Raw genomic sequence first — 44,349 nt, forward strand, 5'->3', positions numbered from 1 at the left:
TCCGACGGGCCCGCCTCGATGAGGCACACGCTGACCGACGGGTCCTCGCTGAGCCTGGCCGCGAGAACACATCCCGCAGTACCGCCGCCGGCGATGACGTAGTCGTAGGTCGCAACGGGTGTGGAGTTTTCGCTCATCGGTCGTGCCTTCCGGAATCGGGTGTGACAAAGGTGTCGGTGGGCGCTGCGAGCAGGAGCCGACGTTGCGTCCGATCGCAGCACGGGTCTGGTGGACCCGCAGGGTTCAGTGGGCTCCGCCGGCTATCGCACGGAACATGTTGGGGCGCTGGCAGACTGCGGCTTACTGCTTGTCCGCCGCGTGGGAGGCCAGAGTGCCGAGGTGATGACGGCCCTTGACGAAGTACCACACGAGACCAAGGCCGAGGATGACGCCGATGTAGACGAACGCGCCCCAGGTGTTGTACCAGGGATCGCCGTAGATGGCGACGCGCGGCCACGCCAGGTTGATAGCCATGCCAACGCCCCACAGCACGGCGAAGATGTTGACCGCCATACCCCATTTGCCCATGGTGAAGTAGTTGCCTTCCTTGAGGTCGGCCGGCGGCCACTGGCCTTGCAGCCGCTTCTTGAGCATCGGGCCGGTCACCATCAGATAGGCGAGGTAGATCATGATGATGGCGATCGACGTCAACACCGTGAACACCTTGGGCTGACCGAGGTTGATCACGAGGATCAACGCGGCGATCACACCGATCACGACGGCCGGGACCACCGGGGCCTGAGTCTTGGGATGGACGCGAGCCAGCTTCTCGCCGAACGGAAGAGCGTTGTCACGGGCCATGGCGAACGTGAGCCGGATGGCCGCAGTGTGCACGGCCAATGAACACACCGTCACCGCCACCACGATGCAGACCAGGAAGATCTTGCCGAGCGGACCCCACATCACCTTCTCGACGATGTACTGCAGGCTGCCGTCGGGGCTGCCCAGCAGCGGGTCGTTGAGATCCGGCGCGGACATCACGGCGAACACCAGGATGGCCCCACCAATCACGAAGGACGCCAAGATCGCCCGCAGGATGGCCTTCGGTGCGGTACGTCGGGGTTCGACCGTCTCCTCGCCCAGCGAGCTGGCCGTGTCGAAGCCATACATCACGTACAGCGACGCCAGCGATGCCACCAGGAAGGCACCCATGTACCCGCCCGGCAGATCCGCACCGTAACCGTGGGTGGAGAAGAACACGCTGGGACCACGCTTGATGTTGAACGCCAGGATGACGGCGATGAGCACGGCCGCGATCAGCTCGATGAACACGCCGGCGCTGTTGATCATCGCCATCAGCCGCACGCCGAAGGCGTTGATCGTGGTGGTGAAGGCGATCAGGATAACGCCCAGAATGATTGCGTTGGCGGCGAAGTCGTACTTTCCGGTGCCGTCACCGATCATCTGGAAGCCGCTCCACAGCCGGGGCAGGTTGAGCTGCAATGCCAGCACCACCGCCGAGAGCGTGACGATGGACGCGGTCAGCATCAGCCAGCCTGAGCTCCACCCAACGATGCGGCTGCCGAGCTTCTTCGACCAGTTGTAGACCGACCCGGCGACCGGGTACTTGGCGGAGAGCTCCATGAAACACAACGCGACAGCCATCTGGCCGACGAAAACCATTGGCCACGACCACAGATAGGCCGGGCCGGCATTGCCAAAACCGACATAGAAAAGCTGGAAGGTACCGGTCAGGATCGAGATGTAACTGACCCCGGCCGCGAAACTCGCGAACTTGCCGATACTGCGGTCCAAGGACTCCTTGTAGCCGAAGTCCTCCATCCCACTTTCATCGGCTTGGCTGTCTGACCGAATTGACATGGTGGTGCATCCTTCGAGAGAAGTGGTGGGTTATTCGCCGTTGAACCAGCCCGCCACCGACGGCGAGGTGCTGTTCCAGATGTGTTTGATCTCTTGATATTCGGCGAGCCCCGTCGGTCCGAGCTCGCGGCCGTTCCCCGACTTCTTGAAGCCGCCCCACTCGGCGGCCGGTGTGTAGAAGCCGAAGTCGTTGATCCACACCGTGCCTGCCCGCAATGCGCGCGCGACGCGTTCGGCCCTTGCCGGGTCCGCGGTGCGGACACCGGCGGCAAGGCCATACGGTGTGTCGTTGCCCAGCTCGATCGCCTGGGCCTCGGTGCTGAACCGCTCGACGGTCAGGATCGGACCGAAGGTCTCCTCGGTCACCACCCGCATGCTCCGATCGCAGTGGTCGAAGATGGTGGGTGGGTAGAAACTGCCTGCCGCGTACTTGGGATCGGTTGGCCGCGCACCCCCGGTGACCAACTTTGCACCCTCGGAAATCCCCAATGCCACATAGGATTCCACCTTCTCCCGGTGTGCCAGCGACACCAACGGCCCGGTCTCGCTGGTCTCATCGAGACCGTCCCCGAATCTGATCCGCTCCGCTCGAGCGACCAGCGCCGCCACGAATTCGTCGGCGATGGACTCCTCGATGATCAGCCGCGTACCCGACGAGCAGACCTGCCCGGAGTGCATGAAGACACCGGTCAGCACCCGATCGACGGCGATGTCGAAATCGGTGTCTGCGAACACGATGTGGGGATTCTTGCCCCCGAGCTCCAGTGCCACGCGGGTCGCGTGAGCGGCCGCGGTGCGGGCGATCGACGTCCCCGTGGCCGCCCCGCCGGTGAACGAGATGAGGTCGACGTCGGGCGTATCGGTCAGAGCGGCGCCGACCGCGGCGCCGCTGGCCTGGATCAGGTTGAGCACGCCGGCCGGAACACCGGCCTCCTCGGCCAGCCGGACCAGCACGATGGTGCTCAGCGGGGTGACCTCGCTGGGTTTGGCCACCATGGTGCATCCGGCGGCCAGCGCTGGCGCGATCTTCCAGGCGATCTGCAGCAACGGGTAGTTCCACGGTGCGATCAGCACACACACTCCGACCGGTTCCCGCACCACCCTGCTGATCACCGTCGGATCGCCGACGTCGACAACCCGGTCGGCCTCCACTGCCGCCAGGTTGGCGTAGTAGCGGAACACCGAGATCACATCGTCGATGTCGATGTGGCTCTCCCGCAACGTCTTCCCCGTATCGAGGGTCTCGATTCGGGCGAGCTCGTCACGGTCGCGGGCCAACAGGTCGGCGATGCGGTCGAGCACCGCGGCACGTTCGGCGATCGGCGTGTGCGGCCACGGACCGCTGTCGAACGCAGTCCGGGCCGCGGCCACAGCGGCGGACGCATCCGCCGCTGTGGCCTCGTCGACGACAGCGACTACGGTGCTGTCCGCCGGGTTGACGATGTCGCGCGTGCCGCCGTCGCCGGCATGCACCCACTTTCCGTCGATGTAAAGGCTGGGCTGCATCGTCATCCCGATATCGGACATCAGCTACCCCTTCGACTGGGTGTCGCCCAATTTGGCCAGCGTCCACTCGTGGAATTCCCCGATGTGGTGCTCGGCGGGTACAAGTACACCCCCATTTCGGTATGCCCGTGAGGACATTGCCGGTTGTGTACGTTCACAGGCTTCGAAGTCCTGCTGATTGACCCGATGGAACAGCTCCATCGAATGCTCGACATCCTTACCCGAAGCAACCACGTCGGGCACGTACAGCCAGTCGCATTCCACGATGGTGCGGTCGTGGGCCAGCGGGAACATCCGGTGCAGGATCACGTGATCGGGCACCAGGTTGATGAACACCGTCGGCCGCACCGTGATCGCGTAGTACTTGCGGTCCTGGTCTTCCGTGACGCCGTCGATGGTGTCGAAGCCGGCCCGGCCATCGATGGTGAAACCGTCGACATCCTCACCGAACGCGGCACCGTGCCCGACGAAGTACTGCGCAGCCAGCCCGTCGGCGAACTCCGGCAGCACCTCGGTCAGCTCAGGGTGGATGGTGGCGCAGTGGTAGCACTCCATGAAGTTCTCGACGATCAGCTTCCAGTTGGCAGCCACGTCGTAGACCACCCGGCGGCCGACAGCCAACTCATCGATGTGGTAGTGGTCGATGGCGGCCGGATCGCCCAGCCGTTCGGTGACTGCACCGATCACGTCGTTCTCGAACGACGGCGGTTCGTCCGCCAGGCAGACCCACGCGTAGCCGAGCCACTCACGCAGCGCGACGGGCACCAGACCGTATTCGGTGCGGTCGATGTCCGCACCGTCCTCACCCTTGAGCGTGCCCAAGTTGGGGGCCGCGACCAGCTTGCCGTCCAGCCCGTAGGTCCAGGCGTGGTACGGGCAGCGCAGATGCCGCTTGACCGCACCCGAGTCCTCGGTGCACAGCATCGCTCCGCGGTGCCGGCAGATGTTCAGGAATGCGCGGATTTGCTTGTCCCGGCCACGGACGATCAGCACGCTCTCCCGGCCCACCTGGACCTTGCGGAAATCACCTGGTTCGGGCAGGTCGCTGCTGCGCACCGCGCAGAACCACATCTTCTCGAAGATGTTCTCCTGCTCGGACCGGAAAATCTCAGGGTCCCAATAGTATTCGCCGCCCAATGTGCGAATGAGGCTGCCGCCTTCGGGATTGGTACCCGCGGCTGCAGGCGTGGGGTTGTCGATTGTCGTCATAAATTTCACCAACCGTCGTGTGTCGAAGAGTTCGATGGGATGGGCTGTGGCACCGGTGCCTGCGAGATCGGCCAGCATCTCGCCAGCGCCGGTATGAATGTGGATCCGTGACCCGAGAAGCCGAACGCCACAGTCGAATTGGCGTTGTTCGGACGCGTGATCACGAAAAGTTCGTCGGGGCTGTTTGAGTGCGCGCACGTCGCCGTGCGCATGCACTCTGCCGACAGGGCGGGCAGTCGCTCATCGCGTATCGTCTCCCCTTCGGTTTTTTGTTGCTGAACACGCAACGAGTGCGCCTTCCGCATCAATGATTGCGTATGGCCTAGGTCATGTCAACGGGTTGACGTGAGGCGGCTCACAGGAGCAGACTGTTGCGTTATAAGAACATGTTGCGCCTATCGCAACGACGAAAGGACTGTGGCTGTGGATGCGTCTTCCCTGCCGTCGACCGAGCCCATCGGCTCGCCGACGTCCGGCCGTAGTGTCGTCGGACAGCTCGATGAGCTGCCCGTCGGCGAGGTGCTCACCGTGCGGTTAGAGGGCCAGGACCCGATCACGATCTTCCATACCGACTCCGGTCTGTTCGCCATCGACGACACGTGCACTCATCAGGATGCGTCGCTGGCCGACGGTTGGGTCGAGGATTGCACCGTAGAGTGCCCGCTGCACGAATCCTGCTTCGACCTGCGCACGGGCGAGGTGTCCGGACCGCCCGCGAAAATCGCGGTACGCACGCATCGCGTCGGCGTCGAGGACGGCCAGATCTGGCTCGAAGCGAGCGCATCATGAGCCACCCGACATCGATCGTCGTGATCGGCGCATCCCTTGCCGGCCTGTCCACGGTCCGGGAGCTGCGCGCCGCCGGATACGAAGGACGGGTCACCGTCATCGGCGACGAGCCGCACATGCCCTACGACCGCCCGCCGCTGTCCAAGGAATATCTGACCGGCGAGCCCTCGCTCGAGCTGGCGGAATCGGACGACATCGACGCGCTGCGAGCCGAGTGGGTGCTGGGCCGCGCCGCAGTCGGGCTGACCTCCGATGCGAGCGGCGGGCACACCGTGACACTCGACGACGGCTCCACCTTGGACGCCGACGCCGTCGTATTGGCCACCGGAGCGCGCGCCCGCTCACTGCCGGGCTGCCCGGCACTGCCCGGTGTGCACACCCTGCGCACGGTCGACGACGCCCGCGCGCTCCGCAGTTCCCTCGAGAAGGCGCAGCGGCTGGTGGTCGTCGGTGCAGGGTTCATCGGGGCAGAGGTCGCCAGCACCGCAGCCGGCCGCGGCATCGACGTCACCGTTGTCGAGATGTCCAAGGCGCCACTTGCCGGGATTCTCGGCGAAGAGATCGCGGCGGCGTGCACGGCGCTGCACGCGCAGAACGGCGTGACGTTGCTGACCGGTGTCTGCGTGTCCGGGGTGACCGTTGAGGACCGGGTCACGGGCGTGCTGCTCGACGACGGCACTGAGCTAGCCGCCGACGTGGTCGTCGTCGGCGTGGGCGCGGTACCCAATACGGAGTGGTTGACGCATTCGGAGATCACCATCGAGAACGGCTTCCGCACCGACGATTCGTGCCGTACCGAGGCGCCCGGTGTGTACGCCGTCGGCGACTGCGCGACGTCGTTCAACGTCCACCTCGGGGCACACCACCGCAGCGAACATTGGACCAACGCCACCCAGCAGGCCCGCATTGTGGCCTCGGCGATCCTCGGCACGCCCCCCGCACCGCATGCCGCACCGTACTTCTGGTCCAAACAGTATGGGCGCCAACTGCAATTCGCCGGGCACCGGCAGCCCGGTGACGTCGTCCGATTCGTCGACGGCGACGCGTCTGCGGCATCGTTCGTGGCGCTCTATGAGCGCGACGGTGTCGCGACGGCGGTGTTCTCGATGGACAATCCGCGGTTGTTCACCCGGCACCGCAAGCTCATCGAACGCCAGCTCGCCGAGCAGGTTGCCGCCCGCACCGCTGCGGTCAACGCCGCCGTGCACACCGCGGGCCTGGAAGCCGGCGCGCCGTCGGAGGAACTCCGTGGCGACCTTCAGAGTTACGAGCACGGCGCGATCGACGCCGATGAACTCGTGCGCCGCACTGCTTCGCGGATCAACACGATCTGAGAAGGTCATGCCCCGTCGGTCCAGTTACGTCGATCCCACGACGGGGATACTGACCAACCTGGTGCATGCCCGCACCATCGCCGCGTTGGTGACGGCCGAGCACGATCTCGTCACCGTCCGGCACATCCAGCTGTCAGAGCATCCGTTGCCGGGAGATTTCGACCTGGAGCACCTCAAGGCGATCCACCGGCATCTGTTCGGAGACGTCTATCCGTTCGCCGGCCAGCTGCGGACCGTGGACATCTTCAAGTCGGGCAGCACCAGCCAATTCGCGCCTGCGCGAACGCTGGTGGCCGCTGCCGCGCACGTGTTCGTCCGGATCCAGGAGGACGATTACCTCTGCGGCCTGGACCGCGACGAGTTCGTCGAAGGGCTAGGCAGACACTTCACCGCGATCAACCGGCTGCACCCGTTCCGGGAGGGCAACGGCCGCACCCAACGGGTTTTCCTGCAGTACCTCGCCGAACATGCGGGCTACCAACTTGATTGGTCACGGATCGACCGCCGCGCCCTGCTCGCGACGTGCCGCGACCGCACCCTGCAAGCACGTTGCTTGATGGACGCTGTGACGCTGCCCCAGGAGGATGTCGCGGGATCGCGTGCGCCAGAACAATACTGACGCCGCAGCGGTGATCTCGGCCAGAGCGAGCCAGGTGGCCGCTGTCATCGCCTCGGTGTGCGGGCTTGCCCCTTGAGCGCCATGGTGATGACCCACCGGCATGGGCAGGTGCACCGCGATCATGGCGAGATTCATCAGCGCTACCGTCGTCCACGCCCGCAGCGTCCCCTGCCCCCACAGATCGCGGGCGCAGTACAGACACGCGACGAGCATCGCCGCAGTGAGCACCGCGGCGATGCCCGTCTCTGACAGGAGGGAAACACCGTGCAGTGCGGCCGAACACGCCGCGAGCACCGCACAGAGCCTGCGCCCGAAAAGAGTCACTTGAAGAGTTCCTGCGCGGCCGTCGCCCGCGCGATCCACTCGTCAGGCGACCGTGGATCCTCGTACTCGTCGTGCCAGTTCCACCATTGGTACGGCGGCGTCTTCGGGTATCCGTCCGGCGAATCCTCCCAGTCTTCCTGCCGCCCGAGTGCGGTGATGTCCAGGTAGCTCCAGGTGTTGCCGAACACCTCGTCACCGCGGTTGTCCACGAAGTAGGTCCGGAAGACCGACTCGCCGTCGCGGATGAGTGCATTGGTGCCGTGCCATTCGTCGACGCCGAAGTCGGAGTCGAAGCTGTCGGTGATGGTGTACCACGGGATATCCCATCCCATCCGCTGCTGCACCCGCGCGATATCGGCCTGCGGCGCTCGGGACACGAATACGAGTGTCGTATCGCGTGCGTTGAGATGCGCGAGGTTGCCGACATGGTCGGCGACCATCGAGCATCCGCGGCAGGCGTGTTCGGGCCAGCCGTATACGCCCGGTTCGAAGAACGCCCGGTACACGATCAGCTGGCGGCGCCCGGCGAACAGGTCGAGCAGGCTCAGTTCGCCGTCCGGCCCGTGAAACACATAGGGCTTCTCGACCGCCAGCCACGGCATCCTTCGCCGTTCGGCGGCCAGCGCGTCACCCGCTCGAGTGTGCTCTTTCTCTTTCACGAGCAGGCGCCGTCGCGCCTTGTCCCAGTCCTCGGCCGTCACGATCGGAGGTGTGTTCATCCGAATATCCTTTCTGTTCACGGTAATTGGGTAGGACCTTCGGCACCGAGCAGATACGCCCGGTGCTGCGGTGCGGCGAGGATTTCGAGGATCGCCTTGCCGACCTGCTCGGGAGTGAGGACCGCTCCCCGGCGCGTGACGAAGGCGTCCGGGTCGACACCCGCCGCCGCTGCGTACGCCGCAACGGCCGAGTTCTCGCTGAAGCTCTCCCACGTCTGTTCGACGAGCCTGCCCATCCGTGGAGCCGCACCGGCCGCCAGCACGATCACAGCTGGGCGGTACCGGTCGATGAGCTGGACGGCCGTCGCGGCATCGGCGGCGTCAGCGCACACAGGCGTGAACCTGGCACCCAGTTGCGCACCGACATCGTCCAGTTGGGCGCCGCCACGGGCAACGCCGATCACGTGAGCACCGGCACCGACCAGAGCAGTCGCGACGCCGCGGCCGAACCCCCGGCCCGCACCCGTCACGATCGCCGTGGTCCCGGCGATATCGAATTTCGTCATATCAGTTGAGACGCCGGGGACGCCGAAAACTGGGCGCGGTGACCGCGACAAGTTTTCGTCTTGCCGCGTGTCTCTATGTATGTGGAACTGATCGAGCGCGCCCGTGCCGGTGATGGCGCGGCATTTCGGGAGCTCACCGAGCCGCACCACCGGGAATTGCAGGTGCACTGCTACCGGATGCTGGGTTCGGTGCAGGTCGCCGAGGACGCCGTGCAGGACACGCTGCTGTCGGCATGGCAGAACCTCGGCGGGTTCGAAGAAAGGTCGTCGGTCCGGACCTGGCTCTACCGGATCGCCACCAACCGCTGTCTCAACGCGCTGCGGACGGCCAAGCGGCGCCCGGCCAAGGAGTGGGACATCAACGAGATCGAACCGCCCGAGCCGACCCGGCTGAGCGAAGTGGTGTGGCTGGAGCCATATCCGGACGCGCTGATACCCGAGGCGTCATACGAACAGCAAGAGACCATCTCACTGGCCTTCATGACGGCCCTGCAATTGCTGGCACCGCGCCAGCGCGCCGTGCTGATCCTGCGCGACGTGCTCGGTTATCACGCCGACGAGGTCGCCGAGATCCTCGGCAGCACGGTCGATTCCGTCAACAGCGCGCTGAAACGGGCCCGCGCCGGATTGCGCCAGGGACTCCCCTCCGCTGCGACTCCGCCCACGCCGGGTTCCCCGGCCGAACAGGCGTTGGTGGACAGGTTTGTGCGCGCGTACCAATCCGGTGACGTCGACGGTCTGGTCGCACTGCTCACCGAAGACGTCACCATCTCGATGCCGCCGGTGCCGCTGGAATACCAGGGTCGCGATGTGGTGGCTCGGTTCTATGCCGCAGTCATGCGGCCTGGGCGGCACTATGACCTGGTACCGACGCGCGCGAACCGGCAACTGGCGTTCGGCTCGTACCATCGCGGTGCGGGAGGTGCCCGGCATGCCGCGGGGCTGTTGGTACTCACCCTCGACGGGGACCGCATCAGTGCCATGACCCGCTTCGACAGCAGCGTGCTGCCGTGGTTCGGGCTGCCGTTGTCGCTACCGCGATGTGAGGACGGTCACACCACCATGCGGCGGTGACAACCGTCATATGTCCAGGAGACATAGGGTATTTAGCGTCACTATTATTATTTGCGCTATGGGTCGGGAAGCTCTGAACGGCGACACCGCGCGTGCGTCTGTCGAACCGTCACGCGGCAGCATCGAGGACTACGTCCTCGCCGATGGCACCATCGTCGTGCCGGACGGCGTGATGATGACATCGTTTCTGGAAGGCAACCGGGCGGCGTTCGGCGATGCACCGGCCTACAGATTCGTGGATTACTCGTCGGACCCCGACGGAAAGATCATCGAGCTGAGCTGGAACGGCCTGTGGTCGCAGGTGCGCTCGATCGGCGCTCGCCTGCAACAGGTCACCTCGCCGGGAGACCGGGTGGCCGTTCTGGCGCCGCAGGGCGTCGAGTACGTATCGGCGTTCTTCGCCGCGGTACACGCGGGCAACATCGCGGTCCCGTTGTTCGCACCCAGCCTCGCCGGTCATGCCGAGCGCCTGGCCGCGGTGCTGGCCGACGCCAAACCCACCGTCGTGTTGACGACGACCGCGGCATCGGAATCCGTCCGCAGCTTCCTACGCACCCTGCCCGCCGACGAGCGACCCCGCATGATCGCTGTGGACGCCGTTCCGGATTCGCTCGCCGCGATGTTCACGCCGGTAACGCGCGACACCGACGACGTCGCGTATCTCCAATACACGTCGGGATCCACGCGGACCCCGGCCGGCGTCGAAATCACCCACCGCAACGTGTGCACCAACGTGATGCAGATGATCCTGGCCGGCGATCTGGAAATGGGCGTCCGCGGCGTCAGCTGGCTGCCGCTGTATCACGACATGGGCCTGATCATGATCATGTTCCCGGCGTTGTGCGGCAACCACATCACGCTCATGGACCCGATGGCGTTCGTGCGGCGCCCGTACCGCTGGATCAAGCGCCTCGCCGAGGAATCGGCCACCGGACCGACGTTGGCCGCCGCGCCGAACTTCGCATTCGAGCTGTGCGCGCAGCGCGGTCTGCCACCCAAGGGTGAGTCGATCGACCTGAGCAATGTCGTCACACTTCTCAACGGCTCCGAGCCGGTGACCATGTCCTCCATCGAGGAGTTCAACGCCGCGTTCGCGCCCTACGGACTCCCGGCGACGACGGTGAAGCCCTCCTACGGGATGGCCGAAGCCACGCTGTCGGTCGCCAGCATCGCACCCGACGAGACCGCGAGTGTCATCTATCTGGACCGCGACCAGCTCAACGCCGGGCTCGCTGTTGTGGTCGATGCCGACGCCGAGGGCGCCGTGGCGCATGTGTCGTGCGGTCGCGCGATTCCCAACCAGTGGGTGGTGATCGCCGGCGCTGACGGCGACGAGATGGCCGACTGCCACGTCGGTGAGATTTGGCTGCACGGCAACAACATCGGCCGTGGCTACTTCGGCAGGCCCGATGAGTCTCAGCGCGTATTCGGCAACAAGCTGCAGACCCGGCTCGACGCGGGCAGCCATGCCGAAGGTGTCCCCGACAACGGATTGTGGTTGGCGACAGGCGATCTCGGCGTATACGTCAACGGCGAGCTGTACGTGACCGGCCGCATCAAGGACATGATCATCGTCGACGGCCGCAACCACTACCCGACCGACATCGAGGCCACCGTCAGCGAGGCGTCACGCGCGGTGCGCTCGGGTTACGTCGCGGCGTTCTCGGTGCCCGGTTCACGTGCCGAAGAGCTGGTCGTCGTCGCCGAGCGTGCCGCAGGCGCAGGTCGCGCCGAGCCCGGACCGATCGTCGACGCCGTCCGCGCGGCGGTGTCACGCCACCATCAGGTCCGCGTCGCCGATGTGCGGATGGTCGCGGCCGGCGTCATCCCCCGCACGACCAGCGGCAAGCTGGCCCGGAATGCGTGCCGCACTGAGTATTTGGCGGGCCGGTTCGACCGGTAGGTCCTCGGGCTTTGTCGCCGAGTTCGACGAAAATGTTGCGACTTCGCCAGATCCACGACCATATCGTCGAACTGGAGGCGGTTGCCACAGACTCGAGCCCTCACGGCGACGTCAGCCGGTATGTTTGCTGGTGTCATTCGGTCCTGCCGCTGCGCCCGAAGGAGCAAGATGACCACCGTCGCCCAACGCCACCAGGTCGTGATCATCGGGTCCGGATTCGGCGGTTTGAAGGCGGCAAGATCCCTCAAGCACGCCGACGTCGACGTCACTTTGATCTCGCGGACCACGACGCATCTTTTTCAGCCGCTGCTCTATCAGGTAGCCACGGGCATCCTCTCCGAAGGCGAGATCGCACCTACCACCCGCCTGGTACTGCGCGACCAGAAGAACGTCAGGGTTCGCCTCGGCGAAGTGGAAGGCATTGACCTACAAGCCAAGACAGTCACCTCGAAGCTCATGTCGCAGGAGACCGTCACGCCTTGCCGCCGATGGGTCCCAAGCTCGGCCTCAAGGCCCAGAAGCGCCTGGAACAGCTCGGCGTCGAGATCCAGCTCAACGCCATGGTGACGTGGACTACATGGGCATCACCGTCAAGGACAAGGACGGTGGTGAACGCCGTATCGAATGCGCCTGCAAGGTGTGGTCGGCCGGGGTGCAGGCCAGCCCGCTGGGCAAGTTGATCGCCGAGCAGTCCGATGGCAGCCAGACCGACCGGGCCGGCCGGGTCCTCGTCGAACCGGATCTGACTGTCAAAGGCCACCCGTACGTGTTCGTAGTGGGTGACCTGATGGCAGTCCCCGATGTGCCCGGGATGGCGCAGGGCGCGATTCAGGGCGCCGCCTACGCGACCGACATCGTCAAGCGCTCGCTGGCGGGTCAGGACGATCCGGCGAACCGCGAGCCGTTCAAATACTGGGACAAGGGCAGCATGGCGACGGTGTCACGATTCGACGCGGTGGCCCAGGTGCCGATCCCGAAGTCGCCCAAGAAACTCGAATTCGGCGGCCCGTTGGCATGGCTGGCGTGGCTGGTGCTGCACCTGGTCTATCTGGTCGGCTACAAGAATCGGTTGACCACACTGGTGACCTGGTTCATCACCTTCCTGGGCCGCGGCCGGGGCCAGATGGCCATCACCAGCCAGATGATCTACGCGCGCACCGCGATGCAGGCGCTGCAGAGCCGACAGGGGCCGCTGGCCGCGGTCGAAGCCGCGGACAAGATCGGAAAGGATGAGTCCGCCTAACAGCATCCGCTGACCGACCCCGATTTGCCGTACCCAACTTGCATTCCAGCCCTTGCCGCCGCGCCCGGACATGCTCGTGTTGGCTCGAGCCGAGCAGGTGAGCCCGCTGGTGACAAGCCAAGGCCCCCAGAGTGTTTGGCGCAGGTTTCCAGGGATGCACGATTTCGGCACCACCATTCCGCTGTGCGGCAGGGTTTTTCACCGTTTGACGGAGGCGAGTTCGTGGAGCGAGAACACACGCCGCAAAACTCAGCCGGCCGCCCACTCCTTGGCGGCATCGAGCTCTTCGAGGCCAAAGACTTTGAGCTCGCCGGGGATCATCCACGCGAACGCGTGCATGGCCAGGGCCACCCATTCCTTGTCGGACACGACGGCGATCCTCTTGAACGCCGCGTGGTGATGCGCGAGCATCCCCATCCCGAGCTTGAGATCCTCAACGAGCCCACCAGGCCCGAAACCCTCATAGTCTTCGATGACCTCGACGATTCTGATCTCGCTCGTCTTCGACAGCTCGTCGATCTTGGGTCGGAACTGTCGTAAGTCATCGCCGCTCACCTTGCCGGTCACCCGGATGCCGAACACCCCGTCGGGCATATCGGGAAGCAGTTCGATCATCGATTTCCTCCTGCCGCGAGCCATCGGAACGTGCCCCATTTTCTCAAATGGAGGGCCAATATCGCGAGGTCGGCGAGGCGACATGAGTGCGCGAGGGGGGACTCGAACCCCCACGCCCTAAGGCAATGGAACCTAAATCCATCTCGTCTGCCAGTTCCGACACTCGCGCGCTAGCACATCAGCCTAGCCTCTCGTCGCGCTGACGAATCTGTCGGTGGCACCAATTACGTTGCCTTCAACACCTGCGGAAGGAACTGGCATGCGGTCCGCGGACGAGTTCACAACCGTCAACGAGCTCATCGCCTCAGGCATGAACGACTGCGCCATTGCGCGGCTTACGGGCATCCCTCGCAAGACAGTGTGGGAATGGCGAAATAGGCCAAGCAGTCGACTGCGATATCCACGTGATCCATTCGAGTGTCGAATCAGCCACGACTTCTCGGCACTTCCGGCCGATGCGTACTGCTATGTCCTCGGCATGTATCTCGGGGACGGTTGTATTTCCAAGTTCCCCCGTACGTGGCGCCTGAGGATCACGCTCGACACCAAGTATCCGGGAATCATCGACCAGTGCCGCGAAGCGATCAACCTGCTCATGCCCGGACAACGAGCGGCTATCGTGTGGCGTTCTGACGGCTGCGCCGATGTCTCCATGAGCTCCAAACACTGGCCATGTCTACTGCCTCAGCACGGTCCAGGAAAGAAGCACTTGAGGCCGATTCAACTGGAGGACTGGCAAGAGATACTCGTCAAAGAATCGACTGAACAATTCGTGCGTGGCCTGATCCACAGCGACGGCTGCCGCGTCGTCGCCGACGATCGCGGTGTCAAAAGCGTCCGCTATCACTTCTCGAACAGATCGGACGACATCCGGCGGCTCTATTGCGCCGCTCTCGACCAATTGGATATCCCCTGGACCCGACCCAGCCAATACGACGTGGCGGTCTACCGGAAGGCGGCGACCGCACGTCTCGACGAGTTCATTGGCCCGAAGGTCTGACGGATGTGAGCTGATCCAGGCTCGCGCGGTACCGTGGACTAATGTCCACTACACGGCGTAGGAGGCCAGCGCTCATCGCACTGGTCTGCCTCGCTGCTGCCGGCTGTATGGGGCTGGCCTGGTGGCAGTGGACGCGGTATGAATCGGTCTCCGGTTCCTTCCAGAATCTGGGCTACGCCCTGCAGTGGCCGATGTTCGCCGCCTTCTGCTTCTATGCGTACTACAAGTTCGTCCGTTACGAGGACGCGCCACCGCAGCCGGTGGCCGAACAGACGGAGATCCCTGCCGGGCTGCTACCCGAAAGGCCGAGGCCGGCAATACAAGACGACGACGATCAGGCCATGAGTGAGTACAACAGGTACCTCGCCGAACTGGCCAAGAGCGATGCAGAGAAGGAAGACAGGACCGACAGATGACCGCACCCGAACCGGACACCGAGGTCACCACGCCCAAGGAGACCATCCGCAAGGCCCTGCTGGGCTACCGCGTGATGGCGTGGGCGACCGGTCTGTGGCTGATCGCGCTCTGCTACGAGATGGTGCTCAAATACATCGTTCAGGTGGACAATCCGCCGAGCTGGATCGGCATCGTCCACGGCTGGGTGTACTTCGTGTACCTGATGTTCACCGCCAACCTCGCGGTCAAAATCCGCTGGCCCCTCGGCAAGACCATCGGCACCCTGCTCGCCGGCACCATCCCGCTGCTGGGCATCATCGCCGAGCACTTCAACACCATCGCGATCAAAGAGCGCTTCAGCCTGTAAGACCTGTAGAGCCGGCCAGCTCCCGCAACGCAGGCACCAACAGCGCCAGCGCCCGCCCGCGGTGCGATGCCGCATCCTTCTCGGCAGGCGACAGCTCGGCGGCTGTCCGCGTCGATCCGTCGGGCAGGAACACCGGGTCGTAGCCGAAGCCGCCGTCGCCGCGGCGCTCGCGGATGACCGTGCCTGGCCACTCGCCGCGCACCACCGTCGAACCGGAGGCTGACACCAGCGCGCACGCCGATACGAACGCCGCGCCGCGTCGCTCGTCGGGCACATCTGCCAGCTGACCCAGCAGCAGTGCGGTATTGGCGGCGTCGTCGCCATGCTTGCCCGACCACCGCGCCGACAGCACACCGGGCATGCCGTTGAGGGCCGCGACCGCGATCCCGGAATCATCAGCCACACACGCCAGACCGGTGGCTTTGAATCCATCGGTGGCCTTGGCGAGCGCGTTCTCCTCGAAGGTCGCGCCGGTCTCGGGTGCCTCGTCGAACGGCGGGACGTCGGCCAGGGAAAGCAGCGAAAGCCCGGACACCCCAGCGGCATCGAGCACCCGCCGGAGCTCGGCCAGCTTCTTCGGATTGCGGCTGGCGACCAACAGCTCAGGCATCCGCCCTCAGCTTCCGAACGACTTCTTGGGCGCCGGCCCCTCAGGCAGCACACCGGGATACGGCAACTCCAGCGCCTCGCGCTGAATGACGAACAACTGCTCGCAGGCGCCGAGTGCGGCATCCAGCAGCTTGTCGAGCGTCGAGCGCGGGAAGGTCGCCCCTTCGCCGGTGCCCTGGATCTCGACGAGCGTTCCGGTGTCGGTGGCGACGACATTCATGTCCACCTCGGCCCGGGAATCCTCGGTGTAGGGCAGATCGACCCGCACGCGACCGTCGACCACGCCGACCGACACCGCGGCAATGGCGCACGACAGCGGCCGCGGATCCGAGAGCCGTCCCGCGGCAGCCAGGTATGTCACAGCGTCGGCCAGCGCGACGTAGGCACCCGTGATGGCTGCCGTGCGGGTGCCGCCGTCGGCCTGCAGCACATCGCAGTCGATGGCAATGGTGTTCTCCCCCAACGCCCCAAGGTCGATGCAGGCCCGCAGCGAGCGGCCCACGAGCCGGCTGATCTCCTGCGTGCGGCCGCCGACCCGGCCCTTGACCGACTCACGGTCCGACCGGTCATGGGTAGCGGCAGGAAGCATCGCGTACTCGGCCGTCAGCCAGCCCTGCCCGGAACCTTTGCGCCAGCGCGGCACGCCCTCAGTGACCGAGGCGGTGCACATGACACGGGTCTGGCCGAATTCCACCAGCACCGAGCCGGCCGGATGATTGGTGAAGCCACGGGTGATGACTACCGGGCGCAGCTCGTCGTCGAGGCGGCCGTCTTCTCGTCTGGACACCCGCCAACCCTATCGGGTGATGTCGAATACCTCGCCGCACACCACGGCGTGCACCGGGCCGTCGAACTCGGCCTTGGCCTCGCTGATCACGTCCTCACGCGACGTCCACGGCGGAATGTGGGTGAGCAACAGCTCACCGACACCGGCGGCAGCGGCAGCGCGCCCGGCCTCGGCGCCGGACAGGTGCAGCCGCGGCGGGCGTGACGGATCGTCGGTCCACGATGCTTCACACAGGAATACGTCGGCGCCGCGCGCCAGATCCACGAGCGCATCGCAGTAGCCGGTGTCGCCGCTGTACACCAGCGTCGCTCCGGACGGGTCGGTGAACCGCATGCCGTACGACTCGGTGGGATGGCATACCAACCGCGGGGTGATGTTCAGCGTGCCCAGCTCGATGGCCTCGCCGTCCACCCAGTTACGGACATCGAAGATGTCGGTGAAGTCATCGATCTCGCCACCTTCGGGCGAGGAGGCCGCACCGAGCCGGGCCCAGGTGTTGGCGGGGCCGTACATGATGCCGCGATCGGTGGCCGGGATCGGGTGATAGCGCCGCCACACGAAGAGTCCGGGCAGGTCCAGGCAGTGATCGGCATGCAGATGTGACAGCAACACGTTGACCGCATTGGGGTCGGCGTAGCGCTGCAGTGCGCCGAGAACGCCGCCGCCGAAGTCGATCACCATCGGCACCGTGTCCGGCGCGGTGACGAGATACCCCGACGCCGGAGAATCTGGGCCGACAACGCTGCCGGAGCATCCCAGGACGGTCAAACGCACAGTCCCTAGCTTGCCATGCCTGGCATGCACGTCGCCAAGACATGGCCGGTTTGGGCGACGGAGATCATGTTCCGGCGCCGGCGTGACGCCCCACCTGCCGTACGCCATCGAGAGTCGGTCCCAGGAATCGGGTCGCCAGAGCAGTGAACGCCTCTGGATCGCCCGTCGCTTCGAAGACTCGTTGCGCCGCGGAAACCCCGTGCGGCTTCAGCAAATCAAGCTCGGTCAGCACCCGCAGCAGATCCTTGGCAGTCTCCTCGGCCGAGGACACCAGCGTGACGTTGTCGCCCATCGCCAATTGGATCAACCCCGACAGCATCGGATAGTGCGTACAGCCCAGCACCAACGTGTCGACCTCAGCGCGCTGCAGAGGCTCCAGATAACCCTCCGCCAGGCCGAGCACCTGCCGCCCGCTGGTGACGCCACGCTCGACGAAGTCGACGAACCGCGGACAGGCGACGCCGATGATCTCGGTGTCGCGGGCCGCGGCGAACGCGTCCTGGTATGCCCGCGACGCGATGGTCGCCGCCGTCCCGATGACGCCGATGCGCCCGTTGCGGGTCGCTGCCACGGCACGACGCACCGCGGGCAAGATCACCTCGACCACCGGTACGGGCGCGTAGCGCTCTCTGGCGTCGCGCAGGCACGCCGAGGATGCGGTGTTGCACGCGATCACCAACGCCTTGACTCCCCTGGCGACGAGGTCGTCGCCGATGGCCAGCGAGTGCGCCCGAATCTCCGGGATGGTCAGCGGCCCGTACGGCCCGTTGCCGGTGTCGCCGACGTAGACGATGTCCTCGTCGGGCAGCTGGTCGATGATGGCGCGGGCGACGGTGAGTCCACCGACCCCGGAATCGAAAATCCCGATCGGCGCGAGCTGATCTCTCATGAGGTCAGCTGGTTGGGCCGCCTGCGGACCTGCCGGGCTTTGCGTTCGGGCCCGGACAGCAGGTAGGCCGCGAAGATCCCGGCGACCGCCCCGCACAGGTGTCCCTGCCAGGACACCCCCGCACTACCGGGCAGCACTCCGAACAGCACACCGCCGTAGACGAACAGCACGACGACGCCTATCACGATCTCCCACACATTGCGGGTGAAGAACCCGAACACGATCAGGAACGCCAGCCAGCCGAAGATCAAGCCGGAAGCACCGATATGAGTGCTTGTGCACTGCGCGGTCACGTAGGGGCAGTGCAGGCCGATGTTGCCGATCAGCCACGTGCCGAAGCCGCCGAATATCCAGATGATCGCCGTCGCGGCGAAGAATCGCCCCATCCCGGCCAGGGTCATCAGAAAGCCGAGCACCAGCGCGGGCACGGTGTTGGCGATCAGGTGCGGCCAACCGCCGTGCAGCAGGGGCGCCCACAGGATGCCCCACAATCCGTCGGTCTGCAGGGGCCGGATGCCGTCTTGGTCGAGGCGGTGGCCCATGGCGGTGTCAACAATCTCGACCACGTAGAGCAGTGCGACAAAGATGAGGATGGTGGCGCCGCCGACCTTCCACGCCGGTGGCTTCTTCGGCGTGGTCGGTACGGGCAGACCGCTCATGGGCGATCCGCCTGCGGCTCCTCGCGGGCGCTTGCTCACGCGCACACCTCTATGCCCACAACTGCCCTTCCAACGCGTCCTCCGCGTCATCCAGGCTACCGGCGTAGGCACCGGTCGACAGATACTTCCATCCGGCGTCGGCCACCACGAACGCGATGTCCGCGCGCTCACCGGCCTTGACCGCCTTGGCGGCCATGCCCAGCGCGGCGTGCAGTACGGCGCCGGTGGAGATGCCCGCGAAGATGCCTTCGCGGGTCACGAGGTCGCGGGTCCGTTTGACGGCGTCGTACGAGCCGACGGAGAACCGGGTGGTCAGGACCGCCGGATCGTAGAGCTCGGGAATGAAGCCCTCGTCGATGTTGCGTAGCGCGTACACACCCTCGCCGTAACGCGGTTCGGCGGCCACGATCTGCACACCGGGGACCTGCTCGCGCAGGAACCGGCCGGTGCCCATCAGGGTGCCGGTGGTGCCGAGCCCGGCGACGAAGTGGGTGATCTCCGGCAGGTCGGCCAGCAGCTCGGGCCCGGTGCCGTAGTAGTGCGCGTCGCTGTTCGCCGGGTTGCCGTATTGGTAAAGCATCACCCACGAAGGGTTTTGTGCGGCAAGCTCTTTGGCGGTGGCGACGGCCGTGTTGGAACCGCCTTCTGCCGGGCTGAAGATGATCCTGGCGCCATAGAGCTCCAGGATCTGACGCCGCTCGATCGAAGTGTTCTCCGGCATCACGCAGATCATGTGGTAGCCCTTGAGCAACGCCGCCATGGCCAACGAGATCCCGGTGTTGCCACTGGTCGGCTCCAGGATGGTGGCGCCGGGCTCCAGTAGCCCGTCGCGCTCGGCCTGCTCGATCATCCGCAGCGCAGGCCGGTCCTTGATGGAGCCCGTCGGATTGCGGTCCTCGAGTTTGGCCCACAGCCGCACGTGCGGTGTTCCGTCGGCGCCGTCATCCCAGCGGGGCGAGAGGTTCTGCAGGCCGACCAGCGGGGTGTCGCCGAGGGCCTGCAGCAGCGAATCGTGCCTGGCCATGCGTTACCCGCCCGCGACAGCGGGCAGGATGGTCACCGAATCGCCGTCGGCGATCGCAGTGTCCAGGCCGCCGGAGAACCGCACGTCCTCATCGTTGACGTAGATGTTGACGAAGCGGTGCAGCTTGCCGTTATCGACGAGTCGGTCGGACAGGCCCGAGTAGTTGGCCTCCAGATCGCTGATCACTGCGGCCAGCGTGTCGCCGGACGCGCTGACCCGCTTCTGCCCGCCGGTGTGCGGACGCAGGATGGTCGGGATCGAGACGTTAACGGTCACACTTGCTCCTTGTTGCTGTACTGCTCGACGATCTGGACGGGCTCTTCGGTGACGACCCCGTCGAGGATGCGGTAGCTGCGCAGTTCGTGCTGGTTCGGATCGCGGGTCGAGACCAGCACGTAGTGCGCATCAGGCTCTGACGCGTACGAGATGTCGGTGCGGCTCGGATACGCCTCGGTCGCGGTATGCGAGTGGTAAATGACGACGGGCACCTCGTCGGCCTCGTCCATCGCGCGCCACACCTTGAGCTGCTCACCCGAATCGAACCGGTAGAACGTCGGCGAACGCTCGGCGTTGACCATTGCGATGAACCGTTCGGGCCGATCGGAATTCTCCGGCCCGGCGATCACCCCACACGCCTCGTCAGGATGGTCCGCCCGCGCATGGGCCACCATGGCCTCGGCGAGGTCACGGCGAATCACCAACACTGGACGGCTCCCTTCATCCGAACGCTCCCGGCAACATGTCACGGTAGGTGGGTATTCCTGCCACCGCATCCGCGGCCAGCACCCCGACCAGCACTGCCCGGGCCAGCACCTCCGCCGCGGCGGCCCCGATCCGGGCCACCAGCATGGTCTCGGGCGACATCGCGGCCGGGGTTCTCGGGTTCGGCTCAACCGTCACCGCGCCGGTGGCCAGCGCGAACACCGTATCGCCGTCCAACGGGGTGTGGCACGGCGCGATGGTGCGGGCCAATCCGTCGTGCGCGGCCACTGCGACGCGCCGACAAGCGGCCTTGCTCAGCGCGGCATCGGTCGCGACGACTGCGATGGTGGTGTTGAGCGGGCTCAGTTCGGTATGCAGATCGGCGTAGGCGGCGAGCTGGTTCGCCGGCGGTGCGACAAGGCCGAACTCGTGGGTCAGTGTGGTCATCCAGGGCAGCCCAGTTGCGGGGTCGACGACGTCGCCCGCGGCATTGACGATCACCAGGGCGCCAACGGTCACTCCGTCGGGCAGCACTGTCGACGCCGTGCCGACGCCACCTTTGAGCACGCCGGCCCGTGCACCCACCCCGGCCCCGACAGTCCCGAGACCGAACTGGGCACTCGCCGAAGCCGCGGCGGCGTAGCCGAACTCAGCGGTCGGCCGGTTCGCCCATCCACCGACGGGTAGATCGAAGATCACCGCGGCCGGGACGATGGGAACCACTCCGCCGTCCATCGCGACGCCGCGACCCTGCTGCTCCAGCCAGGTCATCACGCCGTCGGCGGCGGCCAAACCGTACGCACTGCCGCCGGAGAGCACGACGGCGTCGACGTGGCGGACAGTGTTGATCGGGTCGAGCAGATCGGTCTCACGTGTTCCCGGCGCGCCGCCGCGACCGTCGACCGCACCGACCGTGCCGGGCGGTGCGAGGACGACGGTGCTGCCCGTGGCCCAACCGGCACCCAGCGTGACGTCCGGGTCGATGCGGTGATGGTGGCCGACCAGGATGCCGCCGACGTCGGTGATCGAGCCCATCTACTTGCCCATGAGTCCCAGCACGAGGTACTCCTGCAGCACCGTGAGCCACTGGTACACGTCAAGGTGCCCGGCCATGGGGTGCTCCTGCGACAGCCGGTGTGGGCCGTCAGGCCTGATGTCGAGCATGGTGCCGAGCGCCAGGCGGACGTCGTTGACCGCGGCGGCCCAGGCCTGCGCGTCGCTCTCGGTCAGCTCGAACTTGCCGCCGCCCTCCGGCAGCGTGTCCAACAGCCGTTGCGCCGCATCGCGTTTGGCGTCGATGATCTCCGGCTCATGCAAGCCGCGCAGCGCGCTGTTGAGGCTTTCGGCAGTGCCGGAGCCGGCCGGGTGCTCGTGGGCAGGTCGGTAGAAATCCGGTAGCAGCCGGCGCAGGGTGTCGTCCTGCGGCGGCTGCGGGTTTCCGGTCCGGATGCCGGTGATGGCATGCAGTTCGTCTGTGGGCGCCGAGGATTCGCGTTCCTCGAGCATGCCAAGCAACGAGGTCACCAGGTTCTGGAGCAATACGGCTTCATGAGCAGCCAACGACGAGCGGAACCGCGGGCCGTCAGCGGTTTGGATCCGCTTCCACTTGCGCACCGTCGATCAGCGGTCCTGCGCCAAGGTCGCCCACAGCCCGGCGGCGTGCAGTTTCGACACGTCGACCTCCATGGATTCGCGGCTGCCCGCAGACACCACAGCCTTGCCCTCGTTGTGCACCTGCAGCATGAGCTTGGTGGCATGCGGCTCGCTGTAGCCGAAGAGCTTCTGGAAGACGTAGGTCACGTACGTCATCAGATTGACAGGGTCGTCCCACACGATGGTCACCCATGGATTGTCGGTGGCCTCGGCCCCGGCGACGTCAACTTCTTCCCGGGTACCCGGACGGGCCTTCGCCGGTGTAACCATGGGCTCACAATACCGGCGAGATCCCCAAACCCGGAAACGGCTACGGTTGCTGCTGTGACGGTCGCGTTGCTCACCGACAAGTACGAGCTGACCATGCTCGCCGCCGCGCTTCGCGACGGTACTGCGCACCGACAGACGACGTTCGAGGTCTTTGCCCGCCGGCTGCCCGAGGGGCGCCGCTACGGCGTGGTTGCGGGCACCCAACGCTTCGTCGAAGCCTTGGGGCAGTTCAGGTTCGACGACACCGCATTGGCGACGCTGGATTTCCTTGACGACGCGACGCTGGCGTACCTCGCGGACTACCAGTTCCGCGGCGACGTCGACGGCTACGCCGAAGGCGAGCTGTACTTCCCCGGCTCGCCGGTGCTGTCGGTGCACGGCAGCTTCGGCGAGTGCGTGATCCTCGAAACGCTGGTGCTGTCAATCTTCAACCACGACACGGCGATCGCCTCCGCCGCGGCGCGGATGACCACCGCCGCGGCGGGCCGGCCGATGATCGAGATGGGTTCCCGGCGCACCCACGAGCAGGCCGCCGTCGCCGCGGCCCGCGCGGCCTACCTCGCGGGGTTCGCCGGGACGTCGAACCTCGAGGCCGAGCGCCGCTACGGCGTACCGACGATGGGCACCGCGGCGCACGCCTACACGCTGTTGCACACGACCGCCTCAGGCCCCGACGAGCAGGCGGCGTTCCGCGGGCAGGTGGCCGCCCTCGGCACCGACACCACGTTGCTGGTGGACACCTACGACATCACCACGGGCGTGGACAACGCGATCGCGGTCGGCGGGACCGAGCTGGGCGCGGTCCGCATCGACTCCGGCGATCTCGGTGTGCTGGCCCGCCAGGTCCGCACACAGCTCGACGGGCTGGGCGCCGCCTCGACGCGCATCGTCGTCTCCGGCGACCTCGATGAGTTCGCGATCGCCGCCCTGCGCGCCGAACCCGTCGACAGCTACGGCGTCGGCACCTCGGTGGTCACGGGTTCGGGAGCACCCACCGCCAGCATGGTCTACAAGCTCGTCGAGGTCGACGGCATCGGTGTGGCCAAACGCAGCAGCCACAAGGAATCGCACGGTGGCCGCAAGCAGGCGATGCGTCTGGCCAAGACCTCCGGAACCGTCGTCGAAGAAGTCATCTACCCGTACGGGCAGCCCCCGGCTGCTCCGGCAGGCCTGACGGCACGCACGCTCACCGTCCCGCTGGTGTCAGGCGGTGAGCCGGTGTCGGACGCGACCCCCGCCGCCGAACTCATCGCCGCGCGGGAGCGGGTCGCCGCCGGGCTGCACAGCCTGCCGTGGGACGGGCTCAAACTCTCCCGCGGCGAACCGGCCATCGGCACCCGCATGGTGCCCGCCCAGGAACGTTAGGAGCTCCCACGCCGGAATCCGACTTCCCCAAGGACATCACCGACCTGCTCGCGGTCGCCGTCGACGGACTGGGTGGCGCACGCCGCACCGGTCAGATCGAGATGACGCAGGCTGTCGCGCACGCCTTCGAATCCGGTGAGCACCTGGCCGTGCAGGCCGGCACCGGAACCGGCAAATCGCTTGCCTACCTGGTCCCGGCGATCGCGCACGCCCTGGCCACCGAGCAACCGGTCGTCGTCTCGACCGCCACCATCGCGCTGCAGCGTCAGCTGGTGGATCGGGACCTGCCCCGGCTCGTGGAGTCGCTGGCCGGTGCGCTCCCCCGTCGCCCCACCTTCGCACTGCTGAAAGGCCGGGGAAACTACCTGTGCCTCAACAAGATCCACAACGGTGCCGGCGAACCGGAGGACCGCCCACAGGATGAGTTGTTCTCACCGATGGCCATCAGCGCGATGGGTCGCGACGTGCAGCGCCTGCTGGATTGGTCATCGGACACCGAGACCGGCGACCGCGACGAGGTGACGCCGGGCGTGCCGGACCGCTCCTGGAGCCAGGTCAGCGTCTCGGCGCGCGAGTGCGTCGGCGTGTCACGCTGCCAGTACGGCACCGACTGCTTCGCCGAGCGGGCCCGCGGCCTGGCCGGCGCCGCCGACGTGGTGGTGACCAACCACGCCCTGCTGGCCATCGATGCCCTCTCCGATTTCGCGGTGCTGCCCGAGTACGAACTGCTGGTCGTCGACGAAGCCCACGAGCTGGCCGACCGCGTCACCGGGGTGGCCACCGGCGAACTCTCCCCGACATCGATGGCCGTGGCACATCGACGAGCCGCCAGGCTGGTGGATCCGGAACTCGCAGAACGTTTCGAGGCCACCATCGCGACGCTGTCCTCACTGCTGCACGACACCGAACCCGGCCGCATCGACGTGCTCGACGACGAACTGGCCACCTATCTGACGGCGCTGCGCGATGCCGCCAACAAGGCCAGGATGGCGATCGACACCGCGCCGAGCGATCCGAAGGCCGCGGTCGCCCGCAACGAGGCGGTGACCGCGCTGACCGATGTCGACGACACCGCCACCCGCATCCTGTCGTCGTTCGTCCCGGCCATCCCGGACCGCACCGATGTCGTCTGGCTCGACCATGAGGAGTCGCGCGGTACGGTCCGCACCATCCTGCGGGTGGCCCCGCTCACCGTGTCAGGATTGTTGCGCACCAGGCTCTTTGACCACACCACGGCAGTGCTGACCTCGGCCACCCTGAGCCTTGGTGGCAACTTCGACGCCATGGCAAGGGCGTGGGGCCTGGCCAAACCGGACGACTCCGAGGGCACGACGACACCGGGCTGGCGCGGCATCGACGTCGGGTCGCCGTTCGAGCATGCCAAATCCGGAATCCTCTACGTCGCCAAGCATTTGCCGCCACCTGGCCGCGACGGAGCCGGCGACGACACCCTCGACGAGATCGAAGGTCTGATCACCGCGGCGGGCGGTCGCACGCTGGGCCTGTTCTCCTCGATGCGGGCCGCGAAGGCTGCCGCTGAAGTCATGCGCGAGCGCCTCGACACCCCGGTGCTGTGTCAGGGTGACGACACCACTTCAGCTCTGGTGCAACAGTTTTCAGACGACCCTGAGACCTCACTTTTCGGCACCCTGTCGCTATGGCAAGGCGTCGACGTGCCGGGGCCTTCGCTGTCGTTGGTGCTGATCGACCGGATTCCGTTCCCCCGCCCCGACGATCCGCTGCTGACGGCGCGGCAGCGGGCGATCAGTGCCCGCGGCGGCAACGGTTTCATGGCGGTCGCGGCCAATCACGCGGCGCTGCTGCTGGCGCAGGGCGCGGGTCGACTACTGCGCCACACCGACGACCGCGGTGTGGTCGCGGTGCTCGATTCCCGGCTGGCAACCGCCCGCTACGGCGGATACCTGCGCGCGTCGCTGCCACCGTTCTGGTCCACCACCGACGGCGACCGGGTCCGTCAGGCCCTGCGCCGATTGCGTGGCGGCAGCTGAGGTTGCGCGTTTTCACTATCCTGTAGCTCCATGAGTCGACGGCGCCTGACCCGTATCGCGATCGCCGCGTGCGCGGTGCTGCCGGTCCTGTCCTGCTCGACCGTGCTGCCGGGCAATCCCGTGTCGGTATTCGCCGATCCGTTCTCGGTGGCAGGCATGCCCGCGACCGACGGGCCCAGCGGGCTGCGGCCCAACGCCGAAGCGGGCACGCGCGACGTCACCGGCACCGACAACGGCGACGTCGACAAGCTGGCGGGCGACGCCGTCAGCGACATCGAAGACTTCTGGCACACCGCCTACTCCGACTCGTTCGACGGGGCGTTCGAACCGGTGTCCGAACTGATGTCGTGGGACGCGCACGGATACGACGGAGAGTTCTGCGGCGAGAGCACCTACGGGCTGGTCAACGCCGCGTTCTGCAAGCTAGACCGCACCATCGGCTGGGACCGCGGCGTGCTGATGCCCTCGCTGCGCAAGGACGGCGGCGACATGGCCGCCGTGCTGGTGCTGGCCCACGAATACGGACATTCGGTGCAGCAACAGGCCAAACTCATCACCAGAGGAACCCCGACGCTGGTATCCGAACAGCAGGCCGACTGCCTGGCAGGCACGTACATGCGGTGGGTGGCCGAGGGCAACTCGCCCCGCTTCACGCTCAACACCGGCGAGGGGCTCAACAACGTGCTGGCCGCCGTGATCGCGTTCCGCGACCCGCTGCAAAGCGAGGACGACGCGCAAGCCGGCGTGAACGAACACGGGTCGGCCTTCGAGCGGGTCTCGGCTTTCCAGTTCGGCTTCACCGACGGCCCGTCGGCCTGCGCGGCGATCGACGTCAAGGAGATCAAGCAGCGTCGCGGGGACCTTCCGGTCCTGCTACCCGAGGATCAGTCCGGTGAACTGCCGATCACCGAGAAGTGGGTGCGCGCGATGGTCGACGCGCTGAACACGATATTCAAACCGGCCAAACCGCCGCAGCTCAGTTTCTCTGCCGACGATGCGAAGACCTGCCCCAACGCCAGGCCCAGTCCCCCGGCCTCATATTGCCCGGCCACCAACACCATCGTCGTCGACCTCAACGACCTCGCGGCGATGGGCGTCAAGAACGAGGACGACGGGGCCATGGCTCCGGCCAACGGGGACAACACCGCCTTCTCGGTCCTGACGTCGCGGTACATGCTGTCCCTGCAAAACGCCCGTGGCGTACCACTGAACAACGCGAAAGCCGCCCTGCGGACCGCATGCCTGACCGGGGTGGCCAACGCCAAGCTCAGCAAGAACCTGACCATGAGCAACGGCGACAGCATCGTGCTGACCGCGGGCGATATCGACGAGGCGGTGTCGGGCATTCTCACCAACGGGTTGGTGGCCAGTGACGTCAACGGCGAATCGGTGCCGTCGGGCTTCTCCCGCATCGACGCGTTCCGGCTCGGTGTGCTCGGCGACGCCGAGCGCTGCTTCAAGCGATTCGACTGACAGCCGAGGACAATTCAGTTCGGCATGCGCAGCACGAAGCCGGACTCCAGCGCCACCCAGGCGGCACCGTCCGGACCGATCGCCAGCCCGTGTGGCTCACTGCCCGACGGCAGGTCGACGGTGACCACCTCGCCGTCGTCGCTGACTCGTGCCAATTGATCTGAGCCCCATAGGCTTACCCACACTCCACCCGACGGGTCGGCGACCACGGCATGCGGTTTGCCAGGCAGATCCAATTCCTGGATGGCATCGTCCATCGGGATGCGGCCCAACTTGTCGGCGCGGATCTCGGTGAACCACACCGCATCGTCATGGCTCGCTGCGATTCCGACCGGACCCGCTGCGGGCGTGGGCAATTGACGTTTGGTGAGCGTGCCCCTAGCGTCTAGACCTCCTCGCGTGCGGGCCAGCGTCAGCCTGCCGACCGCATTCCCCTCGTTGAGGGTGAACCACAGTGCGTCGTCGGGACCACGGGTGATCATCGACGGCATGCCGCCCACGGTCGCCTCGGTGGTGATCTCGCCTGCGGTGCTGATCCGGCCGATCACCCCGGACGTCATCGCGGTGAACCACAACGCCTCGTCGGGCCCCGTGACTATGCCGAAAGGGGCACTGCCGGAGGTCAATTCGAACTCCGACTGCTCACCCGCAACGGTGATCCGACCGATCCGGTCGTCCCCGCTGCGAGTGAACCACAGCGCACCATCAGGACCCGCGGTGATGATCGACGGCCGCGAACCCTCACCCACCGCATGGACGGCGACCTCACCGCCGGCGGAGATCCGTGCGACAGCCCCGGCGTGCACCAGCGTCACCCACATGGCGCCGTCGGGGCCAGCCGTCAATGCGTACGGACCGCCGTCGACAGCGACTTTGAGTGCTGAGCTCAAGCCAGCGTCACCAGTCCGAGTTCGTTGTCACCGGCCAGTAGCGGGTGGTGCGGGAGCACGCGCACGGTGTAGCCCACCGGCCCTGCCACCGGCAGTGGTGTGGTGGTGGAGAACACCTCGTTGCCGCCGTCGGCGGTCCCGGTGTGGGTCATCGCCACGGTGACCGGTTCGGTGATCGAGTCGGTGGCGTCGACGCGGCCCAGCACAGCTTGCACCACCACCTCCTCGGGGGCCAGGCCCGCCAGCTGCACGGTCGCCGTCAAGGTGAGCTGCGAGCCCAGCAGCGGCGTGTCGGGCAGCCCGTAGCTGTCCACGTCGGTGATCTCGATCTTGGGCCAGGCCAGCTGCGCGCGGCGCCGGTAGTCGGCCAATTCGGCGGCAGCCCCGAACGGTTCACCCGAGGCCGGCTGGACAGTCTTGCGCAGAGACTGCGCGGCGGGCAGGTAGTACTTCTCGGTGTAGTCACGCACCATCCGCGACGCGAGCACCTTGGGACCGAGCTCCTGCAGGGTGTGGCGCACCATCTCGACCCAGCGGGTCGGCACGCCATGTTCGTTGCGTTCGTAGAACTTCGGGGTGACCGCGTTCTCCAAGAGGTCGTAGAGCGCGGCGGCCTCCAGGTCGTCGCGGCGGCCCTCGTCGAGCAGCCCGTCGGCGGTCGGGATCTCCCACCCGTTCTCCCCGTCGTACCACTCGTCCCACCAGCCGTCGCGGATGGACAGGTTCAGCCCGCCGTTGAGCGCGCTCTTCATCCCCGACGTGCCACACGCCTCCAACGGGCGCAGCGGGTTGTTCAGCCACACATCGCAGCCCCAGTACAGGTAGCGGGCCATCGACATGTCGTAGTCGGGCAGAAACGCGATGCGGTGCCGCACCTCGGGCCGGTCGGCGAATTTGACGATCTGCTGGATCAGCGCCTTGCCGCCGTCATCAGCCGGATGCGACTTGCCCGCCACGATCAACTGCACCGGGCGCGCCTCGTCGAGCAGCAGCGCCTGCAGGCGCTGCGGGTCACGCAGCATCAACGTCAACCGCTTGTAGGTCGGCACCCGGCGGGCGAACCCGATGGTCAGCACCGACGGATCGAAAGCCGTGGCGATCCAACCCAATTCCGCATCAGAAGCGCCGCGTTCCAGCCACGATCGGCGCAGCCGGTCGCGCACGTCGGCGATGAGCGTTTCGCGCAGCTGCGACCGGATCCACCACAGGTGCCCCGGGTCGACCTCGTGCAGGCGCTGCCACAGAGCCGGTTCACGCAGCGACCCCAGATCATCGGAGCCGATGAGTTCGCGACCCAGCGCCACCCACTGTGGGGCCGCCCAGGTCGGGGCGTGCACGCCGTTGGTGATCGAACCGATCGGTACCTCGTTCGGATCGAATCCCGGCCACAGGTCGTTGAACATCTCCCGGCTCACCCGCCCGTGCAGCAACGAGACACCGTTGGCGCGCTGCGCCAACCGCAAACCCATGTGCGCCATATTGAACTTCGACGGATCATCCTCGGCGCCGAACGCGATGACGCGGTCCAGCGGCACCCCGGGCAGCAGACGCGAATCACCCTGACCATGGGCAGAACTGCCGAAGTACCGCCTGACCATGTCCACCGGGAACCGGTCGATGCCCGCGGGAACTGGTGTGTGGGTGGTGAACACCGTCGAGGACCGCACCACTGTCAGCGCGGTGTCGAAGTCCAGCCCGGCGGCGACCAATTCGCGGATGCGTTCGAGCCCGAGGAAACCCGCGTGGCCCTCGTTCATGTGGAACACCTCGGGTGCGGGCAGATTTTCGGCCTCGATGAACGCCCGGATCGCCCGGATGCCGCCGATACCGGCCAGGATCTCCTGCTTGATCCGGTGCTCCTGATCTCCACCGTAGAGCCGGTCGGTCACCCCACGCAGATCGTGCTCGTTCTCCGGGATGTCAGAATCCAACAGCAGCAACGGGATTCGCCCCACCTGCGCGATCCACACCCGCGCTGCCAGCTCACGGGAATCGGGCAACGCCAGGGACACCGTCACCGCCTCGCCGGCCGCGTCGGTCAACAGGCGCAGCGGCAAACCCTGCGGATCCAGCGAGGGATAGTTCTCATGCTGCCAGCCCTCGGCGGTCAACGACTGCCGGAAATACCCCGACCGGTAGTACAGCCCGACGGCGATCAGCGGCAAACCCAGATCCGACGCCGATTTCAGGTGGTCACCGGCCAGGATGCCCAGACCACCGGAGTAGTTGGGCAGGACCTCGGCGACACCGAACTCCATCGAGAAGTACGCGATGCCCTTGGGCATCTCCACGCCCTCGTCGGCCTGCTGCTGATACCACAGCGGCCGGGTCAGGTAGTTGTCCAGATCCGCGGCCAACCCGTCCAGACGGCTCACAAACGACTCGTCACGGGCCAGCTCGTCGAGCCGCTTGGGGCTCACCGCGCCCAACAACGCGACCGGATCGCCGCCGGCGGTCTTCCATAACGCCTGATCGATATCGGCGAACAAATCCTGGGTGGGCTTATCCCACGACCAGCGCAGGTTGATCGACAGGCGCTCCAGAGCCGCCAACCGCTCGGGCAAATGGGCGCGGACAGTGAACCGTCGGAGGGCTTTCACGCGACATCACCTTACTGACAAATCGCGATCTCGCAGACGATGAGCCTTGGACCACACAAAACCACACCCCTGCAGGACTGCGCGAAGGGAAATCAACACCTGCACTGCTTCTTCCCCGCCATGTTCGACCGGACACTACGGTGGGTACTGGACGCGACAGGGCAGTGCAATGGAACAGCGTTATCCAACGTGAGGAGTGACGGGTGGCCGGTCGTATCGGAATCGATGACGTCGCGCCAGCGATATCCGGTGGGCGTTTCCCCGCGAAAGCCGTCGTCGGCGAAGTGGTACCGGTGCGTGCGACGGTGTGGCGCGAAGGCCACGACAAGGTGGCGGCCACCTTGGTGGTGCGCTATCACGGCACCGACTACCCGAGACTGGCCGACGGGCCCACCCCCGCACCACCACCGGTGCCGATCCAGGACGTCGTGGCCCCCGCGACGCGGATCAAGCCGCAGGCCCTTGCGATGGCCCCGGGCGAGACCCCCGATGTGTTTCACGGCCAGTTCATCCCCGACCGGGTCGGGCTGTGGACGTTCCGGGTCGATGGGTGGGGTGATCCCATCGCGACCTGGCGCCACGCGGTCGAGGCGAAGCTCGAGGCCGGCCAAAGCGAGGGTGAACTGTCCAACGATCTGCTCATCGGCGCGCGACTGTTGGAGCGTGCGGCCGCGGGTATGCCGCATGACCTGCGCGAACCACTGCTGTCGGCGGCGGCGGCGTTGCGGCTGCCCGGTGATCCCTTCACCCGTGCCGGCGCGGCGCTGTCCGAGCAGGTCAGTGGCCTGCTGGCGCAGTATCCGCTGCGTGAATTGCTCACCCGAGGTGAGCGCTACGGGGTGTGGGTGGACCGGCCGCTGGCCCGGTTCAGCTCCTGGTACGAGATGTTCCCGCGCTCCACCGGCGGCTGGGACGCCGACGGGCATCCCGTGCACGGCACGTTCGCCACCGCGGCCGACGCCCTGCCGCGGATCGCTGCGATGGGCTTCAACATCGTCTACCTGCCCCCGATCCATCCGATCGGCAAAGTGCACCGCAAGGGCCGCAACAACGCGGTCACCGCCGCACCCGGCGATGTCGGATCGCCGTGGGCGATCGGCAGCGACGAAGGCGGCCACGACGCCGTACACCCGGACTTGGGGACGATAGAGGACTTCGACGCGTTCGTGGCCGCCGCCGCTGATCAGGGGCTGGAGGTGGCGCTGGATCTGGCCCTGCAGTGCGCCCCGGATCACCCGTGGGCCAAGGCGCACCGGGAATGGTTCACGGTGCTGCCCGACGGCACCATCGCCTACGCCGAGAACCCGCCCAAGAAGTACCAGGACATCTACCCGCTGAACTTCGACAACGATCCCGAGGGCCTCTACCACGAGGTGCTGCGCGTGGTGCGGTACTGGATATCGCACGGGGTCAAGGTGTTTCGGGTGGACAACCCGCACACCAAACCGCCGAACTTCTGGGCGTGGTTGATCGCCGAGGTGAAAAACGACGATCCCGACGTGTTGTTCCTCTCCGAGGCGTTCACCCGGCCCGCGCGGCTCTACGGGCTGGCCAAGCTGGGTTTCACCCAGTCCTACACCTACTTCACCTGGCGCACCTCCAAGTGGGAGCTCACCGAATTCGGCAAGGAGATCGCCCACTACGCCGACTGCGCCCGGCTGAGCCTGTGGGTCAACACCCCCGACATCCTGCACGCCAGCCTGCAGCACGGCGGCCCCGGCATGTTCGCCATCCGCGCGGTACTCGCCGCCACTCTCAGCTCGACCTGGGGGGTGTACTCCGGCTACGAGCTCTACGAGCATCGGGCGGTGCGCGAAGGCAGCGAGGAATACCTGGACTCCGAGAAATACCAGCTGCGGCCCCGCGATTTCCAGGCGGCACTGGATGCCGGCGAATCACTGGAGCCGTTCCTCACCCGGCTCAACGAGATTCGCCGGGTGCACCCCGCGCTGCGCGAGCTGCGCAACGTGACGTTTCACCACATCGACAACGATGCGCTGTTGGCCTACAGCAAGTTCGACCCGATCACCGGCGACACCGTGCTGGTGGTGGTGACGCTCAACGCATTCGGCCCCGAGGAATCCACGCTGTGGCTGGACATGGAGGCACTCGGAATGGAGTCCTACGACCGGTTCTGGGTCCGCGACGAGATCACCGGCGAGGAATTCCAATGGGGCCAAGCCAACTACATCCGCATCGACCCAGCCAAAGCGGTCGCACACGTGCTGAACATGCCGCTGATACCGCAGGACAAACGACTCGACTTGCTACGCAGGGAATGAGGTCACGATGACGCGAAGCAATCAACTCACCAACGCACAGCTGCGGCCCGACCCGTCAGATGTGCACCGGCTCCTGGCCGGCGAACACCACGATCCGCACGCGATCCTCGGCGCCCACGAATCGGGCGACCACACCGTCATCCGGGCCTACCGGCCGCACGCCGTCAAGGTGACCGCGCGCATCGGTGCCGATCGATTTCCGTTGGAACACCTGGAATCCGGGCTGTTCGCGGTGGCGGTGCCCTACACCAACCTGGTCGACTATCGCCTGGAGATCGGCTATCCGGGCGCCGACGACACCGTCGACATCCTCACCACCGCCGATGCCTACCGGTTCCTGCCGACGCTCGGTGAGCTCGACCTGCACCTGTTCGCCGAGGGCCGTCACGAACGGCTCTGGGAGATCCTCGGTGCGCACCGCAGGTCGTTCACCACACCGGACGGCGTTGTGGACGGGGTCTCGTTCGCGGTGTGGGCCCCGAATGCCAAGGGCGTCAGCCTCGTCGGTGACTTCAACCACTGGGACGGCAACGAGGCCCAGATGCGGGTGCTGGGCTCGACGGGAGTGTGGGAGCTGTTCTGGCCGGACTTCCCGGTCGACGGGCTCTACAAGTTCCGCATCCACGGCGCCGACGGATCGGTCTCCGACCGTGCCGACCCGATGGCGTTCGCCACCGAGGTACCCCCGCACACCGCGTCGCGCGTCTTCACCAGTTCCTACACGTGGGACGACGCGGACTGGATGACGCGGCGCGCCGAGCTCAATCCGGTATTCGAGCCGATGAGCACCTACGAGGTGCACCTGATGTCGTGGCGTCCCGGCCTCTCATATCGGGAGCTCGCCGAGCAGCTCACCGAATACGTTGTCCAACAGGGCTTTACCCATGTCGAGCTACTGCCGGTGGCCGAACATCCGTTCGGCGGATCGTGGGGCTACCAGGTCACGTCGTACTACGCGCCGACAGCGCGCCTGGGTTCCCCGGATGAATTCCGGCATCTGGTCGACACCCTGCACCAGGCCGGCATCGGAGTGATCGTGGACTGGGTGCCCGCGCACTTCCCCAAGGACGCGTGGGCGCTCGGCCGGTTCGACGGCACCGCGCTCTACGAACACTCAGATCCCCGCCGCGGCGAACAACTCGACTGGGGCACCTACGTTTTCGATTTCGGCCGGGCCGAGGTCCGCAACTTCCTGGTCGCCAACGCGCTGTACTGGCTGCAGGAATACCACGTCGACGGCCTGCGGGTGGACGCCGTGGCGTCGATGCTCTACCTCGACTACTCACGGCCGGAAGGTGGTTGGACGCCCAACATCTACGGCGGGCGGGAGAACCTGGAGGCCGTGCAGTTCCTGCAGGAGATGAACGCCACCGTGCACAAGGCCGCCCCCGGCATCGTCACCGTGGCCGAGGAATCCACCTCGTGGCCCGGCGTCACCAGACCCACAAACCTTGGTGGCCTTGGGTTTTCGATGAAGTGGAACATGGGCTGGATGAACGACACGCTGGACTACATCAGCCGTAACCCGATATACCGCAGCTATCACCACCACGAGATGACGTTCTCCATGCTGTACGCGTTCAGCGAGAACTACGTACTGCCCATCAGCCACGACGAGGTGGTGCACGGCAAGGGCACGCTGTGGGGGCGGATGCCGGGTGGCGATCACGAGAAGGCCGCAGGCCTGCGCAGCCTGCTGGCCTATCAGTGGGCCCATCCGGGCAAGCAGCTGCTGTTCATGGGCCAGGAATTCGGGCAGCGCGCCGAATGGTCCGAGGAACGTGGCCTCGACTGGTTCCAGCTCGACGAGCAGGGCTTCTCCGGCGGTGTGCAACGGCTGGTGCACGACCTCAACGCCATCTACCGCAGCCGCCCGGCACTGTGGAGCCGCGACACCTCACCCGAGGGCTACTCGTGGATCGACGCCAATGATTCGGCCAACAACGTGTTGAGCTTCCTGCGCTTCGGCGCCGACGGTTCCATGCTGGCCTGCGTGATCAATTTCGCCGGGACCGAGCACAGCCAGTACCGGCTGGGGCTGCCACACGCAGGCACCTGGAACGAAGTGCTCAACACCGACGCCGCGCTCTACAACGGGTCGGGCATCGGCAACTACGGCGCGGTGGAGGCCACGGACGAGCCGTGGCACGGCCGTCCGGCCTCGGCGGTCATGGTGTTGCCGCCGCTGTCCGCGCTCTGGTTCGAGCCTGCCTAGGCTTCCCCGCGAGATTCAGCTGCTGCAACCCGTCGAGGAGATGGCGTACCGCGGCACCGATGTCGCGGCGCGCGCGAACAGGGTCGGATGCGCCGGCGATCGCGGCAACGGCTTGATTGCTGAGCCCCATCAGCAGCACTGCCAGCGGTGAAATCGGCTGCGGCGCAAGCACACCCTGCTCCAGCAGACTGACGAGGCCGGCCTCGATATTGGCCAGGGTGTACCGCGCGTTGCGCTCCTGCCACTTCTGCCAGCCGACCTTCGCGGCAGCCGCCCTAACCGCGCACTCACCACCTGGTCGGCGCGGTCGAAGACCTCCTCGAAGAGTGCTTCCTTGTCTGCGAAGTGGTGATAGAGCGAGCCACGCGTCACGCCGCTGCGGCGGACGATCTCTTCGGTACCGGTCTTGTGATAGCCCTGCTCGCCGAACAACTCGGTCGCGACTGCGACGAGCCGCTCCCGCGAATCTCCCTTGACCATCGCCGCACCGGTCCTACCCGTCAGCCGGCGACAGCGGTGGACCCAGACATATCCGCTTGCCGCGGCCTACCGGATGCTCGGACCCAATCCCCTGCTGACCAAAATCCTGTTCGACGTGCTCCTCGGCGGCGCGGACATCGCGCGTACCGAGCAGGCGGCCGAGCTCAAAGCCGCGTTCCGCGCAATGAACCACGAATCAGCAAGGCACACAATCCGATACATGCACAGCTGGCGATCGCTCGCCGCCGTTACCATCCCGACACTGCTGATGACCGGCGAGGCCGTCACGGAATTCTGGGCCGCGGTGCCCGCATGGAGCCGGAGAAAAAGTGACCCCTAGTACAGCGCGTTCGCGAGGTTGCGCCGGCCGGCGACCACCTCGGGGTCGGCCGGGTCGAACAGGTCGAACAGCTCGATCAACCGCGTGCGCACGGCGGTGCGGTCGTCTCCGGCCGTTCGCTTGACGAGCGCGATCAACCGGTTGAACGCGGCCGAGATCTGCTGCTGCAGGATCTCGACGTCGGCCGCGGCGAACGCTGCCTCGATATCGGCCGGGTTTGCGTCGGCGACGGCCACCGCGTCGGGGCGCTGCACGCTGGCCCGCTGCAAGAAGGCGATCTGCCGGACTGCGCCCTTGGCCTCCGCGTGGTTAGGGTCGGAGTCCAGGATGGCCTGGTAGGCGGTCAGTGCGGCCGCGAAGTCACCGTTGTCCAAGTGGTCGCGGGCCGCCGCCAGCTCGGGATCGACCTGCTCGGCCTCGCCCTCCGGTCCGCCTTCGAGCTTGCCCGCTGTGGCTTGCAGCAGCGAGTCGACCCACCGGCGCAGCTGCTCGGGCCGCTGCGGGCCCTCGAAGCTCGCGATCGGCTGCCCACCGGCAAGCGCGACGACCGTGGGCACGCCCTGGATACCGAACATCTGCGCGACCCGCGGCGTGGTGTCGACATTGACCACCGCCAGGGACCACTTGCCGCCGTCGGCGGCGGCCAGGCCGGCCAGCGCGTCGCCCAGCTGAACGCTGGCCTCGCTGCGTGGCGACCACAGCAGCACCACCACCGGCACCTGGCTGGATCGGACCAAAACCTCGGCCTCGAAGTTGGCTTCGGTGACCTCGACCCCACCGGGCGCCGCAGACGCGGTGCCCTCGGTAGGCCGTTGCTTGAGTGCCGACAGATCAACCGCACCGGCCAGCGCCGGTCCGACGGAAGGACGTGGACGTGTCACGGCATCAAGTCTGTCACGTCGTTTCGGGGACTGCGCCTCCCGGTTGCAGCACCCCGGCCGAGCCGGCGGCCGGCGTGAGACGGGCGGTGCGGTCAGCCCACATGACGAAAATCACACTGCCCAGGGGCACGATGCTGGCCAGCAACGCCAGAATCCAGGTGCCGATGCCCCACTTGTGCGCCATCCCGACCAGCACGGCGGCCACCACGAACGCGAGGAAAATGCCGCCGTGGATGGGTCCGAACACCTTGACGCCAACCTCGGTGCGCGGAGTGCCCAGGTACTTGAAGTACATGCCGACCAGCAGGCCGGCCCAACTCACCGCCTCAGCGAGAGCGATGAGCCGGAACCAGCCCGAAACGGTGCGCAGGTCGAAGGAGCGTGTCATGGCCGCCATTGTGCCCGAGCGGCCCGCCAGCTACTACACAGCGTCGTTGATAGCTGTCAGCGACGCAGCACGAGCGCGTCGCCCTGGCCACCGGCTCCGCAGAGTGCCGCGACGGCGTAGCCCGAGCCCTTGCGCGCCAGCTCCAGCGCGGCGTGCAGCGTGATGCGAGCCCCGGACATGCCGATCGGGTGGCCGATGGCAATGGCGCCGCCGTTGACGTTGACCCTCGCCGGGTCCACCCCGAGCTCCTTGGTCGACGCGAGCGACACCGCAGCGAATGCCTCGTTGATCTCGATGACGTCCAGCTGGTCGGCGGTGATGCCTTCGCGGGCGATCGCCTTCTTGATGGCATTGGCCGGCTGAGACTGCAGAGTGGAGTCCGGACCCGCGACGACGCCGTGCGCGCCGATCTCACACAACCAGCTCAGACCCAGCTCTTCGGCCTTGGCCTTGTTCATCACCACGACGGCGCAGGCACCGTCGGAGATCTGCGACGACGAACCCGCGGTGATGGTGCCGTCTTTGCGGAAGGCCGGGCGCAGGCCGCCGAGGGACTCGGCGGTGGTGTTGGCGCGGATGCCCTCGTCCTCGGCGAACTCGATCGGGTCACCCTTGCGCTGCGGGATGGATACCGGCACCACCTCGTCGGCGTAGACACCGTCTTTCCATGCCGCTGCGGCCTTCTGATGCGACTGCGCAGCAAACTCGTCCTGCTCGGCGCGCGTGAACTTGTCGACGTCGTTGCGCTGCTCGGTCAGCGCGCCCATCGGCTGATCGGTGAACACGTCGTGCAGACCGTCGTAGGCCAGGTGATCGAGCACGGTGACATCGCCGTACTTGTAGCCCTCACGGCTCTTGGGCAGCAGGTGCGGAGCCTGCGTCATCGACTCCTGGCCACCCGCGACCACGACGTCGAACTCACCGGCACGGATGAGCTGATCGGCCAGCGCAATGGCATCGATGCCGGACAGGCACATCTTGTTGATGGTCAGGGCAGGCACATCCCAGCCGATGCCGCCGCCCACCGCGGCCTGGCGCGCAGGCATCTGCCCGGCGCCGGCGGTGAGGACCTGTCCCATGATCACGTACTCGACGAGCGACGCGTCGACCCCCGCCTTCTCGAGCGCGCCGCGAATGGCGATCGCACCCAGGTCACTGCCCGAGAAATCCTTGAGCGAACCCATCAATTTCCCAACCGGAGTACGCGCTCCAGCAACGATCACCGACGTTGTCATTTGTTACCTCCAGTGGGTGGTTGACGGAGCTGTGTGGCCGATCACACATACCGCGAACATTCAAGTAAAGGTTACCGTTGCGTTATGACCACCGAACATGTCGATACCCGTCCAGCGCTCTCCAGCGCCCTGGTGACTGCGATCGATCATGTCGGAATCGCGGTGCCCGACCTCGATGCGTCGATCAAGTGGTACCACGACAACCTCGGCATGATCGTGCTGCACGAGGAGATCAACGAAGAGCAGGGCGTACGCGAAGCGATGCTCTCGGTCCGCGGCGCCCCCAAGGGCAGCGCCCAGATCCAGCTGATGTCGCCGCTGGACGAGAACTCGACCATCGCCAAGTTCATCGACAAGCGCGGCCCCGGTCTGCAGCAGCTGGCCTACCGGACCAGCGATATCGACGCATTGAGCGAGCGACTGCGCAGCCAGGGTGTGCGCCTGCTGTACGACGCCCCGCGCAAGGGCACCGCGAATTCACGCATCAACTTCGTCCATCCCAAGGATGCCGGTGGCGTGCTGGTCGAGTTGGTCGAGCCGGCCGCCGACTCGGATCACTGACCCTTCAAGACCACCTGCGCGTCGGACCTCGATTGGTCCGGTTCGACCAGCAGGGCGTATGCCAATGTCTGCGATCGTCGACGGCGGTCTCTCCCATGTCTGCCGGCCATACCACGACATGTGCTGTGCCCGAACGGATTTCGTGGTCGCACCCCGGGCAGCGATACACCTTGACCGCGCGTGAGGCCGTGACGACCCGCACTTCGTAGTCGTAACCGTCAGCGCCTGTTTCGATTCGACGCGTCGACAACGTCGATGGCAGCTTCCGAGGTTCCTTGCGTCGGCGCCCCATCAGAACAGCCGGTACTCGGTGCTGTCCATGCCGCGCATCTGGTCATAATCCAATGTCACACAACGGATTCCACGATCCGTCGCCAGGGTGCGAGCCTGCGGTTTGATCTGCTGGGCCGCGAACACCCCGGCCACCGGCGCCAACACGCTGTCACGGTTGAGCAACTCAAGGTAGCGGGTCAGCTGTTCGACACCGTCGATCTCGCCGCGACGCTTGATCTCGACGGCCACCGATCCGCCGAGCTCGTCGCGGCATAGCAGATCCACCGGCCCGATCGCGGTCGGGTACTCACGGCGGACCAGCGTGTAACCGGTTCCCAGCAATTCGACGTGTTCAGCCAGCAGAGCCTGCAGGTGTGCCTCCACGCCGTCCTTGACCAGGCCCGGGTCGACACCGAGTTCGTGGCTCGAGTCATGCTCGACGTCCTCCACGGTGATCCGCAGTTGCTCGCCGGCCTTGTTCTCCACCACCCACAGCAGGCTCGCGTCACCGGAGTCTTCCTCGGTGACCCAACATGGCGGAGACATCCAGTTCAGCGGCTTGTAGGCACGGTCGTCGGCGTGCACACTCACCGAACCGTCGGCCTTGAACAACAGCAGCCGACGGGCGGACGGAAGGTGTGCGGTCAGCCGACCCACATAGTCGACAGTGCACTGGGCAATCACGAGGCGCACCCGAACCACCTTAAGGGCACGACCGACGAACTAGGCTGACGCCTCAATGATGGCCGACAAATCCGTGGCGAAGCGGCTGGGCTTGGTCCTGGAAACCCTGACCCGGCAGAGCAGCAGACTCCAGGACGAGCCGGCGTACGGATCGTGGATCCTCGGCCGGGTGTCGGAGAGCCAGCGCCGACGCCGCGTGCGGATCCAGGTCATCCTGACGACGTTCGTCATCGTCGCGAACCTGCTGGGCATCGGGGTTTCGCTGCTGATCGTCACGCTGGTGTTCCCCACCCCGAGCGTGTTCGCGCCGGACGTCCGGTTGATCACCTTCGTCGTCGCCCCGGCGTATGTCGCCGCAGCGCTGGTCGTCGGCGTGGTGTGGGCGACCAACCGGGTGATCAATTACGTGCGGTGGTCGCTGCAAGGACGGCCACCGAGCCGTCAGGACCAGCGCAACACCTTTCTCGCGCCCGGCCGTCTGACCGCGGTCCTGTTGATCCTGTGGGGCGTCGGCACCGCGCTGCTCACCACGCTCTACGGTCTGGTCGACAGCAACTACATCCCGAAGTTCCTGCTGGGCATCAGTTTTCCCGGCATCGTCATGTCGGTCAGCTGTTACATGTTCACCGAGTTCGCACTGCGTCCGGTCGCTGCTCAGGCGCTGGAGGCGGGCCCACCACCGATACGGCTGTCCTCGGGCATCATGGGCCGCACCATGGTGGTGTGGGCGCTGGGCTCCGGCGTGCCGATTCTCGGCATTCTGCTGGCTGCGATGTTCGCGCTGGTGCTGCAGAACCTCACGCCCACCCAGTTCGCGGTCGCCGTCATGGTGCTCGCAATGTTCGCGCTGATATTCGGATTCATCCTGATGTGGATCGCCACCTGGCTGACCGCGGCGCCGATCCGCGTGGTCCGGGCCGCGCTGCGACGCGTCGAGGACGGCGATCTCAACACCAATCTCGTGGTGTTCGACGGCACCGAACTCGGTCAGATGCAACGCGGTTTCAACTCGATGGTGCAGGGGTTGCGAGAGCGCGAACGCGTGCGCGACCTGTTCGGCCGTCACGTCGGCCGAGAGGTGGCCGAGCTGGCCGAAAAACAGAAGCCGGTGCTCGGTGGCGAAGAACTCCACGCCGCAGTCATTTTCGTGGATGTGATCGGTTCGAGTCAGTTGGTGACGAGCCGGCCTGCGACCGAAGTGGTCACCTTACTCAACCGGTTCTTCGCGGTCATCGTCGACGAGGTGGACCGCCATCAGGGGTTGGTCAACAAATTCGAGGGCGACGCGGTGCTCGCGGTGTTCGGTGCCCCGGTGCGCCTCGAACACGCCGAGGACGAGGCACTGGCCGCAGCCCGGGCCATCGCCGAACGGCTGCGCAGCGCGGTGCCGGAACTCTCCGCAGGCATCGGCGTGGCAGCCGGCCAGGTGGTCGCAGGCAATGTGGGCGCGAAGGAACGCTTCGAGTACACGGTCATCGGCGAACCGGTCAACGAAGCCGCCCGGCTGTGCGAATTGTCCAAATCCGTGCCGGGTTGCCTCGTCGCGTCATCAGACACCGTTGCCAATGCCACCGACGACGAGAAGGCACGTTGGTCGTTGGGCGACACCGTCACACTGCGCGGCCTCGATGAACCGACCCAATTGGCGGTACCCGTCTGACCGGGCATCGGCCTCGACCTCCACGACCATGTCGTTTTTCCGCTAGTTCCGCCGCGCTTCTCGTGCCATCGTTGCAGGTGTGCACGAGGATTTCGAACGCTGCTACCGGGCCGTCCAGTCGAAGGACGCCCGGTTCGACGGGTGGTTCGTCACCGCGGTGCTCACAACGGGGATCTACTGCCGCCCCAGCTGTCCGGTGCGTCCGCCGCTGGCGCGCAACATGCGCTTCTACCCCACCGCCGCCGCAGCGCAGGCTGCCGGATTCCGGGCCTGCAAACGGTGTCGTCCTGACGCGTCGCCGGGATCTCCGGAATGGAACGTGCGTGGCGACGCGGTCGCCCGGTGCATGCGGCTCATCGCCGACGGCACCGTCGATCGTGAGGGTGTCACTGGTCTGGCAGCACGCGTCGGTTACACCACACGGCAGCTGCAACGCATTTTGCAGGCCGAGCTGGGCGCCAACCCGCTGGCGCTGGCCCGCGCACAGCGCGCCCAGACTGCGCGGGTGTTGATCGAGACCACCGAATTGCCTTTCGGTGACGTAGCTTTCGCGGCAGGCTTCGCCAGTATCCGCCAGTTCAACGACACGGTCAGGGCCGTATGCGATCTGACTCCCACCGAACTGCGCCGGCGTGCGGCAACCCGATTCACCCGCGACGAGCCCACCGCACCCGGCGTGATCTCGCTCCGGCTGCCAGTCCGCGTCCCATTCGCATTCGAGGGCTTGTTCGGTCACCTGGCGGCCAGCGCAGTGCCAGGACTCGAGGAAGTACGCGACGGCTGGCTACGTCGCTCGCTGCGGTTGCCGCACGGCCACGGCGTGGTGAGCCTGCAGCCGCAGCCCGATCATGTCCGGTGCCGATTGGTGCTCGACGACTTCCGCGACCTGGCCGCCGCTATCGCGCGGTGCCGACGTCTGCTGGACCTCGATGCCGATCCCGAGGCAGTGGTCGATGCGCTGAGCGCCGATCAGGACCTGGCCACAGTGGTGGCCAAGGCGCCCGGCCAACGCATCCCCCGCACCGTCGACGAGGCCGAGTTGGCAATCAGGGTCGTGCTCGGCCAGCAGGTTTCGATCAAGGCAGCGCGCACCCACGTGGGCCGGCTCGTGAAGGCCTACGGACAGCCCATCCGCGACGACAACGGCGGACTGACCCATGCCTTCCCCGACGTCGCGGAACTCTCCGAAATCGACCCGGCCCACCTGGCCATGCCCGCCGCGCGCCGCCGGACGGTCAGTGCGCTGGTCGACGCGTTGTCCGACGGGCGCCTGGCCCTCGATCCCGGCTGCGACTGGACTGCAGCCCGTGAGCAATTGCTGGCGCTGCCCGGGATAGGACCGTGGAGTGCCGAGGTGATCGCCATGCGCGGGCTCGGGGATCCCGATGCCTTCCCGGCCAGCGACCTCGGCGTGAGGTTGGCCGCCGAACAACTCGGGCTGCCTTCAGAGCAGACCGCGCTGACCCGCTACAGCGCCCGTTGGCGGCCTTGGCGGGCGTACGCGACGCAACACCTGTGGACCACGCTCGACCACGCAGTCAACGACTGGCCGCTATCCCAACAGCAGGATCTGACAGTTCAGGAGACACGATGACCACACTGCAATGCCGGTCTGTGGACAGCCCCGTCGGGCCGCTCACCTTGGCGGGACGCAATGGCCAATTGATGCACCTTCGAATGGTCGACCAGACCTACGAGCCCAGCCGAGACGGTTGGGAGGTCGACGACTCAGCCTTTCCCGACGCCGTTGAACAGTTGGCGGAGTACTTCGCCGGTGAGCGGACGGTATTCGATCTGGAATTGCACATGGTCGGCACGGCTTTCCAACGGCGGGTGTGGGCCGCTCTGCAATCGATTCCCTACGGCGAAACGTGCACGTATGGAGATATTGCTCGCGAAATCGGATCGCCGGGCGCATTTCGGGCGGTCGGATTGGCCAATGGACACAATCCCATCGGAATTGTGGTGCCCTGCCATCGGGTAATCGGCGCGAATGGCAGCCTCACCGGATATGGCGGCGGTTTGGACCGTAAAAGGGCGCTGCTGGAATTGGAGAAGAGCCGGCGCGCTCCGGCACTTTTCTGATTGAGGATTACGACATACAAAAATGCCCGGGCCCCCAATCAATGATTGGGGGCCCGGGGCTTAATGTGTGTTCGGCGGTGTCCTACTTTTCCACCCGTGTGGGTAGTATCATCGGCGCTGGCAGGCTTAGCTTCCG

Annotated in this window: 45 protein-coding genes, 1 tRNA gene and 1 pseudogene; 19 read left to right on the plus strand and 28 right to left on the minus strand. The window is 66.3% G+C overall.

Going from position 1 to position 44,349, the window contains the following annotated elements; genetic code table 11:
• The 4 genes from A5784_RS37730 to A5784_RS23315 form a co-directional block, all read right to left on the minus strand.
• Positions 1-137: lycopene cyclase family protein (locus A5784_RS37730; protein ID WP_156750729.1), on the minus strand; the 137-nt coding region annotated here is incomplete at its 3' end.
• Positions 138-300: 163 nt separating this feature from the next.
• The gene (locus tag A5784_RS23305) at positions 301-1,821 is read right to left on the minus strand and encodes an APC family permease (RefSeq protein ID WP_064947255.1); all 1,521 of its coding nucleotides are present in this window, start codon (positions 1,819-1,821) and stop codon (positions 301-303) included.
• 30 nt (positions 1,822-1,851) lie between these two features.
• Positions 1,852-3,348: an aldehyde dehydrogenase family protein gene (locus A5784_RS23310; RefSeq protein WP_502687536.1), complete on the minus strand. Its 1,497-nt coding sequence runs from the start codon at positions 3,346-3,348 to the stop codon at positions 1,852-1,854.
• Between the two features lie 3 nt (positions 3,349-3,351).
• Positions 3,352-4,536 (minus strand): aromatic ring-hydroxylating oxygenase subunit alpha, encoded by a 1,185-nt coding sequence (locus tag A5784_RS23315; protein WP_064947286.1) that lies wholly within the window; start codon positions 4,534-4,536, stop codon positions 3,352-3,354.
• A 456-nt stretch (positions 4,537-4,992) separates the two neighbouring features.
• On the opposite strand from A5784_RS23315, the gene A5784_RS23320 reads away from it, so the two are divergent.
• Genes A5784_RS23320 through A5784_RS23330 form a run of 3 tightly spaced genes read left to right on the plus strand, consistent with a single transcriptional unit; the run spans position 4,993 to position 7,278 of the window.
• Positions 4,993-5,325, plus strand: a complete 333-nt coding sequence (locus A5784_RS23320) for a bifunctional 3-phenylpropionate/cinnamic acid dioxygenase ferredoxin subunit (protein ID WP_064947287.1) — start codon at positions 4,993-4,995, stop codon at positions 5,323-5,325.
• Positions 5,322-6,659 (plus strand): FAD-dependent oxidoreductase, encoded by a 1,338-nt coding sequence (locus A5784_RS23325; protein WP_197514851.1) that lies wholly within the window; start codon positions 5,322-5,324, stop codon positions 6,657-6,659. The genes A5784_RS23320 and A5784_RS23325 overlap by 4 nt, the downstream gene beginning before the upstream one ends.
• Positions 6,660-6,666: 7 nt before the next feature.
• On the plus strand, positions 6,667-7,278 hold the full coding sequence (locus tag A5784_RS23330; protein WP_064947256.1) for a Fic/DOC family protein: 612 nt from the start codon (positions 6,667-6,669) through the stop codon (positions 7,276-7,278).
• A gap of 320 nt (positions 7,279-7,598) precedes the next feature.
• On the opposite strand, the gene A5784_RS23335 is transcribed toward A5784_RS23330, so the two are convergent.
• Together A5784_RS23335 and A5784_RS23340 are read right to left on the minus strand one after the other, a co-directional pair.
• Complete coding sequence (locus A5784_RS23335; protein ID WP_064947257.1) at positions 7,599-8,321, minus strand: DUF899 domain-containing protein; 723 nt, start codon at positions 8,319-8,321, stop codon at positions 7,599-7,601.
• Positions 8,322-8,338: 17 nt separating this feature from the next.
• Positions 8,339-8,827 carry an SDR family NAD(P)-dependent oxidoreductase gene (locus A5784_RS23340; protein WP_064947258.1) on the minus strand — a complete coding sequence of 163 codons (489 nt, stop codon included), beginning with the start codon at positions 8,825-8,827 and terminating at the stop codon, positions 8,339-8,341.
• A 75-nt stretch (positions 8,828-8,902) separates the two neighbouring features.
• Here A5784_RS23340 and A5784_RS23345 point away from each other — a divergent pair, with 75 nt between their 5' ends.
• From A5784_RS23345 to A5784_RS23355, 3 genes and pseudogenes are all read left to right on the plus strand, one after another.
• The gene (locus A5784_RS23345) at positions 8,903-9,901 is read left to right on the plus strand and encodes a sigma-70 family RNA polymerase sigma factor (RefSeq protein ID WP_064947259.1); all 999 of its coding nucleotides are present in this window, start codon (positions 8,903-8,905) and stop codon (positions 9,899-9,901) included.
• Positions 9,902-9,959: 58 nt separating this feature from the next.
• On the plus strand, positions 9,960-11,804 hold the full coding sequence (locus A5784_RS23350) for a fatty acyl-AMP ligase (RefSeq protein WP_064947260.1): 1,845 nt from the start codon (positions 9,960-9,962) through the stop codon (positions 11,802-11,804).
• Positions 11,805-11,972: 168 nt separating this feature from the next.
• Positions 11,973-13,047, plus strand: a pseudogene (locus A5784_RS23355) (NAD(P)/FAD-dependent oxidoreductase).
• A 249-nt stretch (positions 13,048-13,296) separates the two neighbouring features.
• On the opposite strand, the gene A5784_RS23360 reads toward A5784_RS23355, so the two are convergent.
• On the minus strand, positions 13,297-13,662 hold the full coding sequence (locus A5784_RS23360; RefSeq protein ID WP_064947261.1) for a SpoIIAA family protein: 366 nt from the start codon (positions 13,660-13,662) through the stop codon (positions 13,297-13,299).
• Between the two features lie 87 nt (positions 13,663-13,749).
• Positions 13,750-13,831 (minus strand) — tRNA-Leu (locus tag A5784_RS23365).
• A 90-nt stretch (positions 13,832-13,921) separates the two neighbouring features.
• On the opposite strand from A5784_RS23365, the gene A5784_RS23370 reads away from it, so the two are divergent.
• The 3 genes from A5784_RS23370 to A5784_RS23380 are packed head-to-tail and all read left to right on the plus strand — an operon-like array spanning position 13,922 to position 15,425.
• A complete protein-coding gene (locus tag A5784_RS23370; protein ID WP_064947262.1) occupies positions 13,922-14,662 on the plus strand; it encodes a helix-turn-helix domain-containing protein in 741 nt (246 codons plus the stop codon).
• Between the two features lie 41 nt (positions 14,663-14,703).
• Entirely contained in the window at positions 14,704-15,078 is a 375-nt protein-coding gene (locus A5784_RS23375) for a hypothetical protein (protein WP_064947263.1), read from the plus strand.
• On the plus strand, positions 15,075-15,425 hold the full coding sequence (locus tag A5784_RS23380) for a DUF3817 domain-containing protein (protein ID WP_029371915.1): 351 nt from the start codon (positions 15,075-15,077) through the stop codon (positions 15,423-15,425). Before A5784_RS23375 ends, A5784_RS23380 begins: the two co-directional genes overlap by 4 nt.
• On the opposite strand, the gene A5784_RS23385 is transcribed toward A5784_RS23380, so the two are convergent.
• From A5784_RS23385 to clpS, 11 genes are all read right to left on the minus strand, one after another.
• Entirely contained in the window at positions 15,415-16,035 is a 621-nt protein-coding gene (locus A5784_RS23385; RefSeq protein WP_064947264.1) for a non-canonical purine NTP pyrophosphatase, read from the minus strand. The genes A5784_RS23380 and A5784_RS23385 overlap by 11 nt on opposite strands.
• A 6-nt stretch (positions 16,036-16,041) precedes the next feature.
• Positions 16,042-16,821: a ribonuclease PH gene (gene rph / locus A5784_RS23390; protein ID WP_064947265.1), complete on the minus strand. Its 780-nt coding sequence runs from the start codon at positions 16,819-16,821 to the stop codon at positions 16,042-16,044.
• 9 nt (positions 16,822-16,830) lie between these two features.
• Positions 16,831-17,595 carry a cyclic nucleotide-degrading phosphodiesterase gene (locus tag A5784_RS23395; RefSeq protein ID WP_029371911.1) on the minus strand — a complete coding sequence of 255 codons (765 nt, stop codon included), beginning with the start codon at positions 17,593-17,595 and terminating at the stop codon, positions 16,831-16,833.
• Positions 17,596-17,659: 64 nt separating this feature from the next.
• Positions 17,660-18,484, minus strand: a complete 825-nt coding sequence (murI, locus tag A5784_RS23400) for a glutamate racemase (protein WP_064947266.1) — start codon at positions 18,482-18,484, stop codon at positions 17,660-17,662.
• Positions 18,481-19,143, minus strand: coding sequence for a rhomboid family intramembrane serine protease (locus A5784_RS23405; protein ID WP_064947267.1), 663 nt, complete (start codon positions 19,141-19,143; stop codon positions 18,481-18,483). Before A5784_RS23405 ends, murI begins: the two co-directional genes overlap by 4 nt.
• 49 nt (positions 19,144-19,192) lie before the next feature.
• Positions 19,193-20,167 (minus strand): cysteine synthase, encoded by a 975-nt coding sequence (locus A5784_RS23410; protein WP_064947268.1) that lies wholly within the window; start codon positions 20,165-20,167, stop codon positions 19,193-19,195.
• Between the two features lie 3 nt (positions 20,168-20,170).
• Positions 20,171-20,443, minus strand: a complete 273-nt coding sequence (locus A5784_RS23415; RefSeq protein WP_064947269.1) for a MoaD/ThiS family protein — start codon at positions 20,441-20,443, stop codon at positions 20,171-20,173.
• Entirely contained in the window at positions 20,440-20,940 is a 501-nt protein-coding gene (locus A5784_RS23420; protein WP_197514852.1) for a M67 family metallopeptidase, read from the minus strand. Before A5784_RS23420 ends, A5784_RS23415 begins: the two co-directional genes overlap by 4 nt.
• Positions 20,885-21,904 carry a P1 family peptidase gene (locus A5784_RS23425; RefSeq protein ID WP_064947271.1) on the minus strand — a complete coding sequence of 340 codons (1,020 nt, stop codon included), beginning with the start codon at positions 21,902-21,904 and terminating at the stop codon, positions 20,885-20,887. Before A5784_RS23425 ends, A5784_RS23420 begins: the two co-directional genes overlap by 56 nt.
• Positions 21,905-22,483 (minus strand): oxidative stress transcriptional regulator AosR, encoded by a 579-nt coding sequence (gene aosR, locus A5784_RS23430; RefSeq protein WP_064947272.1) that lies wholly within the window; start codon positions 22,481-22,483, stop codon positions 21,905-21,907.
• 6 nt (positions 22,484-22,489) lie between these two features.
• Positions 22,490-22,792: an ATP-dependent Clp protease adapter ClpS gene (clpS, locus tag A5784_RS23435; RefSeq protein ID WP_064947273.1), complete on the minus strand. Its 303-nt coding sequence runs from the start codon at positions 22,790-22,792 to the stop codon at positions 22,490-22,492.
• A gap of 54 nt (positions 22,793-22,846) precedes the next feature.
• Here clpS and A5784_RS23440 point away from each other — a divergent pair, with 54 nt between their 5' ends.
• The 3 genes from A5784_RS23440 to A5784_RS23450 are packed head-to-tail and all read left to right on the plus strand — an operon-like array spanning position 22,847 to position 27,639.
• Positions 22,847-24,157, plus strand: a complete 1,311-nt coding sequence (locus A5784_RS23440) for a nicotinate phosphoribosyltransferase (RefSeq protein WP_064947274.1) — start codon at positions 22,847-22,849, stop codon at positions 24,155-24,157.
• A gap of 35 nt (positions 24,158-24,192) precedes the next feature.
• Positions 24,193-26,166 (plus strand): ATP-dependent DNA helicase, encoded by a 1,974-nt coding sequence (locus tag A5784_RS23445; protein WP_064947288.1) that lies wholly within the window; start codon positions 24,193-24,195, stop codon positions 26,164-26,166.
• 30 nt (positions 26,167-26,196) lie between these two features.
• Entirely contained in the window at positions 26,197-27,639 is a 1,443-nt protein-coding gene (locus A5784_RS23450; protein WP_064947275.1) for a neutral zinc metallopeptidase, read from the plus strand.
• Positions 27,640-27,653: 14 nt separating this feature from the next.
• Here the strand turns inward: A5784_RS23450 and A5784_RS23455 are convergent, their stop codons facing one another.
• Positions 27,654-28,529, minus strand: coding sequence for a Vgb family protein (locus A5784_RS23455; RefSeq protein ID WP_064947276.1), 876 nt, complete (start codon positions 28,527-28,529; stop codon positions 27,654-27,656).
• On the minus strand, positions 28,526-31,129 hold the full coding sequence (locus tag A5784_RS23460; protein WP_064947277.1) for a glycosyltransferase family 1 protein: 2,604 nt from the start codon (positions 31,127-31,129) through the stop codon (positions 28,526-28,528). The genes A5784_RS23455 and A5784_RS23460 overlap by 4 nt, the downstream gene beginning before the upstream one ends.
• Before the next feature lie 203 nt (positions 31,130-31,332).
• Here A5784_RS23460 and A5784_RS23465 point away from each other — a divergent pair, with 203 nt between their 5' ends.
• Entirely contained in the window at positions 31,333-33,411 is a 2,079-nt protein-coding gene (locus tag A5784_RS23465; RefSeq protein WP_064947278.1) for an alpha-1,4-glucan--maltose-1-phosphate maltosyltransferase, read from the plus strand.
• A gap of 7 nt (positions 33,412-33,418) precedes the next feature.
• Entirely contained in the window at positions 33,419-35,626 is a 2,208-nt protein-coding gene (gene glgB, locus A5784_RS23470) for a 1,4-alpha-glucan branching protein GlgB (RefSeq protein WP_064947279.1), read from the plus strand.
• Here the strand turns inward: glgB and A5784_RS39865 are convergent.
• A complete protein-coding gene (locus A5784_RS39865) occupies positions 35,580-35,843 on the minus strand; it encodes a TetR family C-terminal domain-containing protein (protein WP_353651916.1) in 264 nt (87 codons plus the stop codon). The two genes, glgB and A5784_RS39865, sit on opposite strands and share 47 nt — an antisense overlap.
• Positions 35,756-36,106, minus strand: a complete 351-nt coding sequence (locus A5784_RS37740) for a TetR/AcrR family transcriptional regulator (protein ID WP_232006223.1) — start codon at positions 36,104-36,106, stop codon at positions 35,756-35,758. The genes A5784_RS39865 and A5784_RS37740 overlap by 88 nt, the downstream gene beginning before the upstream one ends.
• A 73-nt stretch (positions 36,107-36,179) precedes the next feature.
• Between A5784_RS37740 and A5784_RS23475 the strand changes: the two genes are divergently transcribed.
• On the plus strand, positions 36,180-36,446 hold the full coding sequence (locus tag A5784_RS23475) for a hypothetical protein (RefSeq protein WP_197514853.1): 267 nt from the start codon (positions 36,180-36,182) through the stop codon (positions 36,444-36,446).
• Here A5784_RS23475 and A5784_RS23480 read toward each other — a convergent pair.
• Genes A5784_RS23480 through A5784_RS23490 form a run of 3 tightly spaced genes read right to left on the minus strand, consistent with a single transcriptional unit; the run spans position 36,443 to position 38,950 of the window.
• Entirely contained in the window at positions 36,443-37,327 is an 885-nt protein-coding gene (locus A5784_RS23480) for a tetratricopeptide repeat protein (RefSeq protein WP_064947280.1), read from the minus strand. The genes A5784_RS23475 and A5784_RS23480 overlap by 4 nt on opposite strands.
• A gap of 13 nt (positions 37,328-37,340) precedes the next feature.
• A complete protein-coding gene (locus A5784_RS23485) occupies positions 37,341-37,724 on the minus strand; it encodes a DUF3817 domain-containing protein (RefSeq protein ID WP_082945033.1) in 384 nt (127 codons plus the stop codon).
• Between the two features lie 47 nt (positions 37,725-37,771).
• The gene (locus tag A5784_RS23490; RefSeq protein ID WP_064947281.1) at positions 37,772-38,950 is read right to left on the minus strand and encodes an acetyl-CoA C-acetyltransferase; all 1,179 of its coding nucleotides are present in this window, start codon (positions 38,948-38,950) and stop codon (positions 37,772-37,774) included.
• An 84-nt stretch (positions 38,951-39,034) separates the two neighbouring features.
• On the opposite strand from A5784_RS23490, the gene mce reads away from it, so the two are divergent.
• Entirely contained in the window at positions 39,035-39,511 is a 477-nt protein-coding gene (mce, locus tag A5784_RS23495) for a methylmalonyl-CoA epimerase (RefSeq protein ID WP_062832039.1), read from the plus strand.
• 4 nt (positions 39,512-39,515) lie between these two features.
• On the opposite strand, the gene A5784_RS39315 is transcribed toward mce, so the two are convergent.
• A complete protein-coding gene (locus A5784_RS39315; RefSeq protein ID WP_082945034.1) occupies positions 39,516-39,803 on the minus strand; it encodes an Rv1322 family protein in 288 nt (95 codons plus the stop codon).
• Positions 39,803-40,477 carry an endonuclease NucS gene (nucS, locus tag A5784_RS23500; RefSeq protein ID WP_064947290.1) on the minus strand — a complete coding sequence of 225 codons (675 nt, stop codon included), beginning with the start codon at positions 40,475-40,477 and terminating at the stop codon, positions 39,803-39,805. Before nucS ends, A5784_RS39315 begins: the two co-directional genes overlap by 1 nt.
• Positions 40,478-40,523: 46 nt before the next feature.
• Here nucS and A5784_RS23505 point away from each other — a divergent pair, with 46 nt between their 5' ends.
• The 3 genes from A5784_RS23505 to A5784_RS23515 all read left to right on the plus strand — a co-directional run bounded on the left by A5784_RS23505 (position 40,524) and on the right by A5784_RS23515 (position 44,213).
• Entirely contained in the window at positions 40,524-42,128 is a 1,605-nt protein-coding gene (locus A5784_RS23505) for an adenylate/guanylate cyclase domain-containing protein (protein ID WP_064947282.1), read from the plus strand.
• Positions 42,129-42,207: 79 nt separating this feature from the next.
• A complete protein-coding gene (locus A5784_RS23510) occupies positions 42,208-43,722 on the plus strand; it encodes a DNA-3-methyladenine glycosylase 2 family protein (RefSeq protein ID WP_064947283.1) in 1,515 nt (504 codons plus the stop codon).
• Positions 43,719-44,213: a methylated-DNA--[protein]-cysteine S-methyltransferase gene (locus tag A5784_RS23515; RefSeq protein WP_064947284.1), complete on the plus strand. Its 495-nt coding sequence runs from the start codon at positions 43,719-43,721 to the stop codon at positions 44,211-44,213. Before A5784_RS23510 ends, A5784_RS23515 begins: the two co-directional genes overlap by 4 nt.
• Positions 44,214-44,349 lie beyond the last annotated feature (136 nt).

The organism is Mycobacterium sp. 852013-50091_SCH5140682 (genome assembly GCF_001665685.1).
In the GTDB taxonomy this organism is placed as follows: domain Bacteria; phylum Actinomycetota; class Actinomycetes; order Mycobacteriales; family Mycobacteriaceae; genus Mycobacterium.

Excerpts from the sequence above, each read along its gene's own strand:
- A5784_RS23405 (WP_064947267.1), bottom strand. The coding sequence starts at position 19,143 with ATGAGCGGTCTGCCCGTACCGACCACGCCGAAGAAGCCACCGGCGTGG.
- murI (WP_064947266.1), bottom strand. The coding sequence starts at position 18,484 with ATGAGAGATCAGCTCGCGCCGATCGGGATTTTCGATTCCGGGGTCGGT.
- A5784_RS23485 (WP_082945033.1), bottom strand. The coding sequence starts at position 37,724 with ATGGCGGCCATGACACGCTCCTTCGACCTGCGCACCGTTTCGGGCTGG.
- A5784_RS23310 (WP_502687536.1), bottom strand. The coding sequence starts at position 3,348 with ATGTCCGATATCGGGATGACGATGCAGCCCAGCCTTTACATCGACGGA.
- A5784_RS23325 (WP_197514851.1), top strand. The coding sequence starts at position 5,322 with ATGAGCCACCCGACATCGATCGTCGTGATCGGCGCATCCCTTGCCGGC.
- A5784_RS23370 (WP_064947262.1), top strand. The coding sequence starts at position 13,922 with ATGCGGTCCGCGGACGAGTTCACAACCGTCAACGAGCTCATCGCCTCA.
- A5784_RS23385 (WP_064947264.1), bottom strand. The coding sequence starts at position 16,035 with ATGCCTGAGCTGTTGGTCGCCAGCCGCAATCCGAAGAAGCTGGCCGAG.
- A5784_RS23420 (WP_197514852.1), bottom strand. The coding sequence starts at position 20,940 with ATGCGGTGGCAGGAATACCCACCTACCGTGACATGTTGCCGGGAGCGT.
- A5784_RS23490 (WP_064947281.1), bottom strand. The coding sequence starts at position 38,950 with ATGACAACGTCGGTGATCGTTGCTGGAGCGCGTACTCCGGTTGGGAAA.
- glgB (WP_064947279.1), top strand. The coding sequence starts at position 33,419 with ATGACGCGAAGCAATCAACTCACCAACGCACAGCTGCGGCCCGACCCG.
- A5784_RS23350 (WP_064947260.1), top strand. The coding sequence starts at position 9,960 with ATGGGTCGGGAAGCTCTGAACGGCGACACCGCGCGTGCGTCTGTCGAA.
- A5784_RS23380 (WP_029371915.1), top strand. The coding sequence starts at position 15,075 with ATGACCGCACCCGAACCGGACACCGAGGTCACCACGCCCAAGGAGACC.
- A5784_RS23345 (WP_064947259.1), top strand. The coding sequence starts at position 8,903 with ATGTATGTGGAACTGATCGAGCGCGCCCGTGCCGGTGATGGCGCGGCA.
- A5784_RS37740 (WP_232006223.1), bottom strand. The coding sequence starts at position 36,106 with ATGGTCAAGGGAGATTCGCGGGAGCGGCTCGTCGCAGTCGCGACCGAG.
- A5784_RS23360 (WP_064947261.1), bottom strand. The coding sequence starts at position 13,662 with ATGATCGAACTGCTTCCCGATATGCCCGACGGGGTGTTCGGCATCCGG.
- A5784_RS23335 (WP_064947257.1), bottom strand. The coding sequence starts at position 8,321 with ATGAACACACCTCCGATCGTGACGGCCGAGGACTGGGACAAGGCGCGA.
- A5784_RS23375 (WP_064947263.1), top strand. The coding sequence starts at position 14,704 with ATGTCCACTACACGGCGTAGGAGGCCAGCGCTCATCGCACTGGTCTGC.
- A5784_RS23305 (WP_064947255.1), bottom strand. The coding sequence starts at position 1,821 with ATGTCAATTCGGTCAGACAGCCAAGCCGATGAAAGTGGGATGGAGGAC.
- A5784_RS23505 (WP_064947282.1), top strand. The coding sequence starts at position 40,524 with ATGATGGCCGACAAATCCGTGGCGAAGCGGCTGGGCTTGGTCCTGGAA.
- A5784_RS23340 (WP_064947258.1), bottom strand. The coding sequence starts at position 8,827 with ATGACGAAATTCGATATCGCCGGGACCACGGCGATCGTGACGGGTGCG.
- A5784_RS23450 (WP_064947275.1), top strand. The coding sequence starts at position 26,197 with ATGAGTCGACGGCGCCTGACCCGTATCGCGATCGCCGCGTGCGCGGTG.
- A5784_RS23330 (WP_064947256.1), top strand. The coding sequence starts at position 6,667 with ATGCCCCGTCGGTCCAGTTACGTCGATCCCACGACGGGGATACTGACC.
- A5784_RS23410 (WP_064947268.1), bottom strand. The coding sequence starts at position 20,167 with ATGGCCAGGCACGATTCGCTGCTGCAGGCCCTCGGCGACACCCCGCTG.
- A5784_RS23315 (WP_064947286.1), bottom strand. The coding sequence starts at position 4,536 with ATGACGACAATCGACAACCCCACGCCTGCAGCCGCGGGTACCAATCCC.
- A5784_RS23475 (WP_197514853.1), top strand. The coding sequence starts at position 36,180 with ATGCTCGGACCCAATCCCCTGCTGACCAAAATCCTGTTCGACGTGCTC.
- mce (WP_062832039.1), top strand. The coding sequence starts at position 39,035 with ATGACCACCGAACATGTCGATACCCGTCCAGCGCTCTCCAGCGCCCTG.
- A5784_RS39315 (WP_082945034.1), bottom strand. The coding sequence starts at position 39,803 with ATGGGGCGCCGACGCAAGGAACCTCGGAAGCTGCCATCGACGTTGTCG.
- clpS (WP_064947273.1), bottom strand. The coding sequence starts at position 22,792 with ATGGTTACACCGGCGAAGGCCCGTCCGGGTACCCGGGAAGAAGTTGAC.
- A5784_RS23425 (WP_064947271.1), bottom strand. The coding sequence starts at position 21,904 with ATGGGCTCGATCACCGACGTCGGCGGCATCCTGGTCGGCCACCATCAC.
- A5784_RS23515 (WP_064947284.1), top strand. The coding sequence starts at position 43,719 with ATGACCACACTGCAATGCCGGTCTGTGGACAGCCCCGTCGGGCCGCTC.